Genomic DNA, 43918 nt, shown 5'->3' with positions numbered 1-43918 from the left:
GCGTGCGCGGATGACGTCCACAAGATCGCCCTTGCGCATCTTGGACGTGCCCTTGACCCCGAGCTGCGAGGCGAGAGCCTGCAGCTCCGGGAGGCGCAGCGTGGAGAGCGCGCCGGTCCGGGCGTTCCCGCCGGCAGCGGCCGAACCGGTCGCGCTGCTCGTGGCGGTGTCGATGGTGTCTGTCACGAAGGACCCTTCCCCCTCGTTTGCGCCCGCCGCTCAGAGGGCGGGCCGCGGGTGGTCGACGCCCGGCCGTGACGGCCGGTGCGTAGGTGTCGCCACGCGTCAGTGGTACGACGACGTCATCTGACGCGGGGCTGGATTGCCTTCTCTCGGACTGCTCGGTCGCGGCACACCCGGTGGGCGAGAGCGCGCTCCGCGTGCGGATGTGCTGGTGTGCGAGAGCGTGACCGAAGGCTGGCAATCATCCTAGCACCGGCACGCCCGAGGTCAGAGCCGTTCGCCCACGACGCCACGCGTGTCGACGTCGAGGCGGTGCACCGCCCAGTCGGCGGTCCCCCCGACGAGGGAGTCCGCGACGCGAGCGACCTCCTCCAGCCCGTCCGGCGTCGAGAGCACCAGCACGGTCGGTCCCGCCCCCGAGACGGTCGCGGCGAGACCGCGTGCCCGCAGCTCCTGGACGAGCTCGAACGACGACGGCATGACGTCGGCCCGGTAGGCCTGGTGCAGGCGGTCGTCCGTCGCGTCGAGCAGCAGGTCGGGCCGCCGGGTGAGCGCCTCGACGAGGAGGGCCGCACGCCCCGCGTTGAAGGCGGCGTCGGCGTGCGGCACGTGCGTCGGGAGCACCCCCCGCGCCCGGCTCGTCGCGAGCCGGGCCGAGGGCACGAGCACGGTGGCCCGGACGTCGGGGTGCACGTCCAGCCGCACGGCGCGGGGCCCGTCGCCCTGGCCCGCGTCCCACGCGACCGTGGCGCCGCCCAGGAGCGCGGGCGCCGCGTTGTCCGGGTGCCCCTCGATGGCGGTCGCGAGGCCGAGCGCCACGTCGTCGTCGAGGACCGACGGGTCGGCGACGAGCGCCCGCGCCGCCACGACGCCCGCGACGACGGCGGCCGCCGAGGAGCCGAGGCCCCGCCCGTGCGGGACACGGTTGACGCACGTCAGGTGCAACCCCGTCTGCGGCGCGCCGGCCACGTCGAGCGCGGCCCGCAGCGCCCGCACCACGAGGTGCGTCTCGTCCGCCGGCACCTCGCCGGCGCCCTCGCCCTCGACGTCGACCACGACCTCGTCGGTCGCGAGCGCGCGCACCTCGAGCACGTCGTGGAGCGCGAGCGCCAGGCCCAGCGCGTCGAAGCCGGGGCCGAGGTTCGCGCTCGTCGCCGGGACGCGCACCCGCACGTGGTCCGCGCCGAGCTGCATCAGTCGAGCCCGAGGGCGTCGGCGATGGACACGACGTCGGCGCTCACGCGCGTCGGCGTCACCTCGCTGCCGTCGAGGGTGCGCAGCGCCCACTGCGGGTCCTTGAGCCCGTGGCCCGTGACCGTGACGACGATGCGCGCGCCCGCGGGCACGAGCCCGCGCTCGGCGCGCGACAGGATCCCGGCGACGCCGGCCGCCGACGCGGGCTCGACGAACACGCCGACCTCGCTCGACAGGACCCGGTGCGCCGCGAGGATCTGCTCGTCCGTGACGGCCTCGATGACGCCGCCCGAGTCGTCGCGCGCCGACTCGGCGAGCTCCCACGACGCGGGGTTGCCGATGCGGATCGCGGTCGCGATCGTCTCCGGCTCGGTGATCGGGTGGCCCGCGACGATCGGCGCGGCGCCCGCCGCCTGGAAGCCCCACATCTGCGGCACGCGCGTCGCGACGGCCGGGAGGTCCTCCCCCGCGTGCCCCGGGGCGCCCTGGCCGGCGTACTCCCGGAAGCCCTTCCAGTACGCGGTGATGTTCCCCGCGTTGCCGACGGGCAGCGCGTGGATGTCGGGCGCGTCGCCCAGCGCGTCGACGATCTCGAACGCGCCGGTCTTCTGGCCCTCGATGCGGTCGGGGTTCACGGAGTTGACGAGCTCGACCGGGTAGGAGTCGGCGAGCTTGCGCGCCGCGACGAGGCAGTCGTCGAAGTTCCCGTCGACCTGCAGCAGGCGCGCGCCGTGCGCGATCGCCTGGCTGAGCTTGCCCATCGCGATCTTGCCGTCCGGGACGAGGACCGCGCACGTCATGCCCGCACGCACCGCGTACGCCGCGGCCGACGCCGACGTGTTGCCCGTCGAGGCGCAGACGACCGCCTGCGCGCCGCGCCCCGCGGCGGCGGAGATCGCCGTCGTCATGCCGCGGTCCTTGAACGACCCCGTGGGGTTCATGCCCTCGACCTTGACGAACACCTGCGCGCCCGTGCGCGCGGAGAGCGCCGGGGCCTCGACGAGCGGCGTGCCGCCCTCACCGAGCGTGACGATCCGCTCGGTGACGTGCGCGGGCAGACGCTCCGCGTACTCGGCGATGATGCCTCTCCACTGGTGGGCCATCAGGCTCCCTCGACTCTCAGGACGGACGTGATCGTGCGGACGGGCTCGAGCCCGGCGACCGCCGCGACGGTCGCCGACAGCGCCGACTCCGGCGCCGCGTGCGTGGTGATGAGGAGCTCGGCGACCCCGGGCTCGGCGACGTCGGAGACGCCCGGCGCCGTCGGCTGACGGACCGCCTCGATGGAGACGCCGTGCTCGGCGAGGGCGTGCGCGACCTGGGCGAGGACGCCCGGGCGGTCGTCGACCTCGAGGCGGACCTGGTAGCGGGTCACGGCCGCGCTCGCGGGGAGGATCGCGAGCTCCGCGTAGGTGGACTCCTGCGGGCCCTTGCCCCCGAGCACGCGGTGCCGCGCGGCCGAGACGACGTCGCCCAGGACGGCCGACGCGGTCGGCGCGCCGCCGGCGCCCCGACCGTAGAACATGAGCTCGCCCGCGGACTCCGCCTCGACGAACACCGCGTTGAACGACCCACGGACGTTCGCGAGGGGGTGCGACGTGGGTACGAGCGCCGGGTGCACGCGCACGGACACGCCTGCGGGCGCGCCCGCCGCTGCGCCGACCGACGTGCCTGCCGAGGTCCCCTCGCGCAGCTCCGCGATGGCGAGGAGCTTGATGACGTGGCCGGTCTGCGCGGCCCACGCGACGTCCTCGGCCGTGACGGACATGATGCCCTCGCGCGCGACGTCGTCCAGCGAGACGCGCGTGTGGAACGCGAGGCTCGCGAGGATCGCGGCCTTGGCGGCGGCGTCGTACCCCTCGACGTCGGCCGTCGGGTCCGCCTCCGCGTAGCCGAGGTCCTGCGCCTCCTTGACGGCCTCCTCGAGGTCCATGCCCGTGGTGGCCATCTGGTCGAGGACGTAGTTGGTCGTCCCGTTGACGATGCCGAGCACGCGGCGCACGCGGTCGCCCGCGAGCGACTCGCGCACCGGGCGCACGATCGGGATGGCGCCCGCGACGGCGGCCTCGAAGTAGATGTCGACGCCCGCCGCGTCGGCGGCCTTGTAGAGCGTGGGCCCGTCCTCGGCGAGCAGCGCCTTGTTCGCCGTGACGACGGCGGCGCCGGCGTCGATCGCGCGCAGCAGGAGCGACCGGGCGGGCTCGGTGCCGCCCATGACCTCGACGACGATGTCCGCGCGCGCGACGAGGCCCTCGGCGTCCTCGGTCAGGAGCGAGCGGTCGACCGACGAGGCGCGCGGCGCGGCCGCGTTGCGCACCGCGATCCCGACGAGCTCGAGGCGGGCGCCCACGCGCGACGCGAGGTCGTCGGCCTGCTCCGTCAGCAGCCGCGCGACCTGGGTGCCGACGACGCCGCACCCCAGCAGGGCGACGCGCAGGGGCGGGTGGGACTCGGCGGCAGGGGGCACGACGGACCTTCCTCGGGTGGTCAGGACGGGTGCGGCGCCGTGCACGCGGCCCGGGTCGTGCCCGGGTGGCTCGGGAGCCGCAGGCACAGGATACGGCGCCCCGTGCGACCGCCCGGGGCGTGCCCACGGGTCGGATGCCGGCCCTCCCGGGCGCGACGCACGGTCAGCCCTCGTCGAGCGCCAGCAGGTCCTCGACGGTCTCGCGCCGCACGAGCACGCGGCTCTCGCCGTCGCGCACGGCGACCACGGGCGGACGCGTCAGCAGGTTGTAGTTCGACGCCATCGAGCGGCCGTAGGCACCCGTCGCCGGGACCGCCAGGAGGTCCCCCGCGCGCACGTCGCCGGGGAGCTGCACCTCGTGGACGACGATGTCGCCGCTCTCGCAGTGCTTGCCGACGACGCGCGCCAGCACCGGCTCGGCCTCGGACGCCCGGCCGACGACCTCGGCGTGGTACTGCGCCGCGTAGAGCGCGGGGCGGATGTTGTCGCTCATGCCGCCGTCGACGGACACGTACGTGCGCACGCGGCCGTCGTCGAGCGTCACCGGCTTGACCGTGCCCACGGTGTAGAGCGTGAGGCCGGCCGGCCCGACGATCGCCCGGCCGGGCTCGATCGAGAACCGCGGCAGCGGCGTCCCGAGGTCCGCGGCCACCGCGTCCACCGCGGCGGCGACGTCCTTCGCCACGCGCTCCGGGTCGAGCGCGACCTCCCCGGGGAGGTACGCGATCCCGTAGCCCCCGCCGATGTCGACCTCGTCGACGAGCACGCCCGTGCGCGCGGCGAGCTCGGCGCGCAGCTCCAGCACCGCGCGCGCCGCGACCTCGAAGCCCGAGGGGTCGAGGATCTGGGAGCCGATGTGCGAGTGGATCCCGAGCAGGTGCAGCTCGGGGCGGGCGACGACGTCGAGCAGCGCCGTCATCGCCGGGGAGTCGCCGGCCGCACTGCCGTCCGTGGGCCGCGGCGCCGCGATCGACAGCCCGAACTTCTGGTCCTCGTGCGCGGTCGAGATGTACTCGTGCCCGCCCGCGTGGACGCCCGTCGTCACGCGGACCATGACGGGCGCGACCACGCCGCGCTCGCCCGCGAGCCGCGCGACGCGCTCGACCTCGACGAGCGAGTCGACGATGATCCGGCCCACGCCCTCGTCGAGCGCCCGGCCGATCTCGGCGTCGGACTTGTTGTTGCCGTGCAGCCCGATCTCCGGGCCGGGGACGCCGGCGCGCAGCGCGACGGCGAGCTCTCCCCCGCTCGCGGTGTCGACGCGCAGGCCCTCCTCGCGCGCCCAGCGCGCGACGGCCACCGTCAGCAGGGCCTTGCCCGCGTAGTACACGTCGACGTCCGACCCGACGGCGCGGAACGCCGTCTCGAACGCCGTGCGGTACGCCCGGGCGCGCGCGCGGAAGTCCGCCTCGTCGAGCACGTACGCAGGCGTGCCGTGCTCGGCCGCGAGGTCGTGGACGCCGACGCCCGCGACCTCGACCACCCCGTCCTCACCGCGGCGCACGCCCCGCGACCACGGCTCGCCGGGGTACCCCGGCAGACCGGTGCTCACATGCGCTCCGGCGCGGAGACGCCGAGCAGGCCGAGGCCGTTGGCGAGCACCTGGCGCACCGCGTCGTTGAGCCACAGGCGCGTGCGGTGCGTGTCCGTGACCTCCTCGTCCGGGTAGGGCAGGACGCGCTGGGACTTCTGCTGGTACCACGTGTGGTAGTCGCCGGCGAGCGCCTCGAGGTAGCGCGCGACGCGGTGCGGCTCGCGCAGCTCCGCCGCCTGGGCCACGATGCGCGGGAACTCCGTCAGGCGACCGATGAGCGCGGCCTCGCTCGGGTGGTCGAGCAGCGCGGGCTCGAAGCCGTCGGCGCGCGCGACGCCGCGGTCGGCCGCGTTGCGGTCCACCGCCGCCGTGCGCGAGTGCGCGTACTGCACGTAGTAGACGGGGTTCTCGTTCGTGGCCCGCGCGAGCAGGTCGAGGTCGAGGTCGATGTTCTGGTCCGCCGACGAGCGCGCGAGCGAGTAGCGCGCGGCGTCGACGCCGACGGCGTCGACGAGGTCCTCGAGCGTCACGACGGTCCCGGCGCGCTTGGACATGCGCACGGGGTGCCCGTCCTTGACGAGGTTGACCATCTGCCCGATGAGGAGCTGGAGGTTCTTCCCGGGGGTGTCGCCGAACGCGGCGCACACCGCCATCATGCGGCCCACGTACCCGTGGTGGTCGGCGCCGAGCATGATGATGACCTCGTCGAAGCCACGCTCGCGCTTGTCGAGGTAGTACGCGATGTCGCCCGCGATGTACGCGGCGTCGCCGTCCGACTTGATGACGACGCGGTCCTTGTCGTCGCCGAAGTCGGTCGTGCGCAGCCACGTCGCGCCGTCCTGCTCGAACATGTGGCCCGACTCGCGCAGGCGCTCGACGGCACGCTCCACGGCACCCGACTCGTGCAGCGAGTCCTCGTGGAAGTACACGTCGAAGTCGACGCCGAAGTCGTGCAGCGACGCCTTGATCTCGCCGAACATGCGCTCGACGCCCCGCGCCCGGAAGACCTCCTGTGCCTCGGCGTCCGGGAGCGTGCGCGGGTCGGGGTCGCCGGCGGCGACCGCGTCCGCGATGACCGCGTCCGCGATCTCGCTGATGTACTCGCCGCCGTACCCGTCCTCGGGCGCCTCCAGGCCGCGGGCGCGCGCGAGCAGCGAGCGCGCGAAGCGGTCGATCTGCGCGCCGTGGTCGTTGAAGTAGTACTCGCGCGTCACGTCCGCGCCGCTCGCCTCGAGCACGCGCGCGAGCGAGTCGCCGACGGCGGCCCAGCGGACGCCGCCGATGTGGATGGGCCCGGTCGGGTTCGCGGAGACGAACTCGAGGTTGACCTTCGTGCCCGCCTCGGAGTCGCCGCGCCCGTACGCCGGGCCGGCCTCGACGATCGTGCGCGCGAGCTCGCCCGCGGCGGCCGCGTCGAGCGTGATGTTGAGGAAGCCCGGGCCCGCGACGTCCACGGCCTTGACGCCCGGGGTCGCGGCGAGCCGCGTCGCGAGGTCCTCGGCGAGGGCGCGCGGCGTCGTGCCCGCCTTCTTGGCGAGCTGGAGCGCGACGTTCGTGGCCCAGTCGCCGTGCTCGCGCTGGCGGGGTCGCTCCACGTGGACGCGCTCGGGGACCGCGGTGGGGTCCAGGGCGAGGGTGCCGTCGGCGACGGCGGCGGCCAGGGCAGCGCTCAGCGCTTCGGAGAGCTCGTCGGGGGTCACCGGGCGATTCTACCGAGGCGCGCGCACCCCCCGTCGCGGTGTTTCACGCGGTGCTCGCGGGCTCTCCGGCGCGCCGGCGGGCCGGAGATCGACCGGCGTGGCACCACCGGGCCCGCGCACCCCGGACGTGCTGGTAGTCTCGTGCATCGCGTCGGCGGACACCGTCGGCGCTCGCCCTCGTAGCTCAGTGGATAGAGCGTCTGCCTCCGGAGCAGAAGGTCGTAGGTTCGAATCCTATCGAGGGCACCCTGCTCCGCTCCGACGAGCCCGGCCCGCCTCCGGCGGCCGGGCTCGCGTCGTCTCCGGACCCCTCGACCTCGCCCGCGTCCCGCACCCGTCCCGCGCGCCCGCTACGGTGGGGCCATGACCGACGGCGGCTACGGGGACTTCGAGTTCGAGCGCCGGTTCCTCGTGCGCGACCTGCCCGAGGACCTGCGCGACGCCCCGGCGCTCATCGTGCAGAGCTACTACCTGGCGGACGAGGGCTACGCGCTGCGGCTGCGCGCCAAGGTGCCGACGGTGGACGCCACGATGGACGCGGAGACGGACCCGGTGCGCCTGCTCGACCGGTTCGCGCCCGCCGTCGACCTGTGCACGCTCACCGTGAAGGGGCCCATGGCGGGCGGCACGCGGTACGAGGCGGAGCGCGAGGTCGACGTCGCGGTCGGCGTGCAGATGATCCGGCGCGGCGGTGCGCGCGTCGTCAAGACCCGGTACTCGGTGTGGGTCGGGGCGGACGGCTGGGTCGTCGACGTCTTCGGCGGGGCGAACCACCCGCTCGTCGTCGCGGAGTGCGAGCGCACCGGACCCGTCACGGACCTCCAGATCCCCGCCTTCTGCGTCACGGAGCTCACCGACGACCCGCGCTTCTCCAACGACGCCCTGGCCAGCCGGCCCTACGGTTCGTGGCGCGACGAGTTCGAGGCCGAGCTCGCGGAGTCGGGACCGCGGTTCCTCCAGGACTTCGGCCGCAACGAGCGGCTCTCGGAGCCGTAGACCGTCAGGCCGTCAGCGCAGCGCGTCGGCCGCCGCGCAGACGGCGGCGACGTCGATCCGGACCGTCCGGCGGTCGACCGGCACCCACCCCGGCTCGTGCCCGAACAGCACGGCCCACGGGAGCGCGCCGGACGAGACGTGCTCGCGCGCGTGGTCGTGCGCGCGGGCGTCCGCGACCTCCCGCTCGACCGCGTCCTCCAGCGCGACGAGCTCGGCCCGCACGGCCTCGCCCTTCTCCGTGAGGTGGCGCGCCCGCCCGGGCTCGAGGTAGCCGTCGCGCCGCGCGCCACGCACGACGTCGCGCGCCGCAGCGCGCACCCGGGCACGCAGGCGGTCGTCGGCGGGGTCGAGCACGACGCGCGCCCCCGGACCGGCGTCGTCGCCGAACACCGCGGAGAGGGCGACTCGCTCGCGTTCGGAGCCGGGGACCGGGTCGAGGAGGACGAGAGCCGGGGGCGGCCCGGGCGCCGTCGGCTCCACCCGGACGAGGCCGGAGAGCGCGAGGCTCAGCACCTGCGCGGCGAGCGCGTGCTCGGGACGGCGCAGGACGACCGCGGCGAGGAGCAGGTCGGCCACGGTTCCGACGATACGGCGACGAGGGCCACGGCGGTGGGCGACGGGCCGCGCGTCAGGAGCTCTGGATCTCCTCGACGCCCTGGACGAACTCGAAGTGCCACGGCTCGTAGGCGCCGCTGCCGCCGCGCTTGGCCCAGGCGGGGTTGGCCCAGCCGTAGGTGGCACCGTTCTGGTTGATCCACGCATAGACCTCGCGCGAGCCGGTCTCGACCGAGCAGAGGTCGATCGCGAGGCCCCACCCGTGCATGGACCAACCGGGAGGTGCGGCGAACGCGCCGCGGGAGGACTTGAGCGAGACCTGCGTCGAGAGCGTGCGGTACGACGAGACGAGGCACAGGTCGCGACCGAACGTCGCCCGGAAGGCCTCGTTCATGGCCGACAGCGAGACGGCCGCGTCGGGCCGCAGGTGCTCTCCAGCCTGCCAGAGCTCGCACAGCGCGTGCTCGTCGAGCTTGCCGTTGGTGCCCGCGGGGCGGACCGTGGGATCGCAGCCGGGGAGCGGGTCGCGCGCGGCGGACCGGGATGCGGCCTCGCGCCGCACCTCGACGCGCGGTGCGGCGGCGACGCTCTGGGAGACCGCGGGCGCCGTCGACCCGGCGGTCGCGAGGTCGAGCGCGCTCGGGCCCAGCGGTCGCGTCTCGGGCTCGAAGGGGGACCCGGTGCCGAGGCCGTCGTCCGCGCCGGCGGAGAGGGGCATCGCGATCGTCGCGGCGGCGAGAGTCCCGAGGACGGCGATGCGCGGCATCCAGCGGTGCTGGCTGGAGACCTGCGCCTGGGGGCGACGACGACGGGAGCCTTGCTCCGCCTCGCGCCGTGCCCGTCGGGACTCGAGGGCGGGTGCGTCGGTCCGCTGCGACTCCACCCGCCACCTGCCTCTCACCCTTCGGGGTGGCTCTCGGGCCACCGACGACCGATCAATCACGGAACAGTAACGAAGCACTCCGACGATGCCAAGTCCCCTGCTCAGGACCGGTCTCGGCGCCCGGAACGCTCGTCAGTGACGACGCTGCATGGCGTCGCGCACCTCCCCGACGAGCTCCTCGAGGATGTCTTCGAGGAACACGACGCCGAGGGCGCCGCCGCCCTCGGGCGCGTCGACGCGTGCCAGGTGCGCGCCCGAGCGCTGCATCGCCCGGAGCGCGTCCTCGACCTCGTCGCCCGGGGCGGCGGTCGCGAGCGCCCGCACGCGCCAGGACGGGACCGGCGCCGAGCGCGTCGTCTCGTCCGCGTAGAGCACGTCCTTGACGTGGAGGTAGCCCACGAGCTCGCCCGAGGCGTCGGCGACGGCGAACCGCGAGAACCCGGTCTTGGCGACGAGGCGCTCGACCTCCTCGGGCGTGCAGCCCTCGGTCACCGTGACGAGGTCGGCGACCGGCACCATGACGTCCTGCGCGGTGCGCTCGGAGAACTCGATCGCCCCCGAGAGCAGGCCCTGCTCGTCCCGGAGCACGCCCTCCGCCTGGGAGTGCTCGACGATCGACTGGACCTCCTCCGCGGTGAACGCGGAGGCGACCTCGTCCTTGGGCTCGACCCCCGTCGCCCGGACGGCGTGGTTCGCGAGCCAGTTGAGCGCGACGATGACCGGGCGCAGGACGCGCCCGATCCACACGAGCGGCGGCCCGAACCACATGACCGCCGTCTCGGGACCGGCGACGGCGAGGTTCTTCGGGACCATCTCCCCCAGCACCACGTGCAGGTAGACGACGATCGCGAGCGCGACGACGAACGCGATCGGGTGGGCGAGGGACGTGCTCACGCCGAGCGCGTGCAGCGGGTCCTCGATGAGGTGCGCGAGCGCGGGCTCCGCGACGACGCCGAGGCCCGTGGAGCAGACCGTCACCCCGAGCTGGGCGCACGCGAGCATGAGGGACACGTTCTCCATCGCCCACAGGACGGTCTGCGCCCGGCGGTTCCCCTGCGCGGCGAGCGGCTCGATCGCCGAGCGGCGCGCGGAGATGACGGCGAACTCGGCACCGACGAAGAACGCGTTGCCCGCGAGCAGCAGGACGGCGACGAGGAGCGCGGTGGTCGAGCTCACGACTCCACCTCCACCGGGGTCGCCCGGACCGAGAGCCGCTCGACCCGCCGGCCCTCCATCGCCTCCACGCGCAGCACGACGCGGTCGCGCGCGTCGCCCGCGACGACCTCGTCGCCCGGCACGGGCACGCGCCCCAGCCGTGCCATGACGAGGCCGCCGAGCGTCTCGTACGCACCGTCCTCGGGCACACGGAGGCCGGTGACCTCGGTGAGCTCGTCGGGCCGCATGACGCCGGGGACCAGCCAGGAGCCGTCCGCGCGCCGGGCCGCGCCGGAGCGGCGGGGGTCGTGCTCGTCCGCCACGTCGCCCACGAGCTCCTCGACGACGTCCTCGAGCGTCACGACGCCCGAGGTGCCGCCGTACTCGTCCACCACGACCGCCATCTGGAGCCCGAACCCGCGCAGCTCGACGAGCAGCGGGCCCAGCCGCACCGTCTCGGGCACCCGGGGCGCCTCGACCATGAGCGCCGCCGCCGGGACCTCGTCGCGACGCTCGTACGGGACGGCGACCGCGCGGCGCAGGTGGACCAGGCCGACGACGTCGTCCCGGTCCTCGCCGATCACGGGGAACCGGGAGTGCCCGGTCCGCCGCGCGGCGTCGACGACGTCCGCAGCCGTGGCGTCACGGTCCACCACGACCATCCGCATGCGGTCCGTCATGACGTCGACGGCACTCAGCTCGTCGAGCTCGATCGAGTTGGTGAGGAGCGTCGCGACGGAGACGTCGAGCGTGCCCTCCTGGGCCGAGCGGCGCACGAGCGCCGCGAGCTCCGACGCCGAGCGCGCACCGGACAGCTCCTCGCGCGGCTCGACGCCCACCCGGCGCAGGATCGCGTTGGCAGAGCCGTTGAGGACGGCGATCACGGGCCGGAACAGCTTGGTGAACTGGCGCTGCACCGGCACGACCTGCCGGGCCGTCGCGTAGGGCGCGCTCAGGGCGAAGTTCTTGGGGATGAGCTCACCGAAGAGCATCGAGACGAAGTTCACGACGAGGAGGGCGAGGACGCCGGCGAGGACGGCGGACGCCGCCTGCCCGAGCGCCGTGGCGCCCAGTCCGGCGCCGAACAGCGAGAGCAGCGCCGGCTGCGCCGTGTAGCCGAGGAGGATCGTCGTGAGCGTGATGCCGACCTGCGCGGACGACAGCTCGGTCGACAGGTGCTTGAGACCGGCCCGGACGCTGCGGTCGCGGCGGTCGGCACGGGCCTCCCGGCCCGACGGCGGGGAGCCGCGTCTGTCGCCCTCCTGGTCGGGGTCGTCGCCCGCGGGGAGGACGGCGGGGTCGAGGGTGACCAGGGAGAACTCGCTGGCCACGAAGACGGCGGTGCCTGCGGTGAGGAGCACCCCGAGCGCGACCATGACCCAGTCGCCTACCACGAGGTGCTCCACCGATATCGAGAGGTGCTCTTCATCGTGCCGACGATGCTAGCGCCCGCTCCCGCCGGGCCGCCCGGCCGTGCGCCGCCCGGGTGCCGGGCGACGGCGAAATCCGGCCGACCTGGGCCGACGTGTGCCACGCTGTATCCCATGGCAGATCCGAGGGCAGCGAGCGCATCACCGACCGGCGCGGGCGCCGGTCCCGTCCCGGGCCGCGGGCCCGTGCCCACGACGGCACCGCTGGCCGGCGGCACGCCACAGCAGGCGGCGACGGTCCTCGTCGTCGAGGACGAGCCCGCGATCGCGACCGCGATCGCGCAGCGCCTGAGCGCGGAGGGCTGGCGCGTCGAGGTCGCGCGCGACGGGCTCTCGGGTGTCGACGCCGCGACGCGGCTGCGCCCGGACGTCATCGTGCTCGACGTCATGCTGCCCGGCATCGACGGCCTCGAGGTGACCCGGCGCATCCAGGCCGAGCAGCCCGTGCCGATCCTCATGCTCACCGCGCGCGACGACGAGACCGACATGCTCATCGGGCTCGGCGTGGGTGCCGACGACTACATGACGAAGCCCTTCTCGATGCGCGAGCTCGTCGCGCGCATCAAGGCGCTGCTGCGCCGGGTCGACCGCGCCACGCAGGCCGCGAGCGCCGCCCCGACCGACCCGCCCATGACGGTGGGCGACGTGACGATCGACAAGGCCCAGCGCCGCGTCTACCGCGCGGGCGAGGAGGTCCACCTCACGCCCACCGAGTTCGAGCTCCTCGTCATGCTGGCGAGCTCGCCCAAGACGGTGCTCACGCGCGAGCGGCTCCTCGCGGAGGTGTGGGACTGGGCCGACGCGAGCGGGACGCGCACCGTCGACTCGCACATCAAGGCGCTGCGCCGCAAGCTCGGGGCCGACCTCATCCGCACGGTGCACGGCGTCGGATACGCGTTCGAGCCGCCCGCAGGATGACCTCCCACCCCGCTGACCCGGCCGACCCGACGGACGGCGCGGGCCGGGGCCCGGGCGGCTCGACGAGCGCTCCGGCGCGGAACGGCGTGCACCGTGCGCACACGATCCGCCCGCACCTGCCCGACGTCCGGCCGCTCGACTCCTTCCGCTCGTTGAAGATCAAGCTCGGCGTGCTCGTGGCCGCGACGGTCACGCTCGCGGTCCTCATCACCTGGATCGGGCTCCAGAACCAGCTCGGGCCGTCGCGCACGTTCCCGCTCGCGATCGTCCTGTCGCTGCTGCTCACCCAGCTCCTCGCGCGCGGGATGACGTCGCCGCTGCGCGAGATGACGGCGGCGGCACGCGCCATGGCCGACGGCGACTACACGCGACGCGTCCGGGCGACGAGCCGCGACGAGGTGGGCCAGCTCGCCGTCGCGTTCAACGTCATGGCGGAGGACCTCGCGACGAGCGACCAGGTGCGCCGCGAGCTCATCGCGAACGTGTCGCACGAGCTGCGGACGCCCATCGCGGCGCTCCAGGCGCAGCTCGAGAACGTCGTCGACGGCGTCACGCAGCCGACGCCCGCGACCATGGAGATGGCCCTGGCGCAGACGGAGCGCCTCACGCGCCTCGTCTCCTACCTCCTGGACCTGTCGCGCATCGAGGCCGGCGCGGCGGCCCTCAACATCACCGAGATCGACGTGGGCGACTTCCTCGAGGAGAACGCCGAGGCCGTGTCGATGGTGGAGGCCGGGAAGCAGCTGCGGTACGTCGTCGACGTCACGCCGCCCGACCTGGTGCTCGAGGCGGACCGCGAGCGTCTGCACCAGGTCGTGACGAACCTCCTCCAGAACGCGATCCGGCACTCTCCCCAGGGGGGCGAGATCCGGCTCGAGGCGTACCCCGTGGACGACGACGTCGTGCTCGAGATCGTGGACGAGGGCCCGGGGATCGCGAAGGAGGACCGCGAGCGCATCTTCGAGCGCTTCGCGCGGGCCAGCGCGACGGGCACGCACACGACGACGGGCGGCTCGACGGGCGGGACGGGCATCGGCCTGGCGATCGTCCGGTGGGCGATCGACCTGCACGGCGGGCGGATCGAGGTCGCGGACTCCCGCAGCGGCGCGACGATGCGCGTCACCCTTCCGGCGCACGGCCACCCCGTCGAGCCCGACCTGCTCGGTGACCCGGGTGCCGAGGACCCGACCACGCGCTGAGCCCGTCCTCGACAGCGCGGTCACCGGCGAGCGACGCCGAGTGAGATCCATCACACCGCGCGACCCGGATACCTCGCGATGGCCTGGAATTCCGCGATCTTGCCGTCCGACGAGGTCCGCGTGGGGTCATGTTTGCCTGGCCCAGACGCGGCGTGAAGAACCCGCGAACAGGCCGCGCGCGAACGTCCCGCGCGGCCCCCTGGGCCGCCGTCGAGGGCCTAGGCTGGAGTGGTCCGGAATCCGGACGAGTCTGCGCCGACGTCGGGCGCCCACGCCTCGCGCGTGCCGCCACGCGTCTGCTCTCAGACTGTGACCGACAGCGACCTGTGTGTGAAAGTGGGCGATCCTCGCGTGTCCCCGAAGGCTGAGTCAGAGGCGATCAGCGACGCAAGCTCCGTGTTCGGAGCGAACGAGTGGCTGGTCGACGAGCTGTACGAGCAGTACCTCCTGGACAAGAACGCGGTGGACCCCGCGTGGTGGGACTTCTTCGAGGACTACCGTCCGGCGGAGCGTGCCGAGCAGGCCACGACGACGGCCGGCGCGCCGTCGAAGCCCGTGAACGGGTCCCCCGCGGCACCGGCGGCCCCCGCCACGCCGGCCGTCCCCGCCGCCGTGACGGACGGCTCCGCCGCCGCCGAGGCGGCGCAGCGCGTCAAGCCCCCCAAGCTCCCGGCCGACCCCGCGGTCAACGCCGCCGCCGAGGCGGTCCGGGCGACGCGCCCCGTCGCGACGGCCCAGCCCGCGACCGCGCCGTACGCGCAGGTCCCGGCCCTCAAGGTCGCCGGCGCCCCGACGGCCGAGGCGGAGACCGTCGCGGACGACGTGCAGAAGCTCCGCGGCCCCGCGGCGCGCGTCGTGACGAACATGGAGGCCAGCATCCAGGTGCCGACGGCGACGTCGGTGCGCGCGGTGCCGGCCAAGCTCATGGTCGACAACCGGATCGTCATCAACAACCACCTCGCGCGCGGCCGCGGCGGCAAGATCTCGTTCACGCACCTCATCGGGTTCGCGCTCGTCGAGGCGCTGGCGGACATGCCGGTCATGAACGCGAGCTACACGCAGCTCGACGGCAAGCCGGCGGTGAACCAGCCGGCGCACGTCAACTTCGGTCTCGCGATCGACCTCGCCAAGCCGGACGGCTCGCGCCAGCTCCTCGTGCCGAGCATCAAGAAGGCCGAGACGATGGACTTCGCCCAGTTCTGGGCGGCCTACGAGGACCTCGTGCGCCGGGCGCGCGGCGGCAAGCTCGGCGTCGACGACTTCGCCGGCACGACGATCTCGCTGACCAACCCCGGCGGCATCGGCACCGTGCACTCGGTCCCGCGCCTCATGGCCGGCCAGGGCACGATCATCGGCGTCGGCGCGATGGACTACCCCGCGGAGTTCGCGGGCGCGTCCACCGAGCGCCTCGCGCGCCTGGGCATCTCGAAGGTCCTGACGATCACGTCGACCTACGACCACCGCATCATCCAGGGCGCCCAGTCGGGCGAGTTCCTGCGCATCCTGTCGCAGAAGCTCCTCGGCGAGGACGGCTTCTACGACCGCGTCTTCGCGGCGCTGCGCATCCCCTACGAGCCGGTGCGCTGGGTCCGCGACAACACGACGGACGCGGAGATCGAGGCGGCCAAGCCCGCGAAGATCGCGGAGCTCATCCACTCCTACCGCTCGCGCGGCCACCTCATGGCGGACACCGACCCGCTCGCGTACCGCCAGCGCAAGCACGGCGACCTGGACATCCAGAACCACGGCATGACGCTGTGGGACCTCGACCGCACGTTCCCCACGGGCGGCTTCGGCGGCCGGACCCGGTCCTCCCTGCGCGACATCCTCGGTCTGCTGCGCGACTCCTACTGCCGCACCGTCGGCGTCGAGTACATGCACCTGGCCGACCGCACGCAGCGCAAGTGGCTCCAGGAGCGGCTCGAGTCGGGCTACGCCCGCACACCGCGCGAGGACCAGCTCCGCATCCTGCGCCGCCTGAACTCGGCCGAGGCGTTCGAGACGTTCCTGCAGACGAAGTTCGTCGGGCAGAAGCGCTTCTCGCTCGAGGGTGGCGAGGCACTCATCCCGCTGCTCGACGCGATCCTGTCGAAGGCCGCGGAGAACGGCCTCGACGAGGTCGGCATCGGCATGGCGCACCGCGGGCGGCTCAACGTGCTCGCCAACATCGCGGGCAAGAGCTACGCGCAGATCTTCGCGGAGTTCGAGGGCAACCTCGACCCGAAGAGCGTGCAGGGCTCGGGCGACGTGAAGTACCACCTCGGCACCGAGGGCGTCTTCACCGCCGAGACCGGTGCGACGACGAAGGTCTACCTCGCGGCGAACCCGTCGCACCTCGAGGCAGTCGACCCGGTGCTCGAGGGCATCGTGCGCGCCAAGCAGGACCGCATCGACCTGGGCGGCGACGGGTTCTCCGTCCTGCCGATCCTCATCCACGGCGACGCGGCCTTCGCGGGCCAGGGCGTCGTTCCCGAGGTGCTCAACCTCGCGCAGCTGCGCGGGTACCGCACGGGCGGCACCGTGCACGTCATCATCAACAACCAGGTCGGCTTCACCACGGGCCCGTCGTCGTCGCGCTCGACGACGTACGCGACGGACGTCGCCAAGGGCTACCAGGTCCCGATCTTCCACGTGAACGGGGACGACCCCGAGGCCTGCGTGCGCGTCGCGGAGCTCGCCTTCGCGTTCCGCGAGCAGTTCGACCGCGACGTGATCATCGACATGATCTGCTACCGCCGCCGCGGTCACAACGAGGGCGACGACCCCTCGATGACGCAGCCGCTCATGTACAACCTCATCGAGGCGAAGCGCTCGGTGCGCAAGCTCTACACCGAGAACCTCGTCGCGCGCGGTGACATCACGCTCGAGGAGGCCGAGCACGTCCTCCAGGACTACCAGGCCCAGCTCGAGCGCGTCTTCACGGAGACCAAGGAGGGCGGGTTCACGCCCGCCGCGGACCGCGAGCCGGTCGCCGGTCTCGAGCGCCCGGAGTCCCAGCTGGAGGACGCCGGCACGATGGTCGGCTGGAAGACGTCGATCGACCGCTCGGTCCTCGAGCGCGTCGGCCAGGTGCACGTCGCGCCGCCGGAGGGCTTCACCGTCCACCCGAAGCTCGCGCAGCTCCTCGAGAAGCGTCGGCAGATGTCCGTCGAGGGCGGCATCGACTGGGGCTTCGGCGAGCTCGCGGCGTTCGGCTCGCTCCTCGTCGAGGGCACGCCCGTGCGCCTCGCCGGGCAGGACTCGCGCCGCGGCACGTTCGTGCAGCGCCACGCCGTCCTCCACGACCGCGAGACGGGCGCCGAGTGGACGCCGCTGCTGTACCTGTCGGCGGACCAGGCCAAGTTCTGGGTCTACGACTCGTCGCTGTCGGAGTACGCCGCGCTCGGGTTCGAGTACGGCTACTCGGTCGAGCGTCCCGACGCGCTCGTGCTGTGGGAGGCGCAGTTCGGCGACTTCGTCAACGGCGCCCAGACGGTGATCGACGAGTTCATCTCGTCCGCCGAGCAGAAGTGGGGCCAGTACTCCTCGGTCGTCATGCTCCTCCCCCACGGCTACGAGGGTCAGGGGCCGGACCACTCGTCCGCGCGCATCGAGCGCTTCCTCCAGCTCGCCGCGGAGGACAACATGACGGTCGCGCAGCCGTCGACGCCCGCGTCGTACTTCCACCTGCTGCGCCAGCAGGCGTACGCCCGCCCGCGTCGTCCGCTCATCGTGTTCACGCCGAAGCAGCTCTTGCGTCTCAAGGCCGCCGCGTCGAGCGTCGAGGACTTCACGACCGGCACGTTCCAGCCCGTCATCGCGGACGCGACGGCCGACCCGGCGAAGGTCGACCGCGTGCTCCTCTGCACGGGCCGCGTCTACTACGACCTCCTCGCCGAGCGCACCAAGCGCGGCGACGAGGGCGTGGCGCTCGTCCGGCTCGAGCAGCTCTACCCGCTCGACGTCGACGGCATCCGTACCGAGCTCGCGAAGTACCCGGACGCCGAGGTCGTGTGGGTCCAGGACGAGCCGGAGAACCAGGGCGCCTGGTCGTTCGTGCACATCAACCTGCCGGAGGACCTGCCGCGCGTGAGCGTCGTCTCCCGCCCGGCGTCGGCGTCGACCGCCGCCGGTACGGCGAAGAAGCACCAGGCCCAGCAGGCCGTGCTGCTCGAGCAGGCGTTCGCCCGCTGACGTCGCCGGGCCCCGGCCCCGGACATGACGAAGGCCCCCTCTGCACGGAGGGGGCCTTCGTCGTCGGTGCGGTGCGGCACGGTCGCGTCCGGGGAGCCCGGGGGTCGTCGCCGCCACCGGGAGATCGACCCGAGCGTCGGAGATCGACCCTCAGGGGGTCGATCTGGCGACGTGCGGGTCGATCTCGCGGGTCACCAGCGGTCGTGGATCGTGGCGCGCAGGTGCTCGTCGTAGATCTCTCGGACGCCCGAGGTGAAGAGCGGGCCGAGGACGTCCGCGTCGCCCGCCGCGGCGTTCGAGCGGGCCTGCTCGACGTTGCGCGCGCCGGGGATGACGGTCGACACACCGGGCTGCTGCCAGACCCACGCGATCGCGACCTGGGCGGGCGTGAGGTCCTGCCCGACGACGTCGTGCACGAGCGTGGTGAACTCGGCCGCCGCCTGGACGCCGGTCTCGAAGTCGACGCCCGAGAACGTCTCGCCGACGTCGAACGCGCTCCCGTCGCGGTTGTAGGTGCGGTGGTCGTCGGCCGCGAAGGTCGTGTCCTTCGTGTACTTCCCCGACAGCAGGCCGGACGCGAGCGGCACGCGGGCGATGACGCCCACCCCGGCGGCGGAGGCCGCGGGCAGGACCGCGTCGAGGGGCTTGAGCCGGAACGCGTTGAGGATGATCTGCACGGTCGCGACACCGGGACGCGCGATGGCGGTGAGCGCCTCGTCGACCGTCTCGACGCTCACGCCGTAGCTCGCGATCGCGCCCTCGGCGACGAGGGTGTCGAGGCCGTCGTAGACCTCGTCGCGGGAGTAGACCGCCGTCGGGGGGCAGTGGAGCTGGACGAGGTCGAGGCGGTCCGTCCGGAGGTTGCGACGCGACCGGTCGGTCCACTCGCGGAACTTCGCGAGCGTGTAGTTGTCCGCGTCCTGGTCCTCGCGGCGACCCATCTTCGTCGCGACCGTGATCGCGTGGCCCGGGTTGTCGGCGAGGTAGCCGCCGATGATCTGCTCGCTGCGCCCGTCGCCGTAGACGTCCGCGGTGTCGAAGAACGTCACGCCGGCCTCCGCGGAGGCGTCGAGCACGGCGCGCGCGTCGTCCTCGCTCACGTCGCCCCAGTCGGCGCCGAGCTGCCAGGTTCCCAGTCCGACGACCGAGACAAGCCGTCCCGTGCGTCCGAGCACCTGTCGTTCCATCGTTCCTCCTCGTGCTGCGTCGGGTACGCCGGGAGACACACCCGGGCACCGAGTCTGACTGGCGAGAGCGCATCGCGCACCCTCGCACGCCGAGTACCGTATGTGAGCGTGAACACCCACGCCCCCTCGGGGACCCAGGTCCGCATCGCCCACGGCGAGCACGCAGCGACGATCACCGAGGTGGGAGCGGCCGTGCGCGAGTACACGGTCGGCGGCCGGCCCGTCTTCACGTCCTTCCCGGAGGACGAGGTCGCGCCCGCGTTCAACGGCGCGGTCCTGCTCCCCTGGCCCAACCGCCTGCGCGACGGCGCGTACGAGGTGGACGGCACGGCGTACCAGGTGCCCGTGTCGGAGCCCGACCGCGGCACCGCGCTGCACGGGCTCGCGTGCTGGCAGCGCTGGGTCGTCGTCGAGCACGCCGCGTCCGCCGCGACGCTCGAGCTGCACCTGCCGCCGTCGCCCGGCTACCCGTTCGACCTCGTCACGCGCGTGACCTACTCGCTCGACGACGCCGGGCTGCGCGTCCACGTGCGCACGACGAATGTCGGCGCCGCGACGGCGCCGTACGGCATCGGGTTCCACCCGTGGCTGTCCGCGGACGGCGCGAACCTCGACGAGTGCACGCTGCGCCTCGACGCCGCGACGCGCGTCACGACCGACGAGCGGCTCCTGCCCACGGGCACCGAGCCCGCCGCGGGGAGCTACGACCTGCGCGAGCCGCGCCTGCTCGCGGGCGTCGACCTGGACGACGCCTACGTCGACGTGCTGCGCGACGCCGACGGCCTGTCCTGGATGCGCCTCGCCGCTCCCGACGGCCGCACGTCGGCCGTCTGGATGGACGGCTCGATGGACACCTGGCAGGTCTGCACGGGCGACCACGTCGGGGACGTCGCGTTCCGCCGGTCCGGCGTCGCGGCGGAGCCCATGAGCTGCATCGCGGACGCGTTCCGCACCGGCGAGCGCCTCGTGCGGCTCGAGCCGGGCGCCTCGCACGAGGTCACCTGGGGCGCGACGCTGCTCTGACCAGCCCCCGTCGCGGGCGGTCCGTCCCCTATGTCCGGCTGGACACGCCGTCCCTACGAGCCCGTTTCGACCCGCGCCGCCCGCGTCGGGGAGAATGGCGCCCGTGGAAGACGCGGTGAGTCGAGAGGTACGGATCTGCGTCGTCGGCGACGAGCTGAGCGCCGGCGTCGGCGACGCGAAGGCCCTGGGGTGGGCGGGGCGCGTCGTCGCGCGCACGCGCTTCCCCCAGCCGGCGTACGTGTTCCCGCTCGCCATCCCCGGCGAGACGACGACGGCGCTCAGCCAGCGCTGGGAGGCGGAGACAGCGCGGCGGTTCGCCCCGGAGCCGGACGTGGACAACCGCCTCGTCATCGGCCTCGGCCGTCACGACCTCGACGCGGGGCTGTCGGTCGCCCGCTCGCGCCTCAACCTCGCGAACGTGCTCGACGTCGCGGAGTCGCACCGGCTGCCGACGTTCGTCGTGGGGCCCCCGCCGGGGCACGCGCAGGACGCGGAGCGGCTCGCCGAGCTCTCGCACGCCTTCTCGGACGTCGCGAACCGGCGCCGCGTGCCGTACGTGGACACGTTCAGCCCGCTCGTGACGCACGAGCAGTGGCTCGCGGACCTCGCGCAGAGCGGCAACGGCTTCCCCGGCCAGGCGGGCTACGGGCTCATGGCCTGGCTCGTGCTGCACACGGGCTGGCACGCCTGGCTGGGTCTGCCGGACGACACGGTCTGAACCACCCACGCACGACGACGGCCCGTCGTCCCGGGAGCGATCCCGGGACGGCGGGCCGTCGGCGCGCGGGTGTCAGCCGCGCGAGACCGTGAGGTCGCCCGAGACGGTGTTCGCCGAGACGTACGCGCCGCGGGCGCCGGGCTGGTCGACGTGGTCGACCGACGTCGTGCGCTGCGCGGTGGAGTCCAGGCGGACGCCGTCGAGCACGGCCTTGCCCGTGACGCTGCGGGCCTTGAGGTTGACCGGCGACCCGGCGCCGAGGCGCACGGCCACGTCGCCGGAGACTGTGCGCGCGTCGACGAGCGGGGTGCTCTCGCGCGCGACGACCTCGACGCCGCTCGTCACGGTGTTGACGGACACGCGGCCGAGCGTCCCGCCGAGCGTGACCGCACCGGACGCGGTGCTCACGTGGACGTCGCCGACGTGCTCGCCGACGTCCACGGCGCCGGTCGCCGTCTTGATCGACGCCGTGCCCGACACGCCCTGGACGCGGACGGCGCCCGTCGCGGTCGTCACGGACAGGTCCGCCTGCGTGCCGAGGACGCTCGCGGCGGCGCGCGCGGTCGTCACCTTGACCGGCACGTGCGCGGGGACGGTCAGCCGCACGACGGCGCGGTCCTTGTCTCGCAGGCCCTTGGCCCGCTCGACGAGGCCCTCGACGCCGGCGAAGTCGTAGCCGACGCGCAGCTCGCCGTCGTGCACGCTCACCTGGAGCGGGCGCTCGGACACCTCGCTGACGTCGAGGTGGGCCCCGGCCTCGCGCGCGGGGTCGGCGACGACGTCGACCGCGCCGTCGGTGAGCTGGACGACGACGCGCCGGACGTCGGCGACGTCGACGGTCTGGGGGGCGTTGATGACCCAGGACTCGGTGCTCATGCGCTTCTCCTCGTTCGGTTCTCTGGTTCGGGGGTGCGGTGCGTTCGTCGAGGGGTTCTCGTGATCGTCGGTCAGGGCAGGGTCGCTCGCACGGCCTTGCGCGCGCTGTCGAGCACGGTGCGCAGGGTGTCGACCGTGAGCTCCGAGACGACGCTCGCGGCGTCGGCGCGACGCAGGTCGGCGCGCACGTCCTCGCGGAAGCGCTGGAGCAGCGCCTCGGCCTCCATGCGCCACGCGTAGGACTCGCGGCGTCGCGGGTCCGGCCCGCCGTCGCGCGGGCGGGCGCGCGCCGTCTGCGCGGCGGCCGCGAGCTCGGCCCGCAGGCCCTTCAGCGAGCCCTGCACGTCGGCGCGCAGCGCCTCGGCGCGCTGGCGCACCGTCTCGGCGATGCCGTGCTCGAGCGCGGCGACGTCGGCCCGACGCGCCTCGATCTCCGCGCGCCCCGCGGGCGTCAGCTCGTAGGTCGTCTTGCGGCCGTCGGCGCTGCGGTGCACGAGGCCCTCGTCCTCGAGCCGCGCGAGCCGGGGGTAGATGGTCCCGGCGCTCGGCCGGTACGTGCCGCCGAAGCGCTCCGAGAGCTCGGTGATGAGCTCGTAGCCGTGCTTGGGCCCGGTGTCGAGGAGCGCGAGGAGGTAGAGCCGGAGCTCGCCGTGCGCGAAGACGGTGGCCATCAGCGGTCCACCGGCCCGCCCGACGACGCGGCTCCCGGGGCTCCCGGGCTCCCCCACGCGGGGGCGTCCGCGCCGGCCGGGGCGTCCTCGACCGGGCTCTCGTCCCACGGGGCCTCGTCGGGAGCCCCCCGGAGGACGGTCACGTCGCCGGAGACGGCGGAGACCCGGACCGGCGCACCCTTCCCGTACCGCGCGGGCTGGTGGAACGAGCGCGCGGTCCCGCGCTGCTCCGCGCCGTCCACGAGGAGGCGCCCGCTCACGCAGCGGATCGCGTAGTCCATCGCGTCGGGGTCCGGCAGGCGCACGAGCACGTCGGCGGAGACCGCGCTCACGACGATCTCGGACGGGGTCGTGCGCGTGTCGACGGTGACGGAGCCCGAGACCGACTCGAGGCGGAGCGAGTGCAGCGCGCCGGTCGCCGTGAGGCCGCCAGACACGGAGTCCATCCGGACCGGGCCGTCGTGCTCGCTCGCCGAGACCTCGCCCGAGACCGTGTCGACACGGAGCTCCCCGTGCGTGCGGCTCGTCATCACGGAACCGGAGACGGTCGCGAGCCGGGCGCCGTCGCGCACGCCCGCGACGAGGGCCTCCCCCTGCACGGTCGCGACCTTGACCTGCGTCGTCGCCGGCACGGCGACGTGCACGTCCGCCGCGTCCTTGCCGGTGTAGGTGCGGAAGCGCTCGAGGAAGCCCTTCCAGCCCGCGACGAACGGTCCGTAGCCGACCCGGAGCGTGGTCCCCTCGAGACGCACCTCCAGGGGGCGGCCGACCACCGAGTGGACCTCGACGCGCGTGTCGGTGCGCGTCGGGTCGTCGTGCGCGACCACGTCGATGCGACCGCCGATGACGGTCGCGTCGAGCGTCCGCACGTGCGCCAGGTCGATGGCCTGCGGACCCGTGACGGTCCAGCTCTCCTGCGTCATCCGTGGCTCCGTCCGTGGTCGCGTCCCGCGCGGCCGCGACGGCGACTCTCGTGGGCACTCGCGATATATCGCGTTCTGGCAGACACGATATATCGCGTGCTCGACCCTGGCAAGGGGTCGCGTGTGGGACGATGGGAGGCGGACTTGACCCGCCGGGACCGGCGGGACTCCCCCGATCGTCAGGAGAACACCATGAGCAAGCGCGGACGCAAGCGTCGCAGCCGCAAGGGCAACGCCGCGAACCACGGCAAGCGCCCCAACGCCTGAGACGGCGCGCCCCCACGGGGGACGACGAGAGGGCCCGTACCGACGACGTCGGTACGGGCCCTCTCTCGTTCTCCGTCCGTCGGGGCAGGTGCCCCGCGGACGGTGCTCAGCGGCTCTCGACGACCGTCGTCGTCGTGACCATGACGGTGAGCTGCGTGTGGATGCGCTCCCGCAGCCCCGCGGGCGCCTTCTCGTGGCACGAGCGGCGCACGAGCTGCTTGACGAGCTCCTCGACGCTCAGCTCGGCGAGGCACGGCGAGCAGTGCGCGACGTGCGCGCGCATGCGCAGCTCGTCGTCCGGCGTCATCTCCGAGTCGAGGTACTCGTAGAGGTGCGTGAGCGCGTGCTCGCACTCCGACTCGCCCGCCGTCGAGTGCGGGATGGGCGTCACCGACTCCTCGACCGGGCCGCGCCCCGGGATCCGGCTCTCTGACGTGCTCACGACTCACCTCCGGGGCTCTTCGCCCCCACCAGTCCTCGCCTCACGGCGTAGTCGGCCAGCAGCTCGCGCAGCTGGCGCCTGCCTCGGTGCAGGCGGGACATGACCGTGCCGATCGGTGTCCCCATGATCTCCGCGATCTCCTTGTACGGGAAGCCCTCGACGTCCGCGTAGTACACGACCATGCGCCGGTCCTCGGGCAGCTCCTGGAGCGCGCGCTTCACGTCCGAGTCCGGCAGGCGGTCGAGCGCCTCCGCCTCGGCCGAGCGCAGCCCCTGCGACGTGTGCGACGCCGCGCGCGCGATCTGCCAGTCCTCGACGTCGTCCGTCTGGGCCTGCTGCGGCTCGCGCTGCTTCTTGCGGTACGTGTTGATGAACGTGTTCGTGAGGATGCGGTAGAGCCACGCCTTGAGGTTCGTGCCCGGCCGGTACTGGTGGAACGCCGCGAACGCCTTCGCGAACGTCTCCTGCACCAGGTCCTCGGCGTCCGACGGGTTGCGCGTCATGCGCAGCGCCGCGGAGTACAGCTGGTCGAGGTACTGGAGCGCGTCCTGCTCGAACCGTGCGGCGCGCGCGGCGTCGCTCTCGGTCTGCGGCGCGCGGTTGGTGTCCTCGGCGTCCGTGTCCGTGGGCAGCGTCGTGCCCTCGACCGGCGTCGTTCCCGACGTCGTCGCGGGGCTGCCGGAGACGTCGCTGCCGGAGATTCGCTCTGTCATCAACAACGAGCCTAGTCCCCTGTTCGTCTGGGTGTCCGGTGACGTGACCGGCGCCGACCACGCGGCGGCGAACGCCGCGTCCGCCGTCGACGCCTCGGGGGTCGACGATGCGGCCCGGGCGGCGGGTGCGGGGGTCTCGAGCAGGACGGTCACGAGTGGTGCAACCCGAACGTGCTCGCGCGCATTCCCGCGGCCCGGAGCGCCCCGCGGCGCGCCGCGCGCGACGCACCCGGCGTCGCTAGCGTGGCGCCATGACGACCTCGCAGACCCCGTCCCGCTTCCTCACCCTGCTGCGCGAGCAGGTCGGGCACGAGCTCGACGCGCACCAGCAGTACATCGCGATCGCCGTGTGGTTCGACGCCCACGACCTGCCGCAGCTCGCCGCGCACTTCTACCGGCAGTCGGTGGAGGAGCGCAACCACGCGATGATGATCGTGCGGTACCACCTCGACCGGGACCTGCCCGTCGAGATCCCCGGCTCCGGCCCGGTCCGCAACGACTTCGCGGACGTCGTCGAGCCGCTGCGGCTCGCGCTCGACCAGGAGAAGCAGGTCACCGCGCAGATCGAGGCGATCTTCCGCGCCGCGCGCGAGGAGGGCGACGCCCTGGGCGAGCAGTTCCTCCTGTGGTTCCTCAAGGAGCAGGTGGAGGAGGTCGCCTCCGCGACCACCCTGCTCACCGTCGCGCAGCGCGCGGGCGACAACCTGTTCGACCTCGAGAACTTCGTCGCGCGGGAGACGATCGGCGACGCCGGCGAGTCGGCCGACGCCCCGGAGGCCGCGGGCGGCGCGCTCTGACGCGCACACGTGAGGAGTGCCTCACGGGCCGCAGGTGGCGCCGTCCCGGCGGTCGCGGCAGGCTGGGACCGACCGGTGCACGCCCGAGGCGGGCACCGGCGAGTCACCGGCGATGAGGAGAGAACCGATGCTGCTGCGTCACCTCGCGAGGCCCATGCTGGCCTCGTGGTTCGTCTACGACGGGCTCCAGGCCGCGCTCAAGCCCGCCGAGCACGTGCGAGCCGCGCGCTCGGGCGTCGAGCTCGTCGAGAAGAGCGCCGGCATCGAGGCCCCGCTCAGCGAGAAGCAGGTCGCGACGCTCGTGCGCGCCCACGGCGCCGCGACGGCCGTCGCCGGGCTGTTCCTCGCCGTCGGCAAGGCCCCCCGCACGGCCGCCCTGACCCTCGCCGCGCTCACGGTGCCCCTCGCGGTCGTCAACCAGCCCTTCACCTCGGGCGAGGCGACGCGCGCCGAGCGCACGCGCAAGTTCGTCGCGAACGTCGGCGCGATCGGTGCGGCGCTCATCGCGGGCGCGGACTACGAGGGCCGCCCGGGCGTGCAGTGGCGGCTCGAGAAGGCCCGGCACGACCTCGCGCTCGCCAAGCAGGCGAAGCAGGAGGCCGTGGTCGCGAGCGCGAAGGGGGCCGTGAAGGACGTCTCGACCTCGGCCCGGGGAGCGGCGAAGGAGGCGAGCCGCTCCACGAAGAACGCGGCGAAGCACGCGGCCAAGGAGGCGGGACGCTCGGCGCGACGCGCGACGAAGGCCGCCCAGCAGGCCGCGGAGCACGCCGCGACCCTCGCCGCGGGGGCCGTGCACGACGCCGAGGCCGCGGTCCGGGCGAAGGTCGCCTGACACGGTCGTGACGTGACCGCGCGGCGGGACGCTCCGCCGTCGGGCACCGTCCCTCCACTAGCCTGGAGGCCATGACGACCTCGCCCTCCGCCGCGCCCGTGCCCCCCGCCGTCGACGAGGGCTGGGCGGCGCCCACGGCGGGCGGGCCGCTCGACGCGACGGTCGAGGTCCCGGGCTCGAAGTCGCTGACGAACCGGCTGCTCGTGCTCGCCGCGCTCGCCGACGGGCCCGGGACCCTGCGCGGCGCCCTGCGCAGCCGCGACGCCGACCTCATGATCGCCGCCCTGCGCACGCTCGGCGTCGGCGTCGAGGAGGGCGCGTCGCCCAGCGAGCTGCGCGTGACCCCCGGTCCGCTGCGCGGACCCGTCGAGGTGGACTGCGGCCTGGCCGGCACCGTCATGCGCTTCCTCCCGCCGCTCGCGGCGCTCGCCGGCGGCACGGTCCGGTTCGACGGCGACGAGGGCGCGCGCGTGCGCCCCATGGGCCCGGTCCTCGCCGCGCTCAGCGCGCTGGACGTCCCGGTGGAGGGCGACGGCGACGGGCTGCCGACGACGCTCCCCTTCACGATCCGCGGCCGCGGCCGGGTGCGCGGCGGGTCGGTCGACGTCGACGCGTCGGCGTCGAGCCAGTTCGTCTCGGGGCTCCTCCTCGCCGCCGCGCGCTACGACCAGGGCCTCACGGTGCGGCACATCGGCCACACGCTGCCGAGCATGCCGCACATCGAGATGACGGTGGAGGTCCTGCGGGAGGTCGGCGTCGTCGTCGACGACTCCCGGCCCGCGATCTGGCGGGTCGAGCCCGGTCCGATCGCGGCGCGCGACGTGCAGGTCGAGCCCGACCTGTCGAACGCCGCCCCCTTCCTCGCCGCCGCGCTCGTCGCGGGGGGCACCGTGCGCGTCACGGGCTGGCCGACGGCGACGACCCAGCCGGGCGCGATGGTCCCCGAGCTGCTCGAGTCCATGGGCGCGACCGCGTCGCTGGACGGCGACGTGCTGTCCGTGACGGGCACGGGCGAGGTGCGCGGCGTCGACGTCGACCTGCACGCCGCCGGCGAGCTCGCGCCGACGATCGCCGCGCTGGCCGCCCTGGCCGACTCCCCCAGCCGCCTGCGCGGCATCGCCCACCTGCGCGGGCACGAGACCGACCGGCTCGCCGCGCTCGCGACGGAGATCACGCGCCTCGGCGGGCAGGCGGAGGAGACGCGTGACGGCCTCGTCATCACGCCGCGCCCCCTGCACGGTGCGCTGTTCCGCACGTACCACGACCACCGCATGGCGACGTCCGCCGCCGTCATCGGCCTGCGCGTCCCGGGGGTCGGCGTCGAGAACGTCGAGACGACCGCCAAGACGCTGCCCGGGTTCGCGGGGATGTGGGAGCGCATGCTCGGGGGCAGGTCCGGATCCGGCACGGGAGCGGCGGCCCGCTGATGGCGCGCCGCGTCCCGGACGAGTCCGACTTCCGCGCGCGCCCCGGCAAGCACGGCAGCCGCCCCCGCACCAAGCAGCGGCCCGAGCACGCGGACGCGGTGACGGGGTTCGTCACGGGCGTGGACCGGGGCCGGTACACGCTGCTGGTCGGTCACCACGGCGGTGCCGGCGAGCGGACCGCCGACGGCTCGAACGACGGGACCGGCGGCGACGAGCGCACGGTCCTCGCGATGAAGGCACGCGAGCTCGGCCGCACGCGCATCGTGTGCGGGGACCGCGTCGACCTCGTCGGGGACGTGTCCGGGGACGACGGGTCGCTCGCGCGGATCGTGCGCATCCAGGACCGGTCGTCGGTGCTGCGCCGCACGGCCGACGACACCGACCCCTACGAGCGGGTCATCGTCGCGAACGCCGACCAGCTCGTCGTCGTCACCGCGCTCGCGGAGCCCGAGCCGCGCACGCGCATGATCGACCGGTGCGTGGTCGCCGCGTACGACGCCGGCATGGACGTCCTGCTGTGCCTCACCAAGGCGGACCTCGCCGACCCGGAGCCGCTGCGCGCGCTGTACGAGCCGCTCGGGGTCTCCGTCGTCGTGACGCGCCGCGCGCCCGACGGGCTCGCGCCCGACGGCTGGGCGATCGAGCCGCTCGACGCGGTGCGTGACGCGCTCGCCGGGCGCACGTCCGTGTTCGTCGGGCACTCCGGCGTCGGCAAGTCGACGCTCGTCAACGCGCTCGTCCCGGACGCGCAGCGCGCGACCGGTCACGTCAACGACGTCACGGGCCGCGGCAGGCACACGTCCACGTCCGCCGTCGCGCTGCGCCTGCCCGGCGGCGGATGGGTCATCGACACCCCCGGCGTGCGGTCGTTCGGCCTCGCGCACGTCCAGGTCGACCACCTGCTGCGCGCGTTCGAGGACCTCGACGCCGTCGCCGCGGGCTGCCCGCGCGGGTGCACCCACCTCGACGACGCCCCGGACTGCGCGCTCGACGAGTGGGTCGAGGCGTCGCCCGACGACGAGGCGCGCGCCGCCCGCGCCGCGCGCCTCGAGTCGTTCCGCCGCGTGCTCGCCTCGCGCACCGGCGCGGCCTGAGCCCTGGCCCGCGCGGCGCCTCCCTCGCGCCGGGCGGGCACCGCTACGGTGTGAGCCATGACGCCCCCCTCGACGCGCGGCTACGACGACGACCTGCGCCTCGCCCACGTGATCGCCGACCAGGTCGACGCGCACACGATGTCGCGCTTCAAGGCGCTCGACCTGCACGTCGAGTCCAAGCCGGACTCGACGCCGGTGAGCGACGCCGACCGCACCGCCGAGGAGATCATCCGCGGCCAGCTCGGCCGGGCGCGTGGTCGCGACGCGATCGTCGGCGAGGAGTTCGGCGAGACCGGTCACGGCGCGCGGCGCTGGATCGTCGACCCGATCGACGGGACCAAGAACTTTGTGCGCGGCGTGCCCGTGTGGGCGACGCTCATCGCGCTCGCCGACGGCGACGAGGTCGTCGTCGGGCTCGTCTCGGCACCCGCGCTGGGTCGGCGCTGGTGGGCGGCGAAGGGCACCGGCGCGTGGACCGGCAAGTCGCTCGCCGCCGCGTCGCGGCTGCAGGTGTCGGGCGTCTCGGCGTGGTCCGACGCCTCGTTCGCCTACGCGTCGCTCGACGGCTGGGAGGAGCGCGGGAAGCTCGAGCCGTTCCTCGACCTCCTGCGCGGCGCGTGGCGCACGCGCGGCTACGGCGACTTCTGGTCGTACATGCTCGTCGCCGAGGGCGCCGCCGACGCGGCCGCCGAGCCCGAGCTCGAGCTCTACGACATGGCCGCGCTCGTGCCCATCGTCACCGAGGCCGGCGGCCGGTTCACGTCGCTCGACGGCGCCGACGGCCCGTGGGGCGGCAACGCCGTCGCGACGAACGGGCTGCTGCACGACGAGGTGCTCGGCCGCCTCGGCTGACGCGGACCGCCGTCGGGCACCGCCTGGCTCCCGACCGGCCGCCCCGCACCGCGGAGCCGTCAGCCGCGCGGCACGTCCTTGAGCTCGGACCAGTCGTACCAGAGCAGGTCGCGCTCGTTGACCCGGTCGATCGCGGCGTCGAGCGCCGCGTCGGCACCCGGGCCGTCGTCGTCGGCCGCGGCGAGCACCGCCGCGACGTCCTCGACGGCCTCGGGCTCGTCGACGTGCACGCACACGATCGCGACGTCGGGCACGGTCCGCAGGACCTCGACCGCGCTGGGCGCAGGTGCGTCCTCGTCGTCGGAGTCGTCGGCGCCCACGACCTGCACCGCGCCGTCGGGAACCTCGAGCGTCACGACGAGCCGCTGGCGCGGCGCGTCCGGGCGCGCCGCGACGAGCGCGAGCGAGTCGTCCGCCGCCTCGAGCGCGGCCGCGTACTCCAGGCCCTCCTCGTCCTCGTCGGGCAGCGCGCGCGTCAGCGCGGCGGTCACGGCGTGGGCGCCGCGCGGGGCGACGCTCCAGCGGGCGGCGTCGGCGGTCACGGTGACGGCGTCGAGCTCGTCGAGCGTCGCGGGGAGGTAGATGCGCATGGGTTCAGTGTGCCGCCTCCAGCGCGAGTCCGTGCGCCGCACCACGCCCGGGCTGCGCCGCCTCCCGCACCTGCACGGCGAGCCGCGCCAGGGCACGACGGGCAGGGCTCGCGGGCGCCGACTCCGCGAGCGTCCGACCCTCCCGGAGGCCGAGGTCGACGGCGGCGTCCTCGGGGACGACGTGCAGGTCGTCGACGCTCGCGTAGCGGGCCATCGCGTCGCGCACCGCTCGCTCGGGCCGGGGCCCGACGACGCTCGCGCGCACGCGGTTCACCACGACGACGCGCGCCGCGCCGACGCACGCGCCCGTCTCGGCGAGCTCGTCGAGCGCCCGGACCAGACGCTGGAGCCCGACGGGATCCCCCGCGCCGACGACGACCACCACGTCCGCGGCCGCGAGCGCGCTCCACGTCGCGTCGTTGCGCTGCGGGGCGCGGGTGTCGTACGTCAGGAGCTCGTCCCGCTCGATCCCGAAGCCGCAGTCGACGACCGTCCAGTCCGCGACGGACCGCCCGACCTCCCACACGGCGTCGAGCGACGCCCCGGGCACCTCCGGCCACCGGCCCGCCCGGGTCAGGCCCGTCAGCACCCGGACGCGTGGCAGGACCGTGGGCGCCAGCGCGACCAGCCCCGCGCCGTCGAGCGCGCCCTGACCCGCGCTGCGGGCGGCCGCCGCCAGTCCGGGTGACTCGTCGAGCAGGCCGAGCCGCTGGGCGACGCTCCCGCCGTAGGTGTCCGCGTCGACGAGCAGGACCTCCGCGTCGGGCGCCGAGGGGACGGTGGCCGGGACGTCCACGTCCGCGGAGCGCCGCTCCCGGCGCGCCGGACGAGCACGCCGCACGGGCGCCGGTCCCGCGAGCTCGGCGGCGAGGTTCGTCGCCACGGTCGTACGACCGGGTGCGCCGGTCGGCCCCCACACGGCGACGGTCCGCCCGAGGCGGGGCTCCCGCCCCGGGTCGGCGGCGCCGGCGCCGGCGGCCCCCCGGGGGACACCGGGTGCGCCCGTGGCCGCCTCGCGCGGCGGCAGGACGGCCCGGACGACGTCGCACAGCGTGTCCGGCGCGGAGTCCAGGTCGACGACGGCATCGACCCCGTAGGCCCGCACCCGTCCCTCTTCCCACGTCCCGGCCGGGGCGAGCGCGACGATCCGCACGTCGTGGGCGTGCAGGTCCACGACCGCCTGCCGGTCCAGCGCGGGCAGGTCGCACGACACGACCGCGACTCGGCCCGCACCCGCCGCGGCCGCGGCGAGCAGCTCGACGACGTCCGCGCACCGCCGCGTGACCTGGAGCCCGGGAGCGGCGAGCGTCGTGACCACCTCGGCCTCGCGCGCGCCCCGGACCGCGCACAGGACGGTCGCGACCGTGGTCGCGCCGCTCATCCCGCAGCCCCGACCGGGACGAGCGCGATCGTCCCGTCCCCGGCCACCGCCGCGAGCACTGCCGGGAGGTCGTCGACGCCGACCAGGAGGTGGACCGTCGTCGGTCCGCCCACGACGAGCGTCCCCTCGCCCTCGTCGACCTGTGCGACGGTGACGCCCTCGACGAGCAGCTCGGGCTGCGGTGGCTCGTCCCCCGCGGCGGTGCCCGGCTCGGCACCGGCCGTCGGGGGAGCCTCGGGGACGTACCAGACGTCGACCGCCGCCCCGGCGACGATCCGCTCCGAGAGGCCCGTCGTCACGGGGACCGCGACGGCGCGCACCGCGAGGTCGGCGGCCGCACCGAGCGACGACGCGGGGACCAGCTCGCCCGCGGCGACGGTGCGCAGGACGACGGCCTCGTCCGGGAGCCCGTCGGCGGCGAGGAGGTAGCGGTCCGTCTGCGTCCCGAGCCGCACCTCGACCGCCCGCAGGTCCGCCGCGGCCACGGTCGTCCCGGGCGTCAGCGCCGCCCCGGCCGCGTAGACGGTGACGGTCCGGCTCGCGGTGCTCACGGCCCACGACCCGAGGGCCACGGACAGCGCGACCACCACGATCCCCACGAGGAGCCGCGGGTCCTTCCAGCCAGGTCGCCTCAGGCGCACGGCGGGCCGTGGTGCCGGCTCGACCCCCACGGGTCGTTCCCTCGTCGTCGTCATCGATCTCCCCCTTGGTCGTCCGGCACGTCAGCCGTGCCGCGGCTTCATGATCCCCGGTCTGCGCCACCCGTGGCGGTGCCTGTGGACGAGCGTCGAGGCGCGGCGCGCGCGTGCCAGACTGACGCCATGGCCCAGCGGTTCCTCACCCTCGCCGACGTCACGGACGAGCTCAACATCTCCGCGGCGCAGGCGTACGCGCTCGTCCGATCCGGCGAGCTCCCCGCGATCCAGGTGGGCGGCCGAGGGCAGTGGCGCGTCGAGGTCAGCGAGCTCGAGGCGTACATCCAGCGGATGTACGCGCAGACGCGCCAGCGCATCGAGGCCGGCGACTTCGACGCCTGAGCGGCCGCGGCGCCCTCGACCGCCGACCCGACGGCGCCGCGCCGACGCCGCGAACCCCGCGCGCTCCCCCTGCACGCTCCTCACCGCGGGACGAACCCCGTCTCCGACTCGCTGACGCACAGGACCGCGGACCAGGGCACGACCCGCGAGCCGTGCCCGTCGCCCGGGGCGACCTCCAGGTCGACGTGGTCCTTGCCGACCCGCGCGACCCACCCGGGAAAGACACCGGCGGGGGTCCGCACCTGGACGGGCCGACGGTCGCGCATGAGCGCGCGGAGGGCGTGGCCGAGGCCCAGCCGCGCCGACCTCGCCGAGGGCGCGGGCTGGGCATGGCGACCGAGGCCCTGGACGGCGGAGATCGCGCTGGTCGGCACGAGGTGCTGGCGCCGGGCCGCGCCCAGGAGCACCCACTCCTCCGCCGCCTCGCGCAGCTCTCCGGTGACGGCCGACCCGTCGCGCAGCTCGAGCGTGACCGTGCCGGGCGTGCCGCGCAGCCGCTCGACGAGCGTGATCGTCGCGTGCTCCGCACGGGTGAGGTCGGCGACGGCGGCGGCCCGGTCCTGCGACTCGGCGGCGGCGAGCTGCGCCGCGAGGTCGTCGAAGAGGGCGTCCCATCGCACCGGGACACCGTAGCGGTCCCCCGCGCCACCGGCCCGCGCCCTGTCCACATCACGAGAAGACCTCTGGACAGGGGTGGCCGGTCACGCTTAGATCGCTCTGTCGGTATCAAACGACATCAAACGACATCAAGAGCCGTCTTCTTCGGACGGCGACGCAGGGGGCACCGATGGACCGTCGTACCGCCGTACCCGCACGAGCCGGAGGCATCGCCGTCCTCCTCGCGCTCCTCCTCGTCATGGGCGGCGCCGTGACGGCGCTCGCGCTGCGCGCCGCGCACCTCGTGGGCACCCTCCCCGCTGCCCGCCCCGAGCCCTACGTCGAGCTTCTCGCCGTCGCGCTCGGGGCCGTGGCGGCCACGTGGGTGGCCGTCAGCGCCGTCCTCGGCCTGGGCTGCGTCGCCGCACGCGCCGTGGGCCGCTCGTGGGGAGCCGGCGAACGGCTCCTCCTGCGCGCGGCGCCCGCCGTCGTCCGCCGGGCCGCGCGGGTCGGCGTGGGGCTGACCGTGGGTGCAGGCCTCGTCCTCGCCGGAGGGACCGCTCAGGCCGCGACGACCCCGGACGCCGACCCCGGCGTCGTGGCGGTCGACCTGGGCTGGCAGACCTCGGCGCCCGCTCCCGCGCCGTCCGGGCCGGCGCAGCCCGCTCCCCTCCCGACGGACGCACCGGCACCTGCGCTGCCGCACGCTCCCTCGGGCCCGACGACGACCTCCGACCAGCCCGCGCCGACGATCACCGCCCCGACCCCGGGGCCCGGCGACCGCGCGTCCTCCGCACCGGCCGCGCAGTCGGTGCCGTCCGTCACCCCGGACGCTCCGAGCACGCCGTCGGCCCCGGCCTCGCCTTCGGCCCCGGCGCGGGCACAGGCACCCGGAACCGCGACGACGACGGGTCCGTCGGCTCCCGCACGGGCGCCGGAGGCCCGGAGCGCCGCGGCCGATCAGCGCGACGCCGCGCTCACGGTGGTGCGGGAGGTCGCCGCGGACGAGCCGCGCGAGGTCGTCGCCGTGCGCGGCGACTCGCTCTGGTCGATCGCCGCACGCCACCTGCCGGACGGCGCGTCGGACGCGCAGGTGGCCGACGCGGTGCAGCGCTGGTACGCCGCGAACGTCGGGGTCGTCGGCGACGACCCCGACCTCGTCCGCCCGGGCCAGGTGCTCGTCGCACCGGCCTCCTGACGACCGCCCGCCGCGAAGGAGCCCACGATGACCGCTCCCCTGCTGACCACCGCCGACGCCCAGGCCACGACCGGTCCCGCCGCGCCGCCCGACCGGCCCGCGCCGCCCGCCCGCTCCACGAGCGTGCCCGCCGAGCTGCCCGCTCGCCTGCTGCGCTGCGTGGGCGAGCGTGCCGTCCCGACGATGGACCTGACCGACGTCAGGACCGCGCGGGCACGGCAGCACGTCGTGCGGGGACGCCCTCTCGCGCCGCCGACGGCGCCGCTCCCGCTCCCCGACCCGACGGCCCTGTGCTGCGCGGTCGTGCGCGCCGCCGTCGAGGTCGTCCGCGGCGAGCGCACCGTGGGACAGCTCGCGCGGTGGGTGTCGCCGGAGATCTACGAGACGCTCGCCCGACGGTCGCGCCTCGTCGCCGACGGCCCTCGCGCCACGACGACCCGGCCCGTCACCGTGCGCCGCGCCCGCGTGCTGCGGATCGGCGACGGCGTCGCCGAGGGCACCGTCGTGGTCGAGGACGGTGCCCGCGTGCGGGCCGCCGCGGCGCGGCTCGAGGCGCGCCGCGGGACGTGGCGCGTCGTCGCGCTCGAGATCGGGTGACCGACCCTCGGCCGAGACGACGGCGGGGCGCGCCACCCTTGGTGGCACGCCCCGCCGTCGTCGGTCCCGTCACGGCGCACGCCGGACGGGTCGAGGATCACTCCTCGTTCTGGCCGTGGCAGACCTTGTACTTCTTGCCCGAGCCGCACGGGCACTGCGCGTTGCGCGGGGTGCCGGGGAACGTACGACCGTCGCTCTCCACAGCGCTCGCCTCGCCGTGCAGCGCGCGGCGCGAGCGCCGGCTCGCGTCGCCCGAGACGACGGCCTGACCGGTGCCGTCCTCGCTCGGCGCGCTGTACGACAGCGGGACCTGCCGGTCGGGGCCGTCGAGACCCTTGGCGATGAGCGTGCCGGGGCGGTCACCGCTCGGGCCGCCGAACGCGGCCGGGGCCGTGACCGGAGCAGATGCCGGCTCGACCGGCGCGTCCTCGACCGGGGCGTCGGCCGTCGCCGGGGCGTCCTCGACGGGAGCGTCCGTCACGGCGGCGTCCTGCGCCGGAGCGGCGGCCTGCTGGGCCGCCGCCGCGAGACCGGCTGCGGCTCCGGCCGAGGCCGCCCCCGCCGCCCCGCCGAGCGCCTGACCGGCCGCCGACTGCGCGGCCTGGGCCGCGTCCGCGACCGAGATCGCCGGCGCCTGGCCCGGCGCGGCGCCCGGCTCGGCGACCTTGACCTCGAGGTTGAAGAGGTAGCCGACCGTCTCCTCCTTGATGGCCTCGGTCATCGCCTGGAAGAGCTGGAAGCCCTCGCGCTGGTACTCGACGAGCGGGTCGCGCTGGGCCATCGCGCGCAGGCCGATGCCCTCCTTGAGGTAGTCCATCTCGTAGAGGTGCTCGCGCCACTTGCGGTCCAGGACCGAGAGCGTCACGCGCCGCTCGAGCTGGCGCATGTTCGTCGAGCCGAGCTGCTCCTCGCGGTTCTGGTAGGCGATGCGGGCGTCGGAGAGGATCTCCTCGAGCAGCATCTCGCTCGTCAGACGCGTCTCTCCGCCCGCCTGCTCGACGACCTCGTCGGGCTCGATCGAGATGGGGAAGACCGCCTTGAGCGCGGTCCACAGGGCGTCCAGGTCCCAGTGCTCCGGGTTGCCCTCGGCCGTCGCGCCCTCGACGTAGGCGGTGACGACGTCGGTGAGGAAGTGCTGCACCTGCTCCTGGAGGTCTTCGCCCTCGAGCACGCGGCGACGCTCGTCGTAGATGACGGTGCGCTGGCGGGACAGGACGTCGTCGTACTTGAGGACGTTCTTGCGGATCTCGAAGTTGCGCGACTCGACCTGGCCCTGCGCGCTCGCGATGCCGCGCGTGACCATCTTGGACTCGAGCGGCACGTCGTCGGGGAACCCGGCGCGGTTCATCATCGACTCGGCGAGGGTCGAGTTGAACAGGCGCATGAGGTCGTCCTGCATCGACAGGTAGAACCGGGACTCGCCCGGGTCGCCCTGACGACCGGAACGACCGCGCAGCTGGTTGTCGATGCGGCGCGACTCGTGGCGCTCGGTGCCGAGCACGTAGAGGCCACCAAGCTCGCGGACCTCGTCGTGCTCCGCCGCGACCGCGGCCTTCGCCTTCTCGAGCGCGTCGGGCCAGGCGGCCTCGTACTCCTCCGGGTTCTCCGCGGCGTCGAGGCCGCGCGCCGCGAGGTCCGCGACCGCCATGAACTCGGCGTTGCCGCCGAGCATGATGTCGGTACCGCGGCCGGCCATGTTCGTCGCGACCGTGACGGCGCCCTTGCGGCCCGCCAGCGCGACGATCGAGGCCTCGCGCTCGTGCTGCTTCGCGTTGAGGACCTCGTGCGGCACGCCCTGCTTCTTGAGCTTGGACGACAGCAGCTCGGACTTCTCGACGCTCGTCGTACCGACGAGCACCGGCTGACCCTGCGCGTGGCGCTCGACGATGTCCGCGACGACCGCGTCGAACTTGCCCTCCTCGTTCTTGTACACGAGGTCGGCCTGGTCGACGCGCTGCATCGGCCGGTTCGTCGGGATCGGCACCACGCCGAGCTTGTAGGTGCCCTGGAACTCGGCGGCCTCGGTGTCCGCGGTACCGGTCATGCCCGAGAGCTTGGAGTACAGGCGGAAGTAGTTCTGGAGCGTGATCGTGGCGAGCGTCTGGTTCTCCGCCTTGATCTGCACGCCCTCCTTGGCCTCGATGGCCTGGTGCATGCCCTCGTTGTACCGACGGCCGGGCAGGATGCGCCCGGTGTGCTCGTCGACGATCATGACCTCGCCGTTGAGCACGACGTAGTCCTTGTCGCGCTTGAAGAGCTCCTTCGCCTTGATGGCGTTGTTGAGGAACCCGATGAGCGGCGTGTTCAGCGACTCGTAGAGGTTGTCGATGCCGAGGTAGTCCTCGACCTTCTCGATGCCCGGCTCGAGCACGCCGACGGTGCGCTTCTTCTCGTCGACCTCGTAGTCGGCCCCCGGGTTCAGCCGCCGCACGACCTTGGCGAACTCGCCGAACCAGCGGTTCGTGTCGCCCGACGCGGGACCCGAGATGATGAGCGGCGTGCGCGCCTCGTCGATGAGGATCGAGTCGACCTCGTCGACGATCGCGAAGTGGTGGCCACGCTGCACGAGGTCGTCCGTGGACCACGCCATGTTGTCGCGCAGGTAGTCGAAGCCGAACTCGTTGTTCGTCCCGTACGTGATGTCCGCGGCGTACTCCTGGCGGCGCTGCGCGGGCGTCTGGCCGGACAGGATGACGCCGGTCGTCAGGCCGAGGAAGCGGTAGACGCGGCCCATGAGCTCGCTCTGGTACTTCGCCAGGTAGTCGTTGACCGTGACGACGTGCACGCCCTTGCCCTCGAGCGCGTTGAGGTAGGCGGCCGTGGTCGCGACGAGCGTCTTGCCCTCACCGGTCTTCATCTCGGCGATGTTGCCGAGGTGCAGCGCCGCGCCACCCATGAGCTGGACGTCGAAGTGGCGCTGGCCGAGGGTGCGGCGGGACGCCTCGCGCACCGCCGCGAACGCCTCGGGGAGCAGGTCGTCGAGGGTCTCGCCCGCCTCGAGGCGCGCCTTGAAGCGGTCGGTCTCCTCGCGCAGCTCCTCGTCGGTGAGATCCTCGAAGCCCGGCTCGAGCTTGTTGACCTGGTCGGCGATGCCGGACAGCTTCTTGAGGATCCGGCCCTCGCCGATGCGAAGGACCTTGTCGAGGATCGAAGGCACGCAGGACTCCCGTATCGATCGGTGCCCGGGCCGGCTGGTCCGGGAGCAGCGCCGACGCTCTCCCGCGCGGGCGCGCACGGCAGCGGACGTCGGCAACGTCACACAACATCGTAGGCGAGTCGGAGCGACGTCGGACCCGCCCGGGTTTCGCCGACGACGAACCTCGCCGGCGAGACCCCGCGCCAGGGTACGACGACGGGTCCCCGCACGGGCGGGCCGCCCACAGCGCGCTCCGGCCCGACCGACCCCTCAGCCCGTCGTCGCCACCTCGGCCGCGAGCGCGGGGGCCAGGTCTCCCGAGGGCGCCACGTCGACGTCCGGCACGCCGAGCCACCCACCGAGCACGCGGAGCTCCGCGGCGAGCCGGGCCGCCGTCTCCTCCCCCGCCGCCTGCTCGCGGTGCGCCGACAGCACCCGCAGCACGCCCGCCCGCCGGTCGGCCTTGAGGTCGACCCGGGCCGTGAGCTGCTCTCCCTCGAGGAACGGCAGGACGTAGTAGCCGTGCACCCGCTTCGGTGCCGGCACGTAGATCTCGATCCGGTAGTGCACGTCGAACAGCCGCTCGAGCCGCGTGCGCTCGAACACGAGCGGGTCGAACGGGTTGAGCAGCGTCGTCGCCGTCGCGCGACGCGGGAGCGCGGCGTCCGCGTGCAGGTACGTCGGCTCGTCCCAGCCGCGCACCGTCACCGGCCGCAGCGTGCCCGCCTCGACGAGCTCGTCGAACGCCGTGCGCACGGCGGGGCCCCGAAGGCGGAAGTAGTCCTTGAAGCAGCGCAGCGTCCCGACCCCGTGCGCGCGCGCACCGATCTCGAGGAGAGCCCGGACGGCGTCGGCGTCCGCGACGGGCGGTGCCGCGACGACCTCCGGCGGTAGCACGCGCTCCGTGAGGTCGTAGCAGCGCTCGAACGCGCCGTTGCGGCGCGCGGACGTGATCTCGCCCGTGAAGAACAGGAACTCGAGCGCGCGCTTGGCGACCGTCCAGTTCCAGCCCCACTGCGAGCGGTCCCGCGGGTGCGCCCGACCCTCCGCCTCCAGGATCTCGTGCACCTCGCTCGCCGTGATGGGGCCGCGCTCGGTGACGAGGCGACGCACGTCCTCCACCGCCTCCGAGTGGCTCATCTCGACCGCGCTGATCGTCCCCCACGCCTCCGTCCGGTACCGGCGGCGACGCCACTCGAGCAGCGGCCACGTGCTCGGCGGCACGTACGACGCGACGTGGGCCCACGTCTCCACGAGCCGGCGCGGCGCCCGGCCCGCCGCACGGTCCAGCAGCGCCGTGTCGTACGGGCCGAGACGCGCGTACAGCGGCATGAGGTGCGCTCGCGCGAGCACGTTCACCGAGTCGATCTGGAGCAGCCCGAGGCGGTCGATCACCCCCTGGACCTGCCGCATGGTCGACGCGCGCCCACCCGTTCCGTCGTACGGGCGGGGACGGTGCAGCCCCTGCGCCGCGAGCGCGACGCGGCGCGCCTGGGAGAGGGACAACGACTCGGACCTCGACGGCGTGGCGACCACCCTCCGAATCCTGCCCGACCCCACCCACACGCCCGCCCCGCGCCGGTTCCGGACAGCGCGACGCGCCCGGACCCGAGGAGGGTCCGGGCGCGTCGGTGCGGGTCAGGCGGTCTTCTCGACCGCGGCGTCGGCGCAGTCGCAGGACGTGTCGAGCGCGACGACCCCGTAGGTCCAGCCGCGACGCCGGTAGGCGACGGACGGACGAGAGGTCTCGACGTCGACGAAGAGGAAGAAGTCGTGGCCGACCATCTCCATCTCGTACAGCGCGTCGTCCACGGTCATGGGTTCCGCGGAGTGCAGCTTCTGCCGGATGACGACGGGCGAGTCGCCGAGGGTGGTCTCGACGGCCTCCCCGGGCTCGCTGGGCGCGGTCGGCGCCGGCGGCGGGGGCGCGGCGTGCGTGGCCGGGTCGTAGGGACGCACGTCGACGGGCGGCACGACGGTGTGGTTGCGGTGGTCCTTGCGACGGTCGCGGGCACGGCGCAGGCGCTCGGCGAGCTTGTCCATCGCGAGGTCGAGGGCGCCGAACCGGTCGTCGGCCGCTGCTTCGGCGCGGACGACAGGTCCCTTGGCGCGGACGGTCAGCTCGACGCGTTCGCGAACTCCGGAGAGCCTCGGGTTGTTCTCGTGGGTGACCTCGACGTCCACGCGCTGCGCCGTGGGCGCGAGCTGCTGGACCTTGGCGAGCTTGTCCTCCACGTGCCGGCGGAAGCGGTCTGCCACTTCCGTGTGCCTGCCGACGACGACGATCTCCATGTGAGCCTCCGCGAGGATCTTGTGCGGCGCCCGGCTCGGTGCGTCCGAGCGCCTCGTTCGGATTCGGTAGGAGCACCCGGGTCCGGGTGCGGTGGGCTACCACCTCCTTGCGGCGCGAGGCCGCGCGCTCGGTACGCTCGCGCGGCGCCGGACGTGCCCTGCACCTCCGTCGTCCGCGGCGACTGGCCCTCAGACTAACCCGCGCTCCGGGGTGTCGGCAGCACCAACGGGAGGTGAACCGGAGGACCTTCGGCCCGTCCGTCGGACAGTGCGTCACGGCGCCTCCGGCACGGCCTCGCGACGCCGCGGCGCAGGCGTCGCTGCGAGGACGAACGCTCCCAGCACGCGCAGGCCGGCGCGTGCGAGGGCGGCCTCGCTCGCGGCGAGGGTCGCTCCGGTGGTGAGGACGTCGTCGACGAGGAGGCACGGGAGCCGGTCGCGCACGGCCTCCTGCACCCGACGGCGCGTCACCGGCCCGGTCGCGACCCCGACGGCGCCGAGACGCGCGCCGCGCGCCCGGGAGCCCAGCCCGACCTGGTCGCGAGCACGCCCTCGCTGGACGAGCAGGGGCACGACGCGTGCCGGTGTCCCCGCGGCCCGGAGGCCCGTCGCGACACCACGCGCGAGCACGACGACGGGGTCCCGGCCGCGGGCCCGCCGCGCCGCGGCGGACGTCGGCGCGGGAACGACCAGGACCGCCCGGGGCGACGGTCCGGGGTCCGCTCGCGCGAGCGGCCTCGCGACGGGACCCGTACCGAGGAGCCCGGCCAGCGCGGTGCCCGCGCGACGCGCGACGACAGCCAGCGGACCGTCGAGGTCGGCCCGGCCGCGGTCCTTCCACGCGACGACCACACCCCGTACCGGTCCCGCGTAGTGCGCCGGCGCCCACACCGGCAGGGGCGCGACGCCGTCGAGCCGGTCGAGACGTGGGGCCGCCTGCTCGCGGCGCCGCAGCGGGGCGTCCAGGGGCGCGAGGCAGCCGGCGCACCAACGGACGTCGGGGCGGTCGCACCCCGGGCAGGCGACCGGCAGCACGAGGCGCGCGACGTCGTCGAGGGCGGGGAGGAGCACCGGACCAGCCTGCCCGCGCAGGGCTTCGGCGTGCGGACGCGGACGCGAGACCTGTGGACGACGGCGTCACGCGGACCAGGCTCCGCACCCGGCGGCCGGTCCTGTGGTCCACCCCGCGCGAGCGACGGACCGCCCTCGGGACAGCGCGACGTCGCCCGCGTGGTCAGCCCGGGAAGGTGGGCAGCCGCACCTCGGTCGCGACCCTGGTCCAGAGCGTCGAGGTGCCTGCGGCGTAGAGGCTGCTGTCGCTCGTCCCGACGAGCGTCGTCGAGACGCCCGTCGCCGACGCGAGCGACACCGCGTCCTCGACCGGCGACGAGGGCACCGTGGGCCCGCCGACGGGGACGCGCTGCACCACGGGCTCGGCCGTCCCCGCCGTCCTGCCGAGGACGCCCAGGAGCGCGCGGTCCACCCACGTGACCTGGGTGGCCGCCAGCACGGGCTGCCCCACCCGGACCGGCTCGGAGAGCTGGGTGGGGCGACCGGACTCGTCGCGGACGATGCCCGCGACGTGGATCTGCGCCCCGCTCCCCGCGTCGCTCACGACGGCGACCCGCGCGCCGTCCGGGGCGACCCGCACCGACATGACCGTGCGCCCGTCGAGCCAGGCCGCCGCGACGGGGGTCACGGCCTCGTCCGAGCCCGCCTCCCCGAGGTCGACGACCTGCAGCGAACCCGCCTGGACCTGCGGACCGCTCCACAGGTACTGGTAGCGGTCGATCGACGGGGCGAGGAGGTTCGACCCGGTGAGGAGCGTCGTCGGCCCGGCCTCCGCGGTGGGCGCCGTGACGATGCGGCTCCCCCCGTCGCGGACGACGAACGCGGCGTCGGTGGAGCGACCCCGGAACGCGAGGGCCGTGGGCTGGAGCCCCGTGAGCGGTGCGGCCGACGCGACCGGCTCGGTGGTGCGGCCCTGGAGCCTCATGATCTGGTCACCGGCCAGGACGACGGGGTCGTCGGGGGTCGTGGCGACGCCGATCGTCGGGACCTCGTCGGCGGAGAGCACGGACCCGCCGACGTCGACCGTGATCTCGACGCGTCCCCCGAGGGAGGCCTGGAGCTGGGCCAGCAGCAGGGCACGGTCCGCGGACGAGGCCGCGGTGACGGGGTCCGTGAGCGGCACGGAGATGGTCCCCTCCGCCGCCGGGACCGAGTCGATGCTCAGCGCGGTGCCCTCGGGAGCGACGGTCGCCACGGAGCCGGCGAGCCACTCCGACGGCCCGCGCAGGGTCTCCCGGACCGCGAGCGCCTGCCAGTTGCGGCTGGGGAACCAGCGCGCGTCGGGCACGAGGTACTCCCGGTCGAGCGTCGGGAAGTAGAGGTTGACCTGCTTGTACGTCTGCGCGAAGTTCGTCTCGGTGATCGTCAGGCCGTCGTCGACCGTGCCGATGCGCCACTGGTCGCGGTCGTCGCGCACGAGGCCGTAGGAGATCTCGATGGTCTGCCCGGGGACCTCCTCGGTGTAGACCCCGTGCTCGTCCACGGTGCCGACGAGCTCCGCGGTCGTGCGGACCGTCGTCGTCCCGCCCTCGAGCGTCGACTCGTCCACGACGAGCTCCGGCTCCCCCGCCACGATCGCCACCTGGGCGAGCGGGGACCACTCCTCCTGGACCTCCGGCGTGAGGAACTCCGAGGCGACGTCGAACGAGCTCCGGGCGCCCTGGGCCTGGGCCGCGAGGAAGCCCTGGACGATCTGGGACGGCGACGCGTCGGGGCGCGGGGCGGCGGCGCTGACGAACGGCTGGCCGGGATCCTCCGGGGTCGCCTGCCCCTCGGTGACCGGTCCGGACGTGGGGATCGAGGCGCACGC

Annotated in this window: 40 protein-coding genes and 1 tRNA gene (1 of these 41 only partly in view); 16 read left to right on the top strand and 25 right to left on the bottom strand. The window is 74.5% G+C overall.

Annotated elements, in window-relative coordinates:
* The 6 genes from FB00_RS07100 to argS all read right to left on the bottom strand — a co-directional run.
* Positions 1-186 (bottom strand): Rho termination factor N-terminal domain-containing protein (locus tag FB00_RS07100; RefSeq protein WP_047232162.1); only part of this gene is annotated, 186 nt, incomplete at its 3' end.
* 264 nt (positions 187-450) lie between these two features.
* Complete coding sequence (thrB, locus tag FB00_RS07095; RefSeq protein ID WP_047232161.1) at positions 451-1377, bottom strand: homoserine kinase; 927 nt, start codon at positions 1375-1377, stop codon at positions 451-453.
* Positions 1377-2480: a threonine synthase gene (gene thrC, locus FB00_RS07090; protein WP_047232160.1), complete on the bottom strand. Its 1104-nt coding sequence runs from the start codon at positions 2478-2480 to the stop codon at positions 1377-1379. The genes thrB and thrC overlap by 1 nt, the downstream gene beginning before the upstream one ends.
* The gene (locus tag FB00_RS07085; RefSeq protein WP_047232159.1) at positions 2480-3844 is read right to left on the bottom strand and encodes a homoserine dehydrogenase; all 1365 of its coding nucleotides are present in this window, start codon (positions 3842-3844) and stop codon (positions 2480-2482) included. The genes thrC and FB00_RS07085 overlap by 1 nt, the downstream gene beginning before the upstream one ends.
* A gap of 163 nt (positions 3845-4007) precedes the next feature.
* The gene (gene lysA / locus FB00_RS07080) at positions 4008-5396 is read right to left on the bottom strand and encodes a diaminopimelate decarboxylase (RefSeq protein ID WP_047232158.1); all 1389 of its coding nucleotides are present in this window, start codon (positions 5394-5396) and stop codon (positions 4008-4010) included.
* Positions 5393-7078, bottom strand: a complete 1686-nt coding sequence (gene argS, locus FB00_RS07075; protein ID WP_047232157.1) for an arginine--tRNA ligase — start codon at positions 7076-7078, stop codon at positions 5393-5395. The genes lysA and argS overlap by 4 nt, the downstream gene beginning before the upstream one ends.
* A 173-nt stretch (positions 7079-7251) precedes the next feature.
* Between argS and FB00_RS07070 the strand changes: the two genes are divergently transcribed.
* Both FB00_RS07070 and FB00_RS07065 read left to right on the top strand, forming a co-directional pair.
* Positions 7252-7324 (top strand) — tRNA-Arg (locus FB00_RS07070).
* A gap of 117 nt (positions 7325-7441) precedes the next feature.
* On the top strand, positions 7442-8074 hold the full coding sequence (locus FB00_RS07065; protein ID WP_047232156.1) for a CYTH domain-containing protein: 633 nt from the start codon (positions 7442-7444) through the stop codon (positions 8072-8074).
* Between the two features lie 12 nt (positions 8075-8086).
* Here FB00_RS07065 and FB00_RS07060 read toward each other — a convergent pair whose 3' ends face one another.
* From FB00_RS07060 to FB00_RS07045, 4 genes are all read right to left on the bottom strand, one after another.
* Complete coding sequence (locus tag FB00_RS07060; protein ID WP_047232155.1) at positions 8087-8650, bottom strand: hypothetical protein; 564 nt, start codon at positions 8648-8650, stop codon at positions 8087-8089.
* 52 nt (positions 8651-8702) lie between these two features.
* On the bottom strand, positions 8703-9395 hold the full coding sequence (locus FB00_RS07055) for a M15 family metallopeptidase (protein WP_231581758.1): 693 nt from the start codon (positions 9393-9395) through the stop codon (positions 8703-8705).
* A gap of 249 nt (positions 9396-9644) precedes the next feature.
* A complete protein-coding gene (locus tag FB00_RS07050) occupies positions 9645-10688 on the bottom strand; it encodes a hemolysin family protein (RefSeq protein ID WP_047232153.1) in 1044 nt (347 codons plus the stop codon).
* On the bottom strand, positions 10685-12061 hold the full coding sequence (locus tag FB00_RS07045) for a hemolysin family protein (RefSeq protein WP_047232226.1): 1377 nt from the start codon (positions 12059-12061) through the stop codon (positions 10685-10687). Before FB00_RS07045 ends, FB00_RS07050 begins: the two co-directional genes overlap by 4 nt.
* Positions 12062-12211: 150 nt before the next feature.
* Here FB00_RS07045 and FB00_RS07040 point away from each other — a divergent pair, with 150 nt between their 5' ends.
* The 3 genes from FB00_RS07040 to FB00_RS07030 all read left to right on the top strand — a co-directional run bounded on the left by FB00_RS07040 (position 12212) and on the right by FB00_RS07030 (position 18387).
* The gene (locus FB00_RS07040) at positions 12212-13015 is read left to right on the top strand and encodes a response regulator transcription factor (RefSeq protein ID WP_231581757.1); all 804 of its coding nucleotides are present in this window, start codon (positions 12212-12214) and stop codon (positions 13013-13015) included.
* The gene (locus tag FB00_RS07035; RefSeq protein WP_082141078.1) at positions 13012-14214 is read left to right on the top strand and encodes a sensor histidine kinase; all 1203 of its coding nucleotides are present in this window, start codon (positions 13012-13014) and stop codon (positions 14212-14214) included. Before FB00_RS07040 ends, FB00_RS07035 begins: the two co-directional genes overlap by 4 nt.
* 396 nt (positions 14215-14610) lie before the next feature.
* Positions 14611-18387, top strand: coding sequence for a multifunctional oxoglutarate decarboxylase/oxoglutarate dehydrogenase thiamine pyrophosphate-binding subunit/dihydrolipoyllysine-residue succinyltransferase subunit (locus FB00_RS07030; RefSeq protein WP_231581756.1), 3777 nt, complete (start codon positions 14611-14613; stop codon positions 18385-18387).
* Between the two features lie 191 nt (positions 18388-18578).
* Here FB00_RS07030 and FB00_RS07025 read toward each other — a convergent pair whose 3' ends face one another.
* Positions 18579-19574 (bottom strand): aldo/keto reductase, encoded by a 996-nt coding sequence (locus tag FB00_RS07025; RefSeq protein ID WP_047232151.1) that lies wholly within the window; start codon positions 19572-19574, stop codon positions 18579-18581.
* A 108-nt stretch (positions 19575-19682) separates the two neighbouring features.
* Here FB00_RS07025 and FB00_RS07020 point away from each other — a divergent pair, with 108 nt between their 5' ends.
* Positions 19683-20597, top strand: coding sequence for an aldose 1-epimerase family protein (locus FB00_RS07020; protein WP_047232223.1), 915 nt, complete (start codon positions 19683-19685; stop codon positions 20595-20597).
* A gap of 94 nt (positions 20598-20691) precedes the next feature.
* Positions 20692-21315, top strand: coding sequence for a GDSL-type esterase/lipase family protein (locus FB00_RS07015; protein ID WP_047232150.1), 624 nt, complete (start codon positions 20692-20694; stop codon positions 21313-21315).
* A 72-nt stretch (positions 21316-21387) separates the two neighbouring features.
* On the opposite strand, the gene FB00_RS07010 is transcribed toward FB00_RS07015, so the two are convergent.
* The 3 genes from FB00_RS07010 to FB00_RS07000 all read right to left on the bottom strand — a co-directional run bounded on the left by FB00_RS07010 (position 21388) and on the right by FB00_RS07000 (position 23785).
* Positions 21388-22191 carry a DUF4097 family beta strand repeat-containing protein gene (locus tag FB00_RS07010; protein WP_047232149.1) on the bottom strand — a complete coding sequence of 268 codons (804 nt, stop codon included), beginning with the start codon at positions 22189-22191 and terminating at the stop codon, positions 21388-21390.
* Between the two features lie 71 nt (positions 22192-22262).
* On the bottom strand, positions 22263-22862 hold the full coding sequence (locus tag FB00_RS07005) for a PadR family transcriptional regulator (RefSeq protein ID WP_047232222.1): 600 nt from the start codon (positions 22860-22862) through the stop codon (positions 22263-22265).
* Entirely contained in the window at positions 22862-23785 is a 924-nt protein-coding gene (locus FB00_RS07000; RefSeq protein ID WP_047232148.1) for a DUF4097 family beta strand repeat-containing protein, read from the bottom strand. Before FB00_RS07000 ends, FB00_RS07005 begins: the two co-directional genes overlap by 1 nt.
* Positions 23786-23977: 192 nt before the next feature.
* On the opposite strand from FB00_RS07000, the gene FB00_RS23205 reads away from it, so the two are divergent.
* Positions 23978-24052 carry a 50S ribosomal protein bL37 gene (locus FB00_RS23205; RefSeq protein WP_099052597.1) on the top strand — a complete coding sequence of 25 codons (75 nt, stop codon included), beginning with the start codon at positions 23978-23980 and terminating at the stop codon, positions 24050-24052.
* A 106-nt stretch (positions 24053-24158) separates the two neighbouring features.
* On the opposite strand, the gene rsrA is transcribed toward FB00_RS23205, so the two are convergent.
* On the bottom strand, positions 24159-24494 hold the full coding sequence (gene rsrA, locus FB00_RS06995; protein ID WP_231581754.1) for a mycothiol system anti-sigma-R factor: 336 nt from the start codon (positions 24492-24494) through the stop codon (positions 24159-24161).
* Positions 24491-25207 carry a sigma-70 family RNA polymerase sigma factor gene (locus FB00_RS06990; protein ID WP_047232220.1) on the bottom strand — a complete coding sequence of 239 codons (717 nt, stop codon included), beginning with the start codon at positions 25205-25207 and terminating at the stop codon, positions 24491-24493. Before FB00_RS06990 ends, rsrA begins: the two co-directional genes overlap by 4 nt.
* 251 nt (positions 25208-25458) lie before the next feature.
* On the opposite strand from FB00_RS06990, the gene FB00_RS06985 reads away from it, so the two are divergent.
* The 5 genes from FB00_RS06985 to hisN all read left to right on the top strand — a co-directional run bounded on the left by FB00_RS06985 (position 25459) and on the right by hisN (position 30209).
* On the top strand, positions 25459-26004 hold the full coding sequence (locus FB00_RS06985; protein ID WP_047232147.1) for a ferritin: 546 nt from the start codon (positions 25459-25461) through the stop codon (positions 26002-26004).
* Positions 26005-26131: 127 nt separating this feature from the next.
* Complete coding sequence (locus FB00_RS06980) at positions 26132-26836, top strand: DoxX family membrane protein (protein WP_064314873.1); 705 nt, start codon at positions 26132-26134, stop codon at positions 26834-26836.
* Positions 26837-26907: 71 nt separating this feature from the next.
* On the top strand, positions 26908-28263 hold the full coding sequence (gene aroA, locus FB00_RS06975; protein ID WP_047232146.1) for a 3-phosphoshikimate 1-carboxyvinyltransferase: 1356 nt from the start codon (positions 26908-26910) through the stop codon (positions 28261-28263).
* Positions 28263-29357: a ribosome small subunit-dependent GTPase A gene (rsgA, locus tag FB00_RS06970; RefSeq protein WP_047232145.1), complete on the top strand. Its 1095-nt coding sequence runs from the start codon at positions 28263-28265 to the stop codon at positions 29355-29357. Before aroA ends, rsgA begins: the two co-directional genes overlap by 1 nt.
* 57 nt (positions 29358-29414) lie before the next feature.
* On the top strand, positions 29415-30209 hold the full coding sequence (gene hisN / locus FB00_RS06965) for a histidinol-phosphatase (protein WP_047232144.1): 795 nt from the start codon (positions 29415-29417) through the stop codon (positions 30207-30209).
* Positions 30210-30268: 59 nt separating this feature from the next.
* Here hisN and FB00_RS06960 read toward each other — a convergent pair whose 3' ends face one another.
* The 3 genes from FB00_RS06960 to FB00_RS06950 are packed head-to-tail and all read right to left on the bottom strand — an operon-like array spanning position 30269 to position 32875.
* Positions 30269-30799 (bottom strand): DUF6912 family protein, encoded by a 531-nt coding sequence (locus FB00_RS06960; protein ID WP_047232143.1) that lies wholly within the window; start codon positions 30797-30799, stop codon positions 30269-30271.
* A gap of 4 nt (positions 30800-30803) precedes the next feature.
* Positions 30804-32180, bottom strand: a complete 1377-nt coding sequence (locus FB00_RS06955; RefSeq protein ID WP_047232142.1) for an AAA family ATPase — start codon at positions 32178-32180, stop codon at positions 30804-30806.
* Positions 32177-32875 (bottom strand): hypothetical protein, encoded by a 699-nt coding sequence (locus tag FB00_RS06950; RefSeq protein ID WP_047232141.1) that lies wholly within the window; start codon positions 32873-32875, stop codon positions 32177-32179. The genes FB00_RS06955 and FB00_RS06950 overlap by 4 nt, the downstream gene beginning before the upstream one ends.
* 126 nt (positions 32876-33001) lie before the next feature.
* On the opposite strand from FB00_RS06950, the gene FB00_RS06945 reads away from it, so the two are divergent.
* Positions 33002-33217 (top strand): helix-turn-helix domain-containing protein, encoded by a 216-nt coding sequence (locus tag FB00_RS06945; RefSeq protein ID WP_047232140.1) that lies wholly within the window; start codon positions 33002-33004, stop codon positions 33215-33217.
* An 80-nt stretch (positions 33218-33297) separates the two neighbouring features.
* On the opposite strand, the gene FB00_RS06940 is transcribed toward FB00_RS06945, so the two are convergent.
* Entirely contained in the window at positions 33298-33837 is a 540-nt protein-coding gene (locus FB00_RS06940) for a hypothetical protein (protein WP_047232218.1), read from the bottom strand.
* 167 nt (positions 33838-34004) lie between these two features.
* Here FB00_RS06940 and FB00_RS06935 point away from each other — a divergent pair, with 167 nt between their 5' ends.
* A complete protein-coding gene (locus FB00_RS06935) occupies positions 34005-35012 on the top strand; it encodes a LysM peptidoglycan-binding domain-containing protein (protein WP_047232139.1) in 1008 nt (335 codons plus the stop codon).
* A 27-nt stretch (positions 35013-35039) separates the two neighbouring features.
* Positions 35040-35609, top strand: coding sequence for an Rv3235 family protein (locus tag FB00_RS06930; RefSeq protein WP_052877513.1), 570 nt, complete (start codon positions 35040-35042; stop codon positions 35607-35609).
* Between the two features lie 97 nt (positions 35610-35706).
* On the opposite strand, the gene secA is transcribed toward FB00_RS06930, so the two are convergent.
* From secA to FB00_RS06905, 5 genes are all read right to left on the bottom strand, one after another.
* Positions 35707-38766 carry a preprotein translocase subunit SecA gene (gene secA / locus FB00_RS06925; RefSeq protein ID WP_047232138.1) on the bottom strand — a complete coding sequence of 1020 codons (3060 nt, stop codon included), beginning with the start codon at positions 38764-38766 and terminating at the stop codon, positions 35707-35709.
* 249 nt (positions 38767-39015) lie between these two features.
* On the bottom strand, positions 39016-40281 hold the full coding sequence (locus FB00_RS06920; protein ID WP_047232137.1) for a winged helix-turn-helix domain-containing protein: 1266 nt from the start codon (positions 40279-40281) through the stop codon (positions 39016-39018).
* A gap of 102 nt (positions 40282-40383) precedes the next feature.
* Positions 40384-41037, bottom strand: coding sequence for a ribosome hibernation-promoting factor, HPF/YfiA family (hpf, locus tag FB00_RS06915; protein WP_047232136.1), 654 nt, complete (start codon positions 41035-41037; stop codon positions 40384-40386).
* 273 nt (positions 41038-41310) lie between these two features.
* A complete protein-coding gene (locus FB00_RS06910) occupies positions 41311-42108 on the bottom strand; it encodes a ComF family protein (RefSeq protein ID WP_047232135.1) in 798 nt (265 codons plus the stop codon).
* Between the two features lie 163 nt (positions 42109-42271).
* Positions 42272-43918: the 3' portion of an LpqB family beta-propeller domain-containing protein gene (locus FB00_RS06905; protein ID WP_047232134.1), read on the bottom strand. It continues 84 nt past the right edge of the window; only the last 1647 of its 1731 coding nucleotides appear in the window; its start codon lies off the right edge, out of view — the gene reads right to left on this strand; it ends in the stop codon at positions 42272-42274.

The organism is Cellulosimicrobium funkei (genome assembly GCF_001019615.1).
GTDB classification, from domain to species: Bacteria; Actinomycetota; Actinomycetes; order Actinomycetales; family Cellulomonadaceae; genus Cellulosimicrobium; species Cellulosimicrobium cellulans_E.
Note: the sequence above shows the minus strand (reverse complement) of the source record. Positions and strands in the feature narration are given on the sequence as shown.

What these genes read in the sequence shown, in the direction of transcription:
- thrB (WP_047232161.1), bottom strand. Translation starts at nt 1,377, where the DNA reads ATGCAGCTCGGCGCGGACCACGTGCGGGTGCGCGTCCCGGCGACGAGC.
- thrC (WP_047232160.1), bottom strand. Translation starts at nt 2,480, where the DNA reads ATGGCCCACCAGTGGAGAGGCATCATCGCCGAGTACGCGGAGCGTCTG.
- FB00_RS07065 (WP_047232156.1), top strand. Translation starts at nt 7,442, where the DNA reads ATGACCGACGGCGGCTACGGGGACTTCGAGTTCGAGCGCCGGTTCCTC.
- FB00_RS07055 (WP_231581758.1), bottom strand. Translation starts at nt 9,395, where the DNA reads ATGCCGCGCATCGCCGTCCTCGGGACTCTCGCCGCCGCGACGATCGCG.
- FB00_RS07040 (WP_231581757.1), top strand. Translation starts at nt 12,212, where the DNA reads ATGGCAGATCCGAGGGCAGCGAGCGCATCACCGACCGGCGCGGGCGCC.
- FB00_RS07035 (WP_082141078.1), top strand. Translation starts at nt 13,012, where the DNA reads ATGACCTCCCACCCCGCTGACCCGGCCGACCCGACGGACGGCGCGGGC.
- FB00_RS07025 (WP_047232151.1), bottom strand. Translation starts at nt 19,574, where the DNA reads ATGGAACGACAGGTGCTCGGACGCACGGGACGGCTTGTCTCGGTCGTC.
- FB00_RS07015 (WP_047232150.1), top strand. Translation starts at nt 20,692, where the DNA reads ATGGCGCCCGTGGAAGACGCGGTGAGTCGAGAGGTACGGATCTGCGTC.
- FB00_RS07010 (WP_047232149.1), bottom strand. Translation starts at nt 22,191, where the DNA reads ATGAGCACCGAGTCCTGGGTCATCAACGCCCCCCAGACCGTCGACGTC.
- FB00_RS07005 (WP_047232222.1), bottom strand. Translation starts at nt 22,862, where the DNA reads ATGGCCACCGTCTTCGCGCACGGCGAGCTCCGGCTCTACCTCCTCGCG.
- FB00_RS07000 (WP_047232148.1), bottom strand. Translation starts at nt 23,785, where the DNA reads ATGACGCAGGAGAGCTGGACCGTCACGGGTCCGCAGGCCATCGACCTG.
- FB00_RS06990 (WP_047232220.1), bottom strand. Translation starts at nt 25,207, where the DNA reads ATGACAGAGCGAATCTCCGGCAGCGACGTCTCCGGCAGCCCCGCGACG.
- FB00_RS06985 (WP_047232147.1), top strand. Translation starts at nt 25,459, where the DNA reads ATGACGACCTCGCAGACCCCGTCCCGCTTCCTCACCCTGCTGCGCGAG.
- FB00_RS06980 (WP_064314873.1), top strand. Translation starts at nt 26,132, where the DNA reads ATGCTGCTGCGTCACCTCGCGAGGCCCATGCTGGCCTCGTGGTTCGTC.
- aroA (WP_047232146.1), top strand. Translation starts at nt 26,908, where the DNA reads ATGACGACCTCGCCCTCCGCCGCGCCCGTGCCCCCCGCCGTCGACGAG.
- rsgA (WP_047232145.1), top strand. Translation starts at nt 28,263, where the DNA reads ATGGCGCGCCGCGTCCCGGACGAGTCCGACTTCCGCGCGCGCCCCGGC.
- hisN (WP_047232144.1), top strand. Translation starts at nt 29,415, where the DNA reads ATGACGCCCCCCTCGACGCGCGGCTACGACGACGACCTGCGCCTCGCC.
- FB00_RS06960 (WP_047232143.1), bottom strand. Translation starts at nt 30,799, where the DNA reads ATGCGCATCTACCTCCCCGCGACGCTCGACGAGCTCGACGCCGTCACC.
- FB00_RS06955 (WP_047232142.1), bottom strand. Translation starts at nt 32,180, where the DNA reads ATGAGCGGCGCGACCACGGTCGCGACCGTCCTGTGCGCGGTCCGGGGC.
- FB00_RS06950 (WP_047232141.1), bottom strand. Translation starts at nt 32,875, where the DNA reads ATGACGACGACGAGGGAACGACCCGTGGGGGTCGAGCCGGCACCACGG.
- FB00_RS06945 (WP_047232140.1), top strand. Translation starts at nt 33,002, where the DNA reads ATGGCCCAGCGGTTCCTCACCCTCGCCGACGTCACGGACGAGCTCAAC.
- FB00_RS06935 (WP_047232139.1), top strand. Translation starts at nt 34,005, where the DNA reads ATGGACCGTCGTACCGCCGTACCCGCACGAGCCGGAGGCATCGCCGTC.
- FB00_RS06930 (WP_052877513.1), top strand. Translation starts at nt 35,040, where the DNA reads ATGACCGCTCCCCTGCTGACCACCGCCGACGCCCAGGCCACGACCGGT.
- hpf (WP_047232136.1), bottom strand. Translation starts at nt 41,037, where the DNA reads ATGGAGATCGTCGTCGTCGGCAGGCACACGGAAGTGGCAGACCGCTTC.